The organism is Klenkia taihuensis (assembly GCF_900112525.1).
Taxonomy (GTDB): Bacteria; Actinomycetota; Actinomycetes; order Mycobacteriales; family Geodermatophilaceae; genus Klenkia; species Klenkia taihuensis.
The window spans coordinates 679,216-734,630 of the sequence record NZ_FOMD01000003.1; the positions used below are offsets into that span (position 1 = coordinate 679,216).

A 55,415-nucleotide genomic window follows, 5' to 3' on the forward strand; every position below is an offset into this window, starting at 1 on the left:
TGTGCTCGCTGGCCATGCTCGCCGTCGCGCTGCTGCTCGGCGTCGTCCCCTTCCACGCCTGAGGAGCCCCGAGATGACCGCACCCGTCGTGATCGCCGTGAACGACCGCCCCGAGGGCGTCGCCGCCCTGCACTGGGGCCTGAAGCAGGCCCGCCGCCTGCAGACCTCCGCCGTGCTCGTCGCCTCCACCGGGGACACCCCGAGCGCGCCGGTGCACCTGTCCACCGCCACCCGGGAGCTGATCGCCAGCGCCGCCGAGGGCGTCGACCACGTGCTGCACGACCAGCCCGACGACGTCGCGCAGACGCTCATCACGCTGTCCGAGGACGCCGACATGGTGGTGCTGCCCGTGCGGCGGCGGTCGGTGACCATGAAGTTCCTGCTGGGCAGCAACGCGATGCGGGTGATCGCCGAGGCGCACTGCCCCGTGGTCACGGTGAAGTCCCCCGCCTGACCCGCGCCGCCGAGCCCAGGTATCGGAAGCTCCACCCGTCTCATCCGAGCCGACGGAGGGGGTAGAGCTTCCGATACCTGGGGAGGGCCGGCGGGCAGCCCAGGCGGGTCAGGCCTGGGCGACGGGCTCGCGGTCCACGCCGGCGGTCTCGGTCGCGCCCACGCCCTCGGGGTCGGCGTCACCGCGCACCGGGGCGGGCTCGACGTCCTCGAAAGCCTCCGGCGACGGGCAGGAGCAGACCAGGTTGCGGTCGCCGTAGGCCCCGTCGATCCGCCGCACCGGCGCCAGGTAGGCCCGGCCCACCAACGAGGGCAGCGGGTGGACGGCGACCTCGCGGCTGTAGGGCCGGTCCCAGTCGCGGGCGAGCATCGCCAGCGTGTGCGGGGCGTTGCGCAGCGGGTTGTCCGCGACGTCCCACTCCCCCGACTCCACCCGGGCGATCTCGCCGCGGATGGCGACCATCGCGTCGACGAAGCGGTCGAGCTCGCCGAGGTCCTCGCTCTCGGTCGGCTCCACCATCAGCGTGCCGTTCACCGGGAAGCTCATCGTCGGGGCGTGGAAGCCGTAGTCGACCAGCCGCTTGGCGATGTCGTCGTTGGTGACGCCGGTGGCCTTGGTGATCGGCCGGATGTCGAGGATGCACTCGTGGGCGACCAGGCCCTCGGCGCCGGTGTAGAGCACCGGGTAGTGCTCGCGCAGCCGGGCGGCGACGTAGTTGGCCGCCAGGATCGCGTGCTCGGTGGCCGAGCGCAGGCCGTCGGGGCCCATCAGCCGCAGGTACGCCCAGGAGATGGGCAGGATGCCGGCCGAGCCGAAGGGCGCGCCGGCGACCGCGGGGCCCTCGCCGCCGGTCGGCACCAGCGGGTGGCCCGGCAGGAAGGGCACCAGGTGCTCGGCCACGCCGATCGGGCCGACGCCGGGGCCACCGCCGCCGTGCGGGATGCAGAAGGTCTTGTGCAGGTTGAGGTGGCTGACGTCGGAGCCGAACCGGCCGGGACGGGCCAGCCCGACCAGGGCGTTGAGGTTGGCGCCGTCGACGTAGACCTGACCGCCGGCGTCGTGCACCGCGGCGCAGATGTCGGAGACCGCGGTCTCGAACACCCCGTGCGTGGACGGGTAGGTGATCATCAGCGCGGCCAGCCGCTCGGCGTGCTGCTCGACCTTGGCGCGCAGGTCCGCGACGTCGACGTTCCCCTGGTCGTCGCAGGCCACCACGACCACCCGCATGCCGGCCATGACGGCGGAGGCGGCGTTGGTGCCGTGCGCCGACGACGGGATGAGGCAGACGTCGCGCCGGTCGTCCCCGCGCGAGCGGTGGTAGCCGCGGATGGCCATCAGGCCGGCGAACTCGCCCTGCGAGCCGGCGTTGGGCTGCACGCTCACGGCGGCGTAGCCGGTGATCTCGGCCAGCCCGGTGCACAGCTCGTCGATCATCCGGGCGTAGCCGCGGGCCTGCTCGACCGGCGCGAAGGGGTGCAGGCCGGCGAACTCCGGCCAGGTGATGGCGGCCATCTCGGTGGCGGCGTTGAGCTTCATCGTGCACGAGCCCAGCGGGATCATCGTGCGGTCCAGCGCCAGGTCCTTGTCGCTCAGCGAGCGGAGGTAGCGCAGCAGCGCGGTCTCGCTGCGGTGCGCGGAGAAGACCGGGTGGGTCAGGTAGGCCGAGCGCCGGCGCAGCCCGGCCGGCAGCGCGTCGGTGGCGTCGTCGACCCCACCGGCCTCCACCCCGAAGGCGGCCGCGACGTCGCGCAGGGTGGCCACCGTGGTCGTCTCGTCGCAGGCCACGGCGACGGTGTCGGCGTCGACCAGCCGCAGGTTGATCCGGCGCTCCGCGGCGGCGGCGACCACCTCGGCGGCGCGACCGGGCACCCGGGCCAGCACGGTGTCGAAGAAGTGCTCGTGCACGACCTCGACACCACCGGTGCGCAGCCAGCCGGCCAGCGTCGTCGCGCAGCGGTGGGTGCGGGCGGCGATCGCGGCCAGGCCCTCGGGGCCGTGGTGGACCGCGTAGGCGCCGGCGATCACGGCGAGCAGCACCTGCGCGGTGCAGATGTTGCTGGTCGCCTTCTCCCGGCGGATGTGCTGCTCGCGGGTCTGCAGGGCCAAGCGGTAGGCGACGTCGCCGTCGGCGTCCACCGAGACCCCGACCAGCCGGCCCGGCAGCTGGCGGGCCAGGCCCTCGCGGACCGAGAGGTAGCCGGCGTGCGGGCCGCCGTAGGCCATCGGGACGCCGAAGCGCTGGGTGGTGCCGCACGCGACGTCGGCGCCCCACTCCCCCGGTGCCTCGACGAGCGTCAGCGCGAGCAGGTCCGCGGCCACGACGACGGCGGCGCCGGCCTCGTGCGCGGCGGCGGCCAGGGCGCGGTGGTCACGGACGGCCCCGGAGGCACCCGGGTAGGCCAGCAGGACGCCGAAGGCGCCGGCGGCGGGCAGGTCGGTGGGCCAGCCCCGGGACAGGTCGGCGACGTGCAGGCCGATGCCCAGCGGCTCGGCCCGGGTGCGCAGCACGGCCAGCGTCTGCGGCAGCGTGTCCTCGTCGACCACGAAGACGGCTGATCGATCTGCGCCACGCCCGCCCCCCGCACCGCCGGCCCGACGCACCAGGGTCATCGCCTCGGCCGCGGCGGTGGCCTCGTCCAGCATGGACGCCCCGGCCACCGGCAGGCCGGTCAGGTCGGCCACCGTGGTCTGGAAGTTGATCAGCGCCTCGAGCCGGCCCTGGCTGATCTCGGGCTGGTAGGGCGTGTAGGCGGTGTACCAGGCGGGGTTCTCCAGGATGCAGCGCTGGATGACCGCCGGCGTGGTGGTGCCGCTGTAGCCCAGCCCGATCATCGAGGTGAAGACCTCGTTGTCGGCGGCGCGCTCGCGCAGCGCGGCGAGCACCTCGGCCTCGCCGGACGCCGCCGGCAGGTCGAGGGCGGCGCGGTCGCGGACCACCTCGGGCACTGCGGCGTCGACCAGCGCGTCGAGCGACGGCTGACCCACGGCGGCGAGCATCCGCTCGACGTCGGCGGGGCGCGGGCCGATGTGCCGGGCGGCGAAGGCGCCGGTCGGCTGCAGTGCGTCCAGTGCGGGGAGCGGGAAGTCGACCACGCCCCGAACGTACCCGGGTGGCGTTACGCGGAGGCGCGGCGCCGGCGACGGGCGGACAGCTCGTCGTCGGCCTGGACCGGGGCACCGTCGACGCGCTCGGCGGGCAGCTCGGCGAGCTCACCGGACAGCTCGCGCAGCGCGCCGGAGACGGCGATGCCGAAGACGCCCTGACCACCGGCCAGCAGGTCGACGACCTCCTCGGCGGAGGTGCACTCGTACACGGTGGCGCCGTCGGACAGGAGCGTGATGTTCGACAGCTCCTTCACCCCGCGGGTGCGCAGGTGGTCCACGGCCTTGCGGATGTTCTGCAGGGAGACGCCGGTGTCCAGGAGCCGCTTGACGACCTTGAGCACCAGGATGTCGCGGAAGCTGTAGAGACGCTGCGTGCCCGAGCCGGTGGCGGTGCGCACCGAGGGGGCGACCAGACCTGTTCTCGCCCAGTAGTCCAACTGCCGATAGGTGATACCAGCGGCGGCGCAGGCCGTCGGGCCGCGGTAGCCGAAGGCGTCGCTGTCGGCGTCGTCGTAGGAGGGAGCACCCACAGCTGCGTCGGGGAAGAGCTGGCCCTGGTTGCCGTCGCCCACGTCCGCGTCCTCCTGATAGAGCGGCCGAACCGGACACCCGGGTCGGGGCCCGGCGCTGCTCCGAGGAGTTGCACCGGGGTGATTCGTCGAACGTAGGCGCGCCCGCAGGGGCGGTCAACCGAGAGCTGCGGCGTGTCGAGGACCTCACCCCGGAGGGTGACCTGACCGTGACCTGCGACTACCCGGCTGTCACCGGGCACTCACCGAGCGTCAGGGGTTGGGGCCGGAACCCGACGGGCCGAAGAAGTCGTCCGGGGTGACCTGGTCCAGGAACTCCCGGAACTTCTCGACCTCGTCCTCCTGCTCGTCGGGGATCTCGATCCCGACCTCGTCCAGCAGGGCCTCGGCGCCGTAGATCGGGGCGCCGGTGCGGACGGCGAGGGCCACCGCGTCCGAAGGCCGGGCGCTGACCGTGCGCTGCTCGCCGAAGACCAGCTCGGCGATGTAGATGCCGTCCTTCATCTCGGTGATGTGCACCGCCTGCAGGGTGGCGCCCAGCGCGGTGACCACCTCGCGCAGCAGGTCGTGGGTCATCGGCCGCTGCGGCCGGACCCCCTGCTGCTCGAAGGCGATGGCGGCGGCCTCGACGGCCCCGATCCAGATCGGCAGGTACCGCTCGCCCTGCGTCTCCTTCAGCAGCAGGATCGGCTGGTTGCCGGGCAGCTCGACCCGGACGCCGACCACTCTGAGCTCCTGCACGGTCGTCCTCCTCGGGTCGGTGCTGGCGGTCCCAACGTACCCCGGGCCTCAGGCCCCGGCGTCGGGCCCGAGGACCTCGCGCAGCCGCAGCTCCAGCAGCGCGGTGTGCAGCTGGGCGGACAGCCCACCCAGCTCGTGCAGCTGCTCGGCGGCCCGCGCCCGGGCGTCCTCGGCGCGGGAGGCCAGGGCGGGGGCGACGACCTGCTCGAGCAGGGCCGCCTCGCGCTCGGCGCCGGTGCGGTGCACCCGCAGGTGCCGGGGCTCGATGCCGTGCTGCGCCAGCCCCGCGACCGCCTGCGCGACCGGCAGTGCACGGGAGGCGAAGGTGCCGTCGGCGGCCGGGGCGAGCAGGCCGTGCTGCACGCAGTCGGCCAGCTGGGCGTCGTCCAGCCCGGCGGCGGCCGCGAAGGCCGCCGCCGGCAGGGTGGCGTCCTCCGCCGGCCGCGGGGCCGGCTCGGCGGGGGTCGCCGGCGCGGACGGCGCGGCCGCCGGCGGCTCGGGCCGGGTCGGCTGCTCGCCGCGGTCGAGGGCGTCCAGCTGCTCCTTGATGACCCGCAGCGGCAGGTAGTGGTCCCGCTGCGCGGTCAGCACGAACCGCAGCCGGTCGACGTCGGCGGTGGAGAACTTCCGGTAGCCCGACGGCGTCCGCTGCGGGTGGACGAGGTCCTCGCCCTCCAGGTAGCGGATCTTGGAGATGGTCACGTCGGGGAACTCGTCGCGCAGGGCGGCGAGCACCTCCCCGATCGTGAACCGCGGGCGGGCGTCGGCCCCGCCGGCGTCCACCGGGTCGTCCGAGCGCGCCGCCGCGGTCACGACGTGGCGGGCTCGCCGGTGCGCGGACCGGTCAGGTAGACCAGCCGGAACTTGCCGATCTGCACCTCGTCGCCCCCGGCGAGGGAGGCCACGTCGACCGGCTCGCGGTTGACGTAGGTGCCGTTGAGGCTGCCGACGTCGTGCACGGTGAAGCCGCCGCCCTCGCGGTGGAACTCCACGTGCCGGCGGCTGACGGTCACGTCGTCGAGGAAGATGTCGCTGTCGGGGTGCCGCCCGGCGGTGGTGACCTCCTGGTCGAGGAGGAACCGGCTGCCGGCGTTCGGGCCGCGCTTGACCACCAGCAGGGCCGAGCCCGCGGGCAGGGACTCCACGGCGCCCGCGTGGGCGTCCAGCGGGGTCTCGCCGGTCTGCGGGGCCTCGCCGGAGTCCTCGCCGCCGACCTTGGGGATGACGCTGGTGGACTCCCCCGCACGCTCCGGGGAGAGGGCCGAGCCGCACTGCGCGCAGAAGCGACTGCCCTCGGGGTTCTGGTGTCCACATCGAGTGCAGTGCACGGTGTCTCCTCCGGTGTGCAGGCGGCAACGGCGCGGACCCAGTGCTCGGGTCGCGGTCGTGCCAGGGGGGCGTTCGATCGTCCGGGCGAGCATAGTGATCGCCGGGCCCGGGGCACCCGGGGGTGCCCCGGTCGGCGCGTCAGCCCTGGTCGACCAGGGCCTGGTAGGCGGCGGCGTCGAGCAGGCCGTCGGTGGGGTCCTCGGCGTCGCCGGTGACCTCGATCTCGAGCAGCCAGCCCTCGCCGTAGGGGTCGGAGTTGACCGTCTCCGGCGTCTCGGCCAGCGCGGCGTTGACCGCCGAGACCGTGCCGGCCAGCGGCGCGTAGACGTCGGAGACGCTCTTGGTGGACTCCACCTCCCCGACCGGGTTGCCGGTGGTGAGCTCCTCGCCCACCTCGGGCAGCTGCACGTAGACGATGTCGCCCAGGGCGTCCTGGGCGTGGTCGGTGATGCCGATGCGGACCACGGTCGCCGCACCCGAGGTGCCCTGGACCTGGGCCCACTCGTGCTGGTCGGTGTAGCGCCGGTCGTCGGGGGTGGCCATGCGGCAGGGTCTCCTCTTAGTCGGTGGGGTCAGCGTATTGAGGCTGGTCGAGGGGTCGCAACGCGTCGACGACGACCTCCTCGGACTGCACGATCGACACGTCGCCGCCCCTCTGGCGCACCGTGGCGCTGACCCCGCCCGGGATGTCCATGGCGGTGGCCAGCACCTGGGGGTCGCCGATCACGACGACGACGTAGGGCGCGGCGACGTCCTGGCCGTCGATCTGCAGGGCGCCGGCGGAGCCGGTGACGGCGCTGCTGACGCCGATGCGGACGTCGTCGACCTGCATGGTCTCCGCGCCGGCGCCGCGCAGCTCCTGGATGGCGTTGAGCAGGTTGGCCGGGCTGAGCTCCCCGCCCGGGTCCTCGATGGTCATCCGCAGGCCGGGGCCCTGGGCGGCGATGCTGCCGTTGAGGATGCCGAGCTCGGTGGCCCGCTGCTGGGCCTCGGCCAGCGCCGCGGCGGCCTGGCTGTCGGTGTCGGACAGCTGGCCCAGCGCGGTGCGCTGCTCGGCGATCTGCTCGCGCAGCCGGTCCTCGCGGGCGTTGACGTCGTCGAGGATGCGGACCAGGTCCTCCTCGCGGGCGCCGGAGTAGGTGGTGTCGGTGTCGTTGCTGCGGACCTGGACGGCGAAGGCGAACCCCAGCAGCAGCGTCAGGACGCCGATGAGGGCCGCGGCCAGCCGGTCGCGCCGGCGGTGCCGCAGCCGGTGCCACAGCGAGGGCTGGTCGGCCGGCCCCGCGGTCGTCCCCTCGGCGGGAGCGTCGTCGTCCACGGCGGTGCTCCCCTCAGGCCCGGAAGAGGTGGCGTCGGATGGCGGCGGCGTTGCCGAAGATGCGGATGCCCAGGACGACGACCACCGCGGTGGACAGCTGGGCGCCGACGCCGAGCTGGTCACCGAGGAACACGATGAGCGCGGCGACCACCACGTTGGACACGAAGGACACCACGAAGACCTTGGCGTCGAAGATCCCGTCGAAGCGGGCCCGGATGCCGCCGAAGACGGCGTCCAGCGCGGCCACGACGGCGATCGGCAGGTAGGGCTGCAGCCACACCGGGACGCTGGGGTCCAGGAGCAGGCCGAGCACCACGCCCACCGCGAGGCCGAGGATGGGGATCACCGGGTCAGTCTCCGCCGTCGCCGGTCGAGGACGGGGCGGGGGTCCCACCGGCCGGCGGGTCCTCGGGGGTGATCGGGCCGGCCGAGCGCAGCTCGGTGCTGCTCGCGCCGGGCAGCTCCAGGTCGTCGGAGCGGCCGAAGGTGAACACCCAGTCGTAGGTGACCTGCAGGTTGGCCAGGTAGTTGGCCTCGGGGGTGCGCAGGAAGCGGTTCTGCAGCGTCTCGGGGTCGCCGATGGCCAGCACCTCGTAGGGGCTGGTGACCGGCCGCAGGTCGACCAGGACCGCACCCCCGGCCTGCCGGATGGTGGTGGTCGGGCCCAGCCGCTGGCCGCCCACGCTGATCGCCTCGGCGCCGGCCGACCACAGCGCGTTGACCAGCAGCTGCAGGTCGCGGTCGAGCACCTGGGCGACCTCGGTGTCGGCCGGGGTGCGCCCGGCGACGGGGTCGTCGTCGGCCGAGGGCAGGGCGTTGCCGAGGGTGACCGTCAGCCCGGGGCCGCGCACCGGCTCGGTGGCGGCGCCGGCCTCCTGGCGGGCGAGCTGGTCCAGGGCGAGCTGGCCGCCGGTCGAGGCCGACAGCGCCTGGTCGCGGGCCGCGCTGACCTGCCCCTGCAGCTGGGCGAGGGTGGCGACCAGGTCGTCGGTGACGCCGGACTCGCGGTCGATGTCGGCGATGAGCGCCGCCCGGATCTGCTGCCGGCCCTCGGAGCCGGCCGAGGCCTGGTCGTAGGTCAGCGCGGCGAGCAGGCCGGCCAGCACCATCGTGACCGCGACCAGCGCCTGCCCCCGCCACCGTGCGCCTCGGCTGGGGGCCGGCCGGTCGGCCCGCGCCTGCGCGGCGCGGGCGTAGGCGGGGTCGACGGTCTCGGCGAGCACCTGGTCCAGCAGCGAGGCGCCCAGCGAGCGGGTGCGGGATGCCTGCTGCGTGGTGCTCACGCCGCCACCCGCTCCGCCCGGGCCTGCCGGACCAGCCCGACCGCCTGCACCACGTACAGGGCGGCGGACAGCAGGTACAGCGCGCCGCCCCAGATGGTCAGCGCGTAGCCGATCGGCGCGACGACGGTGGCCAGCCAACCGGTGCCCGCGGCCAGCAGCAGCAGCGGGAAGGCGTAGAGGAAGAGGAAGGTCGCGGCCTTGCCCAGGTAGTGCACCTGCAGCGGCGGCCAGCCGTAGCGGCGCAGCACCAGCAGGACCAGCGCCAGCACCAGCTCCCGGGCCACGATCGCGGCCACGAACCACAGCGGGACGACGTCGCGGATGACGAAGGCGACCAGCGTGGCGACGATGTAGAGCCGGTCGGCGGCGGGGTCGAGCAGGGCGCCCAGCCGGCTGGACTGGCCCAGGGCCCGGGCCAGCTTGCCGTCGGCCCAGTCGGTGACGCCGGAGACCATGAGGACGACGACCGCCCAGCCGTCGGCCTGCGGGCCCAGCAGCAGCCACAGGAACAGCGGGACGCCGAGCAGGCGCAGCACCGACAGCGCGTTGGGGACCGTCCAGACCGCGTCACCCAGGTCGTCGCGGGACGGCGCCGGGGCCGCGCTGCCGTTCCTGCCCTGGGCGCGCGTCACGGGGGCCAGGCTAGTGCCCGGGTCCGACGCCGAGGGGCGAACCCGGGCCGGAGGGGGCACGGTGGGTCCAGGACCGGGCGTGCGCCCGGGGAGGGCGGTGGGTCGGGTGCAGGCGGCGGGCACGACCCCGGAGGGCGGCGGGCTGGCCGCGCGGCTGCACCGGCTGCTCGTGGTCCAGCAGTCGGTGCCGTCGGTCGGCCTGCTGGTGGCCCGGCACGTGGAGGCGGCGGTGCCGCGGGCGGCGGCGGCCTCGCTCACCCTGGTGCGCGGCCGGCGGGCGGCGACGGTGGCCGCCACGGGTCTGCTGGCGCACGAGCTCGACGAGGCCCAGTACACCGAGGGCACCGGCCCGTGCCTGGACACCGCCCGCTCCGGGCAGCCGCACCTGATGACCGACGCGCGCACCGACGACCGCTGGCCGGCGCACACGGCCGAGGCGTGCCGGCGCGGCACGCTGAGCTGCCTGTCGGTGCCCGTGCCGCCCCAGCACGGCATCCGCGCGGCGGTGAACCTCTACGCCGAGCCGGCCGGTGCCTTCGGCCCCGCCGATGCCGAGCACGTGGCGGGCGAGCTGGCCGGGGTGGCCGTGGCGCTGGCCAACGTGCTGGACCACGAGGACCTGGTGGCCGCGGCCACGGGGGTGCGGCAGGCCGCGGAGAGCCGCGCGCTCATCGAGCAGGCCAAGGGGCTGCTCATGCACGAGCACGGCTGGGACGCCGACGAGGCCTTCGCCGAGCTGCTGAAGCGGTCCAACGACACCAACGTCCGGGTGCGCGACCTGGCCGCGGCGATGGTGGCCTCGGCGGGCCGGGACGGCTGACCGGCCCACCGGCGACCCGCGCACGCGCCCGGCGGCACACGTGCGCGGGTCGTGCGGTCAGGGCAGCTCGACCTTCTCGTTCTCGCCCACGTGGGTGCGCTCGCCCGACGCCTTGGCCTTCACGAAGCTCAGCGCGGTGGCCACCGCACCCGGGGTGTCCCAGTACTCCGCGCTGTCGCCGTCGACCTTGATCAGGACCACCGAGGGGTCCTCGGGGCCCTGCGGGAGCCAGGCCTCGGCGCCGGAGTTCCACAGCTCCTTCTTCTTGGCCACGTCGGTGACGACGCTGCCGTGCCCGGAGATCGACACCCATGCGCTCCTGGACCCGGTGGTCACGTTGACCTCCGGGTTGGCCTGGATGCTCTTCGCCGGACCGCCGTCGGCCTCGGCGAAGAACCACAGGTCACCGTCGAACTCGACTTCCTGCAGCGACATCGGCCGGCTCTGCAGCGAGCCGTCCGCGCCGACCGTCGTCAGCATCGCCATCTTCTCGTCCGCCACCAGCTCGCGGACCTTCTCCACACCGTGCTCGGCCACGGGTCCTCCTCCTCTGTCGGGTGCCCGCACCCCTTTCCCCGCCACCCCGGGGTCGAACCGCGGTCGCCCGCGTGCGGGGCGCTAGGGTCGGCACGCCATGGACGACGACGACCTCCCCGACCTGGACGCCATCACCTCCGGCTCCATCACCGTCGACGGCAGCACGTTGGTGCTGGCCGGCGACGTCGACTTCGCCCTCGTCAACGCCTGGGAGCGTTCTGCGCAGGCCGTCGGCGACGTCGAGCGCATCGACGCCGAGCGCGTCACGTTCATGGGCAGCGCCGGGATCACCCTGGTCATCAAGATCGCGCGGGCGGCCGAGCCGCGCACCGTGGAGCTGGTCCACCCCAGCCGGCCGGCCCTGCGGCCGCTGCAGGCGATGGGCGTGGACAAGCTCCTGCGCGTCACGCCCTGACCGCGCGGGCGACCGCGTCCCCTACCGGCTTACGGTGTAGGGAACCTGTTCCTCCAGACGGTTGTGGGCACAGATCGGCTGCGCCCGGGTACGCCGGGGCCCATCCCGGGCCCCGGCATGGTCGAGCCAGACCCTGGAGAACCCGTGAACGACATCGGCCGGTCCTCGCGCGACGCGCTGGACACCGTCCTGCAGTTCCTGCCCCGCCTCGTGCTCTTCCTGCTGATCCTCGCGATCGGCTACTCCATCGCCAAGGCGCTGGAGAAGATCATCGTGCGGGTGCTCGACCGGGTGGGCTTCGAGCGCGCCGTCGAGCGCGGCGGCATCAAGCGGGTGCCCGCCAACTCGCAGTACGACGCCGGGCAGATCCTGGCCCGCATCGTCTTCTACGCCGTCATGCTGTTCGTGCTGTCCACCGCGTTCGGCGTCTTCGGCCAGAACCCGATCAGTGACTACCTGTCGGCCGTCATCGGCTACCTGCCGCGGGTCTTCGTCGCCATCCTCATCCTGGTCATCGCCGCGGCCGTCGCCGCCGGCGCCAAGCTGCTGGTGCAGAACTCGCTCGGGTCGCTGTCCTACGCCCGGGTGCTGGCCAACGCCACCTCCACGCTGATCCTGGCGCTGGGGATCATCGCCGCGCTGGACCAGCTGCAGATCGCCCAGAGCGTCGTCAACGCCGTCCTCTACGCCACCCTCGCCGCCGTGGTCGGGGTCGTCGTGGTGGCCGTCGGCGGTGGCGGCATCGTCCCCATGCGCCAGCGCTGGGAGAAGGTGCTGGACAAGGTCGAGTCCGAGGCGCCGGCCGCGCGCCGGGAGGTGCAGAGCACCGGCAACCCGGTCGACGCCGTCCGCGACGAGGCGCAGCGCTACACGAACTGACGCACGGCACGACGGCCCGGGCGCACCGCGGTGTGCCCGGGCCGTCGCGCGTCCGGGGTCAGCCGACGGGGCGGACGTCGAACAGCCGGTCCAGCCCGCTCAGCCGCAGCGGGCGCAGGGCGGCCCGGCTGGCCCACAACGGGACGCCGGTGCCGCGCACCCGGGCCACCTCGGCCAGCAGGGACAGGCCAGGGCTGCCGAGGAAGCTCACCCGGCGGCCGTCGATGCAGTCCACGCCGTCGAGCCGGCGGTCGGCCGCACGGAAGGCCAGGCACAGGTCGGTGCCGACGTCGCCGGAGAGCACCAGCGTGCCGGCGACGGTGGTGATGGAGCCGCCCGGGACCGAGACGCCGTCGACGGGGACGCCGTCGGGACGGCCGGTCTCGGGGTCCTCGGCCAGGGGGCAGTCCAGGTGGGGCTCGTGGGCCTCGGGCCCTTCGTCCGACCGGCCCGCCGCGTGCTCGATGGGCTCGTGCATCCGTTGCTCCTCAGCGCCCGACCACCGGGCGCACCGTTCGCGGACCGGGCGGTCCACGACAGGGAAGGGAACAGGATCGACCGGATGTGGTCGACTCCCGCTCACCTGGACGGGTGGGCTCGACGTCAGAACCCGGGTGAGCAGCTTACTTCGTAAGCGAGTCCGACGGGGTCGGCGCCGCGCGCTGGTCGAGCAGATCGCCCGCGATCGCGACCACGGCCTCGGCGCACCCCCACGAGAGGGTCAGCCCCGCTCCCCCGTGCCCGTAGCAGGCCACGACCGGGACGGCGAACCCCGGCACCGGCCCCAGCCGCAGCGTCGAGCGCGCCGGGCGCAGACCGTGTGCGGCGCCCAGGACCTCCTGGCCGGCCAGCGCGGGCACCGCCGCGGTGACCCGGCGGAGGATCCCCTCCTGCACCCGGGGGTCGACCGCGGTGTCCGCGGGGTCGACGACGGCGGTGCCGCCGCAGACGACGTCCTCGCCGCGCGGGATGACGTAGGTCAGGCCGGCCGGGTCGTCCTCGTCGAGCAGCCAGTCGGTCAGCCCCGGGTTGGCCAGCCGGACGACCTGCCCGCCCACCGGGGTGCCCGGGTCGGGGTCGGCCAGCAGCGCACCGGAGCGCGCCCCGGCGGCCACCACGACCACGTCGGCGGAGGTCGCACGGGCGGCGACGTCGACGTCGTGCACCTCGGCCTGCTCGACCAGCACGCCCAGGACGGCGGCGCGCTCCGCCAGCCAGCGCAGGTAGTGCGGGGTGTCGGCCACGGGCAGTGCGGCACGCACCCCGGAGACCGCGCCGGCGGGCACCTCGTCGGGGCGGGCCTCGCGGTACCGGATCGCCGCCGCCGTCCACGACCGGTCCGGGTCCGCGGTGCGCTCGACGACGGTGCCCTCCCGGACGGCGACCGGCACCCCGTCGGTGGCGGCGAGCTGCTCGAACCGGGCGCGGGAGCGCAGCAGCACGTCGCCCGCCCCCGGCTCGGTGGTCACCCGGTAGGGGAACCACAGCCCGCCGGCGACCCCGGACACCGACTCGTGCGCCGACCGGTCGGCCACGACGGTGACCGCCGCCCCGGAGATGGCCAGGTCATGGGCCACGGACAGCCCGACGACCCCGGCCCCGACGACGGTGGCGCGCACCTGCCGCTCCCCCGCCCGGGGCGTCCCTCCGGCCTGCAGCACCGCGCACCACCTCGTCGACCTCGTCCGCCGTGACCCATGACACCACGGCGGCCCGGCGGCACGGTCCGGGACGTGCGGCCTCAGCCGACGTGGCCGGCGATCACCAGCTCGGCGATGCGGTCACCGCGCAGGGCGAACCGGTAGTCCAGGTCGGCGGTGCCGCCCGGGAAGGTGCCCTCCAGGTGCACGGTGACCGTCCAGTGGTCGTCGTCGACGCGGGCGGTGCCGGTCTGCTCGGTCGTGTACCGGAACTCCGAGCCGGCGTCCCGGAGGAAGGCGTGCACCTCGGCCCGACCGCGGAAGGTCTCGGCCTGGTCGACGACCACGGCGTCGTCGGCGAGGAAGGCCGAGGCGGCATCGGCGTCGCGGGCGGTGTGCGCGGCCATGAAGTCGCGGACGGTGGGCGGGAGCTGGGTGTCGGTGTTCGTCGTCATGGCCCGACCGTGCGGCCTCGCGGCGCGGGAGGGTCAAGCGCTGGACCCTCCCCCCGGGGGAGGGTCGATGATGCCCGGGTGCTGTCGATCGGTGAGTTCTCCCGGCTCACCCACCTCACCGTGCGGACGCTGCGCCGCTACCACGACGCCGGCCTCCTCGAGCCCGCGGTGGTGGACGACGTGACCGGCTACCGCTGGTACTCCGTCGACCAGGTCCCGACGGCGCAGGTCATCCACCGGCTGCGCGAGCTCGACGTCCCGCTGGCCGACGTACGGGCGATCCTGCGCACCCCCGACCCGGGTGCGCGGGGCCGGCTGGTCGCCGGGCACCTGCAGCGGCTGGAGGCCGAGCTGGACCGCACCCGGGCCGCGGTGGCGTCGTTGCGCCGGTTGCTGCGGCCCGACCCGGCGCCGGTGGCCGTGGAGCTGCGGGCCGAGCCGGCCCGCACGGTCGCCGCGGTGTCGGCCGTGGTGGACCAGGACGACGTCGCCGCCTGGTTCGCCGGTGCGGTGGCCGAGCTGGTGGCCGCGGTCGGCGGGGCGGCGACCGGGCCGTTGGGTGGCACCTACGACGACGCCCTGTTCGAGCAGGGCCGGGGCCGCGCGCTGGTGTACCTGCCCACCCCCGTCCCGCCGCGCGCCGGCCGGGTGCAGCCGGTGACCCTGCCGGCGGCCGAGCTCGCGGTGACCACCCACGTCGGCGACCACGACACCGCCGACGTCACCTACGGCGGGCTGGGCACCTGGGTCGTCGGCAACGCGATGGCCGTCGACGGGCCGGTGCGCGAGCGCTACCTGGTGGGGCCGGAGGACTCCCCCGACCCGGCGGCCTGGCGGACCGAGATCGGCTGGCCGGTGTTCCGGGTCGGGTGAGCCGGGCTCAGTGGTCGTCGGTGGCGCGGGAGTCGGTGAGCGACAGCGCGCCGTAGGTGGCGACCAGGCCGACGACGCCGGCCAGGAGGAGGTAGGTGACGCGCTCCCCGCCGTAGAAGGACGCGACCAGGTCCGAGGTCCACACCCCGGTGGGCAGCGTCGTGGTCACCAGGGCGGCGATCGCGGTGCCGACGACGGCGGTGCCCAGGCTGGAACCGACCTCCTGCGCGGTGTCGTTGAGCGCGGCGCCGATGCTGGTGCGGTTGGCCGGCATCGCCTCGACCAGGGCCACCGCGCAGATGGTCATGATCGTCCGCAGCCCGAGGGTGAGCACGACCATCGAGACGGCGATGGCGACGTAGCCGTGCTCGACACCCCAGGCCATGCCGAGCAGGGACACCACCAGCAGGCCGGCGCCGACCAGGCAGGCGGTGCGGTGGCCGAAGCGGGCGGCGAGCCACTCGGAGAGCGGGGTGGCGGCGATCATCGTGACGATGAGCGGCAGGTTGGCCAGCCCCGCCTTCATCGGGCTCCAGCCGTAGGCGTACTGGAAGTGCAGGATCAACCCGAACATGACGCTGGCCATCGTGATCGAGGCGGCCATCTGGGTGATCGCCGCGCCCCGGGCCGGTCCGCCGGCGAACAGGCGCAGGTCGACCATCGGGAACTCGGCCGCCCGCTCGTGCCGGACGAACCAGGCGCCGGCGACGACCGCGCCCAGGGCCGCGGCCAGGGTGACCGGGGAGAGCCAGCCGTGCTCGACGCCGCTGGTGAGGGTGTAGCAGCCCAGGCCGACGGCGGCGACGGTGAGGACGGCGCCGGGCAGGTCCAGCGGGTCCGACGTCAGGTCCGCCCGCCGGTCGGCCGGCACCCCCAGCCGGACGCCGATCCAGGCGACCAGCGCGATGGGTGCGTTGACCACGAGCAGCCAGGTCCAGCTGACGTGGGTCAGCACGGTGCCGCCGAGCAGCGGGCCGAGCACGAAGCCGGACATCCCGACGACCATCACGACCGTGATGGCGCGCATGCGCAGCTTCTGGTCGTCGAAGAGGCGGAAGATCAGCGACATCGTCACCGGGGCCATCGCGGCGGCGGCCAGGCCGAGCGCGGCGCGCAGCGCGATGAGCTCGCCCGGGGTGGTGACGAGCAGGACGGCGAGGCTGACCGCGCCGAAGGCGGCGAGGCCGGTCAGCAGGACGCGGCGGCGGCCGAGCCGGTCGGCAGCGGCGCCGGCGGTGAGGAGCATGCCGCCGAAGGTCAGGGAGTAGGCGCCGGTGACCCACTGCAGGGCGGTGGTCCCGCCGCCCAGGTCGCGGCCGATGGTCGGCAGCGCGATCGACAGCAGGGTGTTGTCGACCATCTCGACGAAGAAGGCGAGGCAGAGCGCGGCCAGCGGGATCGCGGCGGCGCGCAGCGTGGTGTGGGTGGGCGCGGGAGCGGTGGAGGGGGTGGTGGTCATGTCACACCTCAGAGTGATCGAACGCCGTTCGATTCTCGAACGCGGTTCGAAAGATAGAACAGCGTTCGATAGAGTGCAAGCATGACCGGGCGACGACGGGTGACCCACTCGCTGGAGGCGGTGCTGGAGGAGGCCATCGCCCTGCTCGACGAGGCCGGCGAGCCGGCGCTGACCTTCCGGGCACTGGCCGGCCGCCTGGGCGGCGGGGTGGCCAGCATCTACTGGTACGTCGCCAGCAGGGACGAGCTGCTGGACCGCGCCACCGACGAGGTGATGGGCCGCCTGCTCGAGGGGACGGCCGACCTCGGCGAGGGGCCCGACCCGGTGGCGGACCTGCGCGCCATGCTCCTGGCGCTGTTCGAGGAGATGCGCCGCCGGCCCTGGTTCGGCACCTACATGCTGCGCAACACCGGCCTGCAGCCGAACTCCATGCTGATGTTCGACCGGCTCGGCCAGCAGACCATGCGCCTGGACCTGACCCCGAAGCAGCGCTTCCACGCGGTGTCCTCGCTGGTCAGCTATGTCGTCGGGGTCGCCGCGGACATGGCGCAGCCGCCGCCGCAGGAGTTCCTGGACAGCGGCCTGGAGCCGGCCCGGTTCCTGGAGCTGTACGCCGACCGGTGGCGCGCGCTGGACCCGGAGCGGTACCCCTTCGCCCACCACGTGGCCGACGAGTTCGCTGTCCACGACGACGAGGACGTCTTCCGCTCCGGGCTGGACCTGCTCCTGGCCGGCATCCGGGCCCAGGCCGGCGGTCACGGCAGCTGACGGAAGCCCAGCGGGCCCGGCGCGGTTGGCGTCCCACGAGGACGACACCCCGACCTGGAGGACCCGTGCTGGCTGCCCGCTACCACCGCTTCGGCGACCCCGACGTGCTCGTCGTCGAGGAGGCCCCGGAGCCCCACGCCACCGCGGGGTCGGTCCGTGTCCGCGTCCGCGCGGCCAGCGTGAACCCCATCGACGTCCTGCTGCGCGCCGGGCACCTGCGGGACGTCGTCCCCCTCCCCCTGCCGGCGATCCCGGGGCGGGACGCCGTCGGCGTGGTCGACGAGGTCGGCGAGGGGGTGGACGGCGTCTCGGTCGGCGACCTGGTCCTCGGCCTCGGCGGGCTGGCCGACACGACCGCCCAGTTCGCGGTGCTCACCGCCTGGGCCCCGGTGCCCGACGGCTGGACGACGACCCAGGCCGCCGCAGCCGGGCTGGCGTCGGCGACCGCGGCCGCGGCACTGGACGCGCTCGGCGAGCTGGACGGCCGCACCCTGCTCGTCGAGGGCGCCTCGGGTGCCGTGGGCGGTGCCGCGGTCGCCCTCGCGGTGGCCGCCGGCGCCCGGGTCGTCGGCACCGGGCGGGAGTCCGCGCACGAGCACCTCCGCGCGCAGGGCGCCCTGCCCACCACCTATGGCCCCGGCCTGGCCGACCGGGTCGCCGCGCTGGCACCCGGGGGCGTGGACCTGGCGCTGCACCTCGCCCCGTCGCCGTCCCTGCCCGACCTGGTCGCCGTCGTGGGCGACCCCGCCCGGGTGGTGACGGTGGTCGACCCGGCCGGTGCGGCCCGCCTCGGCGCGCGGCGGGTCGACGCCCGCAACGAGTCGGCGCTGCTGGAGCGCACCGCCGAGCTCGGCCGGGCCGGCCGCTGGGCCCCCCAGGTCGCCGCCGAGCTCCCCCTCGACGAGGTCGCCCGGGCGCACGCCCTGGCCGAGAGCGGCGCCGGCAAGGTCGTCGTCACGCTCCCGTGAACCTGCGCGACGGGACGCCGATCAGCACCCGCCGGCTCCTGCTGCGGCCGTTCCGGGCGACCGACGCCGGTGCCTTCCTGGCCTACCAGGACCACCCCGACGTCCGCCGTCACCTGCCCGGGACCGCCATGGACGCCGACGCCGCCCGCCGGTACGTCGCCGTGCAGGCCGCGATGTCCGGCGAGGAGCGGGACGCCTGGCACGGCTGGGTCCTCGAGCACCGCGACGACGGCCGGGTGGTCGGCGACGTGGGCGTCTGGGTGCCGGCCGGTGACCCGCCCCGCGGCGACGTCGGGTTCCAGCTCGCGCCCACCCACCACCGGCAGGGCCTGGCCACCGAGGCGGTGGCCGCGCTGTGCCGCCACCTGCTCGACGTCGCCGGCCTCGCGCGCCTGACGGCGGGGTGCGACGCCGCCAACGCCGGCTCGCGGAGGGTGCTGCGGGCCGTCGGCATGGTCGAGCTGCCCGTGCCCCCGGCCGGCCAGCGGGCCTTCGAGCTGCTCAGCCGCGCGGCAGCAGGCGGTGCAGCTGGGTGACGTGCCGGGGCTCGAGCTCGGCGACCGAGGAGACCCCGAGCAGCCGCATGGTGCGCACGATCTCCGTCCTCAGGATGGCGATCGTCTTGTCCACGCCCTCGCGGCCACCGGCCATCAGCCCGTACAGGTAGGCCCGGCCGATCATCGTGAACGAGGCGCCCAGCGCCATCGCGGCCACCACGTCGGCGCCGTGCATGATCCCGGTGTCGACCATGACGCAGGCGTCGTCGCCGACCTCCTTGCGCACCGCGGGCAGCAGGTGGAAGGGCACCGGGGCCCGGTCGAGCTGCCGGCCGCCGTGGTTGGACAGCACGATCCCGTCCACCCCGGCGTCCAGCAGTCGCACGGCGTCGGCGACGGACTGCACGCCCTTGACCACCAGCTTGCCCGGCCACATGCCGCGGATGACGTCGAGGTCCTCGTAGCCGATCGTGGGGTCCATCGCCATGTCCAGCAGGTCCCCGACCGTGCCGCCGGTGGTCGACAGCGAGGCGAACTCCAGCTTCGGGGTGGTCAGGAAGTCCCACCACCACCACGGCCGCAGGCTCGCATCTAGCACCGTGGAGGCGGTCAGCTGCGGCGGGATGGAGAACCCGTTGCGCCTGTCCCGCAGCCGGGCCCCGGCGATCGGGGTGTCCACGGTGAACTGCAGCGTGTCGAACCCGGCCGCGGCGGCCCGCTCGACCAGGCCGTAGGAGATCGACCGGTCGCGCATCACGTACAGCTGGAACCAGTTCCGCCCGTGCGGGTTCGCCGCCCGGACGTCCTCGATCGTCGTCGTGCCGAGGGTCGAGAGCGTGAACGGGATCCCTGCCGCGGCCGCTGCACCGGCGCCGGCGGTCTCGCCCTCGGTCTGCATCAGCCGGGTGAACCCGGTCGGGGCGATGCCGAAGGGCAACGCGCTGAGCCCGCCGAGCACCTGCACCGAGGTATCCACCTCCACCGCCGGGCGCAGCACGTCGGGGTGGAACTCCACGTCGGCGAACGCCTGCCGGGCCCGGGCCAGCGACAGCTCGCCCTCCGCGGCGCCGTCGGTGTAGTCGAACGCCGCCCGCGGAGTGCGGCGCTTGGCGATCGCGCGCAGGTCGGCGATGGTCTGCGCGCCCTCCAGCCGCCGCTTCCTGCCGTTCAGCTGGGGCTTCTTGAACCTCACCAGCTCCAGCAGCTCGGCGGGGCGGGGGGCCTGGCGGCGGACCCGGCTCATCGGCGGGCCGCCGGCAGGTCGTCCCGGGAGCGGTCGGCGGCCACGGGACCCCGGTCGAGCAGGGAGAGGTCCAGGACGGTCAGGGCGGGGGTGTTCACAGGGCGGTCTCCGGGCTGGGTGGAGGGGCGGGGTCAGTCGGTCCAGACCGGACGGCGCTTGTCCAGGAACGCGGCCATGCCCTCCGCGGCGCCGGCCGTCTGGCTGGCCGCGGCCATCGCGTCGACGGCGATGGCGTAGGCGTCGCGCTCGGGGCGGTCGAGCTGGGCGTAGAGGGTGTGCTTGCCCCACGCCTTGCTGGCCCGGGACCCGCGGGTGGCCCGGCCGAGGAGCTCCTCGACGCAGCTGTCGAGCTGGTCGTCGGGGACGACCCGGTTGACCAGGCCCCAGTCCAGGGCGGTCGCGGCGTCCACCGGGTCGCCGGTGAGGGCCAGCTCCATGGCGCGCTTGCGCCCGACGCTGCGCGCGACGGCCACCATCGGGGTGTGGCAGAACCAGCCACCGGCCCCGCCGGGTGCGGCGAACCGGGCCGACTCGGCCGCCACCGCGAGGTCGCAGGTGGCCACCAGCTGGCTGCCGGCGGCGGTGGCCAGCGCGTGCACCCGGGCCAGCACCACCTGGGGCACCTCGTGGATGGTCTGCATGAGCTCGGTGCACAGCAGCAGCAGGCCCCGGACCTCCGACACGGTCTTGCCGGCCACGTCGGCGAAGTCGTGCCCGGCGCTGAACACCGGCCCGTCGGCGGCCAGCACGATGCCCGCGGCGTCGGTCCCGCCGACCTCGCGGAAGGCGTCGAGCAGCTGTCCGAGGTGCTCGCGGGACAGCGCGTTGCGCCGTTCCGGGCGGGCCATGGTGATCCAGGTGGTGGCGCCGCGTCGCTCGATGCGGGGCGCTCCGTCGGTGGTGCTGGTCATCGCGGGGGGCCTTCCTCTGCTCCGGTGCCGGGTGGGCCTGCGACCGGGCCTCGAGGTCGCCCGCGACGGCGCGGGCGGCCCCCGGTGGCCGCTCCGCCACCGTACGGTCCAGGAGCGCCCGGGCACGAGCTCGGCCGCACCGGCCGTCAGGAGGTCCCGTGGTCACCGCACCGGACGTCGAGGCCACCCGCGCCGCGGTGCAGCGCCGGACGCTGACCGTGGTGGTCTGCGCCCAGGTGCTGGGCGGCGCCGGGCTCGCCGCCGGGGTGACCGTGGGCGCCCTGCTCGCCGGCCAGATGCTGGGCACCGACTCCTCGGCCGGCGTCCCGACGGCGCTGTTCACCCTGGGCTCGGCGCTGGCCGCGTTCCTGGTCGGCCGGGTCAGCCAGCGGCGTGGGCGCCGCGCGGGCCTGAGCGCCGGGTTCGCCGTCGGCGGGCTCGGGGCCGCCGGGGTCGTCGTCGCCGCGGCGGTGGACAGCGTGCCGCTGCTGTTCCTGGCGCTGTTCGTCTACGGCTCGGGGACGGCGACCAACCTGCAGGCCCGCTACGCCGGCACCGACCTGGCCGACCCGGCCCGCCGGGGCCGCGCGGTGAGCACCGCGCTGGTGTCGACCACCGCCGGGGCGGTCGCCGGGCCGAACCTGGTGCAGCCGCTGGGCGGGCTGGCCACGGCCTGGGGCCTGCCGGCTCTGGCCGGGCCGTTCCTGCTGGCCGCGGTCGCCTACACCGCCGCCGCGGCGGCCTTCGTGCTGCTCCTGCGCCCGGACCCGCTGCTGTGGGCCCGGCAGCACCCGGTGACGGCCCCCACCGCCCCCGGGGCGGCCGCGGAACCGGCCAGGCCCGCGTCGCTGGCCCGACTCGGCGCGGCGGTCATGGTGCTCACGCAGGTCGCCATGGTCGCGGTGATGACCATGACCCCGGTGCACATGCGCGACCACCAGCACGGCCTCGGCGACGTCGGGCTGGTCATCGGCCTGCACATCGCGGCCATGTACCTGCCCTCCCCCGTCACCGGGTGGCTGGTGGACCGGGTCGGCCGCAGCGCCACCACGGCGGCCGCCGGCGTCGTGCTGGCCGGTTCGGGGGTGGTCGCCGCGCTGGCCCCCGGGGACTCCCTCGGGGCGACGATCCTGGCGCTGGTGCTGCTGGGCCTGGGCTGGAACCTCGGGCTGGTGTCCGGCACGGCGCTGGTCATCGACGGCACGGCGCCGGGGACGCGGGCGCGCACCCAGGGCAGCATCGACGTCCTCATCGCGCTGTCGGGCGCCGCGGCCGGCGTCCTGTCGGGGGTCGTGGTGTCGGCGGCGGGCTACGCCGTGCTTGCGCTGACCGCCTCGGTGCTGGCGGTCGCCGTCCTGCTGGTCGCCCTGGCCGCACGGACCCGCCCAGTCGCACCCGCCCGCTGATCGTCGTCGACCGAACCGACGGCGGTCCACCAGTCCTCGACACCCGGGGGGTCCAGCACGTCGACCCGCCCACCGGGGCGGGGGACGACGACCGGCACCCCGGCGGGCCCGGTGGCGGCGACCAGCCGCCGCACCGGGTCGGCCCAGGGGTGGAAGGCGAGGTTGTAGGTCGCCCAGTGCACCGGCAGCAGCAGCCCGCCGCCGAGGTCGGCGTGCACCTGCACCGTCTCCTCCGGGGTCAGGTGCACCGCCGGCCAGGCCGGGTCGTAGGCGCCGATCGGCAGCACCACGAGGTCGAAGGGCCCCCACAGCTCACCGACGCCGGCGAAGGCCGGCGTGTAGCCGGTGTCCCCGCCGAAGAACACCGCGCGCCGCTCGCCGCGCACCACCCACGAGCTCCACAGGGTGTTGTCCCGGCCGAACCAGCGCCCGGAGAAGTGCCGGGCCTCGGTGCAGACCAGGGTCAGCCCGGCGACCGACGTCTCGCCGTCCCAGTCCAGCTCGACGACCCGTTCCTCGGGCACGCCCCAGCCGCGCAGGTGCTCCCCGACCCCGAGCGGGACGACGAACGGCGCGGTCGTGCGGCGCAGCAGCTCGCGCACCGCGGGCAGGTCGAGGTGGTCGTAGTGGTCGTGCGAGATCAGCACGGCGTCGACCGGCGGCAGCTCGGCCAGCGGCAGCGGCGGGGCGTGCAGGCGGGTGGGCCCGAACAGCGGCGACGGCGAGACCCGCTCGCCCCACACCGGGTCCACCAGCACCCGGCGGCCCTCCACCTCCAGCAGCACCGTCGAGTGGCCCAGCCAGGTGGCCGCGAGCTCGGCGGCCTGCGCCGGGACGTGCGGCCGGACCACCGGCACCGCGCCCAGCGGCCGACCGCGGCCCCGCTCGCGGTGCAGCTGGCGCCGCAGGCCGCCGAGGGCGCTGACCGGGGCGATCACCGGGCCGGGCAGCCGGTTGCGGAAGGCGCCGTCGCGGAACTGGCCCGAGCCCGTCGTCCCCGGCAGGCAGACCCGGCGGCCGGCGCCGATCGCGGCGGGCAGCCCCCAGGTCGCGCGGGCCAGCAGCCCGACGGGGACGGCGGCCAGCGCTGCGGCGCCGGCGGCGACCGCTCGACGGGCCGGGCGGGCGGGAGGGCGCGACGTCACCTCCCCAGTGTCCCGGCCCGTCGCAGGCTCACCGTGCGGCACCCCGCGTGCGGCGGCGCAGGTCCCCGTGTGGCGCTCAGACCAGGGCCGTGCCGATCAGCCCGCGGCGGGTGACGAGCGCGGTCAGCCCGGCCTCGTCGAGGTCGTCGGTGCCCTGCGGACGGCGCGGCAGGACCATGTAGCGCGACTCAGCCGAGGCGTCCCAGACCGCGATGCCGGTCGCCTCGGGCACGGTGACCCCGAACTCGGCCAGCACCGACCGCGGGTCGCGCACGACCCGGGACCGGTAGGCCTCGGACTTGTACCAGCTCGGCGAGGGCCCGAGCAGGGCGATCGGGTAGCAGCTGCACAGCGTGCAGACCAGGACGTTGTGCACGTCGGCGGTGTTGGCCACCACCTTCAGCCGCTGCTCCTGCAGGCCCCCCGCCATGGAGAGCCCGACCTCGGGCAGGGCGGCGTTCGCGTCGGCCAGGAGGCGGTCGCGGAAGCCCGGGTCGACCCAGGCGCGGGCCACCACGCGGGCCCCGTTGGCCGGCGTCCCCCCGGCCGCGAACTCGTCGATGCGCTGGTCGACCTCGCCGGGGGCGAGGAGCCCGCGCTCCTCCAGGAGTGCCTCCACGCGGCGCACCTGCGCGGAGATGGTCGAGCTGTGGTGCTCCCCGCTCATGCCGGTCCCTCCAGGTGGTCGTGCCACAGCTCGACGGTGACGGTGTGCTCGCCGCTGCCGAACAGGTCCGCCGCGCGGAACCGCACGTGGTAGACCGGCTGGGCGGGGACGTCGAGGCCGCGGGCCCGGTCGTCGGCCAGCGGGTGGTGCCCGGCGACCTCGAGGACGGTGCCGGTGACCCCGCGGGCGTAGCGGGGCAGCCGGGTGTGGCCGTCCGGGTCGGCGGTCCGGGTGCGCACCCGGGTGCCGGGCGCGAACGGCGTCGTCGTCACGGGGCCATCTCCTCGGGCGTCAGGACGCCCTTCTCGGCCAGCAGCGTGGTGATCGCGGCGAACCAGCGCTCGTAGTAGGACGAGCCGAGGAACTCGGCGACCGGCAGCCGCTCCTGGGCGTCGCGGAACTCGTCCAGGTTGTAGACGCCGCGCTTGATGAGCGCCCCGTTGAGGGCGAAGACGTGCGCTTCCCAGTCCTCGTGGAACCGGGGCTCGTCCGGTTCCTCCACGACGGGTGGGAACCCGGTCATGCCGCCGACGTCGTTGATCCGGCTCATGGTCGCGACGCTAGCCGTGCACCGACACCCACACCTGCGCCGGGCCGTCGGGGGTGGCGAGCGACCGCGGCGGGTCGGTTCGCACGTAGACGCCGATCCAGCGCGGCCCGTCGTAGACCAGGTAGCGCGAGAGCGAGGCGGTGGCGACCTCGGCCACCGTGCCGTTGCGGGGGCCGCCCTGGTGGGCGACCCGGGTGACCCCCTCCGCCGCTGCCGGGGCCGGATCGCTGCGGGGTGCTGCTGGTGCGGGGTGTGGTGTCGTGGTCATGGTCGCCCTCCGTCGCCGCTGCCTCTGCGGGCCGGGCGCGACCTGCCGCCGGGACCGACGTGGCCCGCCCGGGGCCCTGCCGTTGTCTCGACCACCCCACCCTGCTCCCGGTGCGGGCTCCCCGCCACGCGAGCCCGGCGTGCGCCCGCCCGGCCGGCCCGCGTCCGTCGACCGGCCGACCGCCGCTTCACGAGCTCGGTGCGGACGGTCGCCAGGGCTGGTGGGTGTGGGTGAGCCAGACGGTGTGCGGCTGCAGGGACCGGACGAGCCGCTGCCCCTCGTCCTCGGGCTCGTCGAGCTGGCCGTGCCAGACCGCGGTGTCCCCGCAGACCACGGTCACCCCCTCGGCGTCCTCGACCACCACGACCTGGGAACCCGGGGTGTGCCCCGGCGCGGGCAGCAGGCGCAGCCCGGGCAGCAGCTCGACCTCCCCGTCGGCCGGCTCGTACCGGGCACCCGGGAAGTCCACCCACTCCCGGATGGTGTGGCTGTCGGGCCCGCGGGCGTCGTCGAGCTCGCGCTGCTGCACGTGGATGGGGACACCGGGGAAGAGGCGGTTCCCCCCGCAGTGGTCGACGTGCAGGTGCGTGTTGACCACCAGGTCGACGCCCGCCAGGTCCAGCCCTGCCGGTCCGTGCCACGGCAGCACGCGGGGGGCCATGTCGGCCACCAGGGGGTGCAGCTCCTCGAGGCCCGTGTCGACGAGCACCCGCACGCCGCGGTGCTCGACGAGGTGGGCGTAGACGGGCATGGTCTCCCCCTCCACGGCCAGTTCGGCCACCAGGACGGGCGTGACCGTGGTGCCGGGCGTTGCGCTCATCTCGTTCCTCCTCGCCGACGGGCATCGAGGTGATGACCCGCGCGACGGGCGGAAGTCATCGGGCGGAGCTACCGGTCGCCGGCCCGCTGCTGGTACCGGGCGGCCCGGCGCTGCGCCGCGGCGCGCTTGCGCATGCTCTCCTCGCGCTGCCGGACGATGCTGGCCGCCTCGCGGGCCCGCACCGCCGTCCCGGGGGCGTAGCCGGCCTTGATGACGCGCTGCTCGGTGGTCTCGGCCATGTAGGCGAGGGAGAAGATCAGCCCCAGGAAGATGCCCCCGCCGACCACGGCCAGGCGCAGGGCCCAGCCGGCCGGGACGAGGGCCAGCACCAGCGCGGTCGGGATCGCCATCTGGACCAGCGCCCGGGCGACGTGCCGCACACCCCAGGTGCGCGTGGTGGTGTCGTGCAGCACCCAGCTGCGGTGCCGGGCCGGCAGCCCGCCACCGAGGGCGTACCAGAGCCAGCGGTGCACGGGCGGGCGCACCCGGCCGGTACCGCCGTCCTGCTCGGTCATCGTCTCCCCCTCCGGGCGGTTCCGGCGCCAGCCTACGCCGATGCTTGGTGCACCAAGCATCGGCGTACCGTGATCCCGGTGACCAGTGAGGACGGCGCCCGGCTGCCCGAGGGCGAGGACCTGCTGGCCCTGGACCGGCAGGTCTGCTTCGCCCTCTCGGTGGCGGCCCGCAACGTCGTCGCGGTCTACCGGCCGGTGCTCGAGCCGCTGGGCCTGACCCACCCGCAGTACCTGGTGATGCTCGCGCTCTGGGAGCACCGGCGACTGGCCGCCAAGGACCTCGCCCGCCTCCTGCAGCTGGACCCCGGGACCCTCACGCCGCTGCTCAAACGGCTCGAGGCCGCCGACCTCGTGCGCCGCGACCGCGACCCGGACGACCAGCGCACCCTGGCCCTCACCCTGACCGAGAAGGGCCTGGCTCTGCGGGCGCAGGCCGAGCGGATCCCCGGCGGGGTCGTGGCCCGGCTCGGCATGCCGGTCGAGGACCTGGTGGCGCTCCAGGCCGCGCTGACCGAGGTCATCGCGGCCTCGCAGCGCGCCCTCGCGTCCGGGGACCCCGCAGCCTGACGCAGCCCCGCTGGCGTGCGGGGATGCTGGAGACCGACTACCTCGTCGTCGGCGCCGGGGCCACCGGCCTGGCCTTCGTCGACACCCTGCTGGCCGAGACCGACGACGTGCACGTCACCCTCGTCGACCGGCACGCAGCACCCGGCGGGCACTGGGTCGACGCCTACCCCTTCGTGACGCTGCGCCAGCCGTCGGCGTTCTACGGCGTCGGGTCCCTCGAGCTCGGCACCCGGCGCATCGACACCGCCGGGCTGGACCAGGGCATGTTCGAGCTGGCGTCGGGGGCGGAGATCACCGCCTACTACGACCGGGTGGTGCGAACGGTGCTGCTGCCCACCGGCCGGGTCACCCACCACCCGTTGACCGAGCACCGGGCCGACCCGGACGGCGGCCACCGGATCACCTCGCTGCTGTCGGGGACCACCACCGAGGTGCAGGTGCGCCGCAAGCTGGTGGACACGACGTACAGCAGCCCCTCGGTGCCCTCGACCCACCGGCCGCGGTTCACGGTGGGCGACGACGTCGCGCTGGTGACGCCGAACGACCTGCCCCGCCTGCCGGCCGGCCCGCACCGGTTCGTCGTGCTCGGCGGCGGCAAGACCGCGATGGACACCTGCACCTGGCTGCTGCAGCACGGCGTGGACCCCGCCGGCGTCACCTGGGTCGTGCCGCGCGACTCCTGGCTGATCAACCGGGTCACCACCCAGCCCGGTGCGCAGTTCACCGAGGCGATCGGCGGGCAGGCCGACCAGCTCGAGGCGCTGGCCACGGCCACCGACGTCGAGGACCTCTCCGACCGGCTCGAGCGGTGCGGGGTGCTCACCCGCATCGACCGCGACCGGCGGCCGGGCATGTTCCACCTCGCCACGGTGGCCCCCGGTGAGGTCGAGCTGCTGCGGCAGGTGCACGACGTCGTCCGCCTCGGGCGGGTGCGCGAGCTGCACGCCGACCGCATGGTGCTCGACGGCGGCGAGGTGCCGGTCCCGGACGGCGCGGTGGTCGTGGACTGCACCGCCTCCGCGGTCGAGCCGCGGCCGGTGCAACCGGTCTTCCAGGGCGCCACGGTGGTGCCGCAGATGCTCCGGCTGCCGCAGCCGGCCTTCAGCGCCGCGCTCACCGGCTGGGTCGAGGCCCACCACGGCGACGACGAGCAGCTGCAGAACGACCTCTGCACGCCGGTCCCGTTCCCGCACGCCCTCGACGACTACCCGGCGACGATGCTGGCCACGATGCTCAACCAGCACCGGTGGAGCCAGCACCCCGAGCTGCGCCGGTGGATCCGGGCCAGCCGGCTGGACGGGTTCGGCGCGGTGATCGCCGGTGCCGACCGCGACGACCCGGCGCAGCAGGCGGTCCTGGCCCGGCTGCGGCAGCACGCCCCCGCCGCGGTGGCCAACCTGAGCAGGCTGGCCACCGCCCGCCCAGCGCCGGATCCGGGGTGACCGAGGGGTGATGATCGGCCCGCCGGGTGCCCGGTCTCCCCTAGACTGGCCGGGTCCGTCGTCACGAGCACCGGGAGGGGACCCCATGGTCAGCGCGCAGACCGCGCCCGGTGCGGCCACGGTGACGGCGCTCCCCCGGGCCGGCGACCCGGACACGGGCCAGGAGTACGTGCGCGCCCTCGACCGCGGGCTGGCGGTCATCCGGGCCTTCGACGAGGCGCACCCGCGGCGCACCCTGGCCGACGTCGCCCGGGCGGTCGGGCTCGCCCCGGCCACGGCCCGCCGCCTGCTGCACACCCTGCAGTCGCTGGACTACGTCAGCACCGACGGCCAGACCTGGTCGCTGCGCCCCCGGCTGCTCGAGCTGGGTGCGGCCTACCTGTCCACCACCACGGTGTGGGACGTCGTCCGCGAGCGTCTCGAGCGCCTGGCCGGCGAGGTCGCGGAGACCGCGTCCGCGGGCGTGCTGGAGGACTCCCACGTCCTCTACACCGTGCGGGTGCCCTACCGGCGGATCATGACGATGAACGTCGAGGTGGGCAGCCGCATCCCCGCGCACGCCAGCTCGATGGGCCGGGTGCTGCTGGCCGACCTGGACGACGCCGAGCTCGACGCCTGGCTGGAGCGCACCTCGCTCGACCCGGTCACCGCCCGCACGGTGCGCTCCGCCGGCGAGCTGCGCGACCTGGTCCTCCAGGTGCGCGAGCAGGGCTGGTCGTTCATGGACCAGGAGCTGGAGGCGGGCGTGCAGTGCGTCGCCGCCCCGGTGCACAGCGCCGACGGCCGGGTGCTGGCGGCCATCACGCTGTCCTCGCACACCTCGCGCATCGAGGCCGAGCAGATGACCGGGCACTTCCTGCCGGCGCTGCTGCGCGCCGCGGCCGACATCGACCAGGACCTCAGCCGCCGCTGACCCGTCGGCCGGCCGGGCACGGCCGGCCGACGGGGGTGCTCAGCCCACCCGGTAGCCGGTCGGGAACAGGTCGACCCGGCCGCGGGTGAGCCCCCACAGGCCCTTCGGCGCCAGCAGCGTGACCGCGATCGCCACGACGCCCACCACGACGAGGTACCAGTTGCCGAGGTCGGCCAGGGTGTCCTGCAGGGCGTAGAAGACCAGCGCGCCGATGACCGGGCCCTCGATGGTGCCGATCCCGCCGATCACCACGATGAAGATCATCATCGCGGAGTAGTCGACGGAGAAGATCGACCCGGGCTGCACCCGCAGGGTGTTGGCCACGATCATCGCCCCGGCCAGACCGCAGCCGGCGGCGGCGACGACGTAGACGACCCGCTTGGCCCGGGTCACCCCGATGCCCAGGGACCCGGCCGCGGTCGGCTCGTCCCGGATGGCGGTGAGCGCCAGGCCCAGCCGGGAGCGCATGAGCAGGTACACCCCGCCGACCACCAGCACGACGATGCCCAGCGACATCCAGTACACGTAGGCGATCCGGTACGTGGGGTCGATGCCGGCGAACCCGGTCAGCGACGCACCCGACCCGGCCCCCAGGGCGTCGACCTGGGTGACCAGCAGCCGGACCACCTCGGCGATGACCCAGGTGCCGATGGCGAAGTAGCCGCCGTTGAGCCGGAAGGCCAGGTAGGAGGTCGGCCAGGCCAGCAGCGCGCAGACCACCGCGGCGACCGGGACGGCGAGGAACGGGTCGACGCCCACGGTGGAGGCCAGGTAGACCAGGCCGTAGCCGCCGACGCCGATGTAGGCCTGCTGGCCGATGGAGACCATGCCGCCGTAGCCGGCGAGCAGGTTCCACATGGTGCCCAGCACGACCAGGCTGAACAGCCCGACGAGGCTGACCTGGGTGCCGCGGGTGGTCAGGAAGGGCAGGTAGCCCAGCACGGCGACGACCACGACGGCCAGCCCGGCGCCCACCCAGGCGGTGCGCCCGCCGCGGCGCACGCGCGGGGCGGCGACCGGTGCGCGGTCGGTGCGGGTGGTGGTCATGCGGTCACCGCCGAGGGCAGCAGCCCGCGCGGGCGGGTGGCCAGGACGACCAGGAAGACGACGTGCCCGGCGAGCACGCCGTAGGCCGGGTCGACGGCCGCGCCGAGGGCCTGGGCGACCCCGAGGACGACGCCGCCGAGCAGCGTGCCCCACAGCGAGCCCAGCCCCCCGATGACGACGGCCTCGAAGGCGAAGATCAGCGTGGTGCCGCCCGCGGAGGGGTCGAAGGTGCTGCGCGCGCCGAGGAACACCCCCGCGATCGCCACGGTCGCCAGCGCGATCGCGGTGGCCACGGCGTACAGGTGCCGCCCGTCGATGCCCATGAGGGCCGCGGCGTCCCGGTCGTCGCTGGTGGCCCGCATCGCCCGGCCGGTGGCCGTGCGCGCCAGGAACTGCCCGATGGCGGCGATGACCAGGACGCCGACCACGGCGGCCAGCAGCGGGAAGACCCCGATCGCCAGCCCGTCGCCCAGCCGGATGCTGGCCGTGCCGAGGTCCCCGACGTCCAGCCGGCGGCTGTCGGCGGAGAAGGCCTCGAGCAGGGCGTTCTGCAGCACGATCGCCAGGCCGAAGGTGACCAGCAGCGGGGCCAGTTCACCGCCGCCCAGCGCGCGGTTGAGCAGGCCGCGCTGCAGCCCGTACCCCACGGCGGCCATGACCGGGACGACGACCAGCAGCGCCAGGAACGGGTGCAGGCCGAGGGTGTCGCCCAGCACGTAGGCGCCGAACGCGGCGAGCACGGCGAGCACGCCGTGGGCGAGGTTGACGATGCGCATGACGCCGAAGACCAGGGACAGCCCGGCGGCGACCAGCGCGTACAGACCGCCCAGCAGGATGCCCTGCACGACGGCGTTGACCCAGCTCATGCGCTCACCCCGAAGTAGGCGGCCGACAGCGCGGCCATGTCCACCGACGCCGCCGGGCCCTCGAGCACCGTGCGGCCCTCCAGCAGGCACTGCACCCGGTCGGCCACGGCCAGCGCCTGGTGCACGTCCTGCTCGACCACCAGCACCGTGGTGCCCTGCTCGGTGATGGTGGGCAGTGCTGCGTAGAGCTGGCCCACCACGACCGGGGCCAGGCCGAGGGAGACCTCGTCGAGCAGCAGCAGCTCGGGGTTGGCCATCAGCGCCCGGCCGATGGCCACCGCCTGCTGCTCACCGCCCGAGAGGTTCGCCGCCGGCCGGGCCCGCCGCTCGGACACCAGGGGGAACAGCTCGTACACCCGCGCCAGCCCCCACGGCCCCGGGCGCCCGGAGTGCGCGCCGACCAGCAGGTTCTCCTCCACCGTCAGGCTCGGGAACAGCCGGCGCCCCTCCGGGCTCATCGCGATGCCGCGGCCGACCCGCCGGTGCGCGGGCACGCCGCGCAACGACGTGCCCTGCAGACGGACGTCGCCCCGGGCCGGGCGCAGCACCCCGGCGACCGTCTTGAGCAGGGTGGACTTGCCGCCGCCGTTGGCGCCGATGACGGCCAGGGTCTCGCCCTGCGCGACGGTGACGGTGAGCCCGAACAGGGCCTGCACGTCGCCGTAGAACACGTCGACCTCGTCGACCTCCAGCAGGGGGGTCACGCGCTCTCCTCCAGGCCAGGGTCGTCGCCGGCGATGGTGGAGCCGAGGTAGACCTCGACCACCTTCGGGTCGGCGAGCACCTCGTGGGGGTCCCCGACGGCGAGCACCTCGCCGTAGGTCAGGCACATCAGCCGGGTGACGACGGCGACCAGCGCGTGCACCACGTGCTCGATCCACACCACGGCGACGCCCTCGCGGCCCAGCTGCCGCACGGTCTCCACCAGGGCCGGGACCTCGGCCTCGGTGAGCCCGCCGGCGATCTCGTCCAGCAGCACCAGCCGCGGGTTGGTCGCCAGCGCCCGGGCCAGCTCCAGCCGCTTGCGGTCCAGCAGCCGCAGCGTCCCGGCCGTGGTGTCGGCCTGGCCGTCCAGCCCGGCGGTGACGAGTGCCGCGTAGGCGGCGTCGGCCGCCGCGCGGCCGCGCAGGCCGGCCCCGAAGGACGCGGCCACCAGCGCGTTCTCGAACACCGTCATGCCGCCGAAGGGCCGGGGCACCTGGTAGCTGCGCCCGATGCCGCTCCGGCACCGGGCAGCAGCACCGGTGCGGGTGACGTCCTCGCCGTCGAGGACCACCCGCCCGCCGTCGGCCGGGAGGACCCCGGCGACGACGTTGAGCAGCGTGGACTTGCCGGCGCCGTTGGGGCCGACGACACCGAACGCCTCACCGGGGGCGAGCGAGAAGGAGACGTCGTGCAGGACCGTCAGCTTCCCGAACCGCTTGCCGACCCCGGCGACCTCCAGCAGGGGTGCGGTCATCAGCCGAGCGGCTCGACGGTGCCGGCGGTCGGGATCTCCGGGGCCTCGGAGTTGCTGACGATGACCAGGTCGAAGGGGTGCTCGCCGCCGTCGGTGGCCCGCCACTGCCCGCCGACCAGCGGGGTCTTGGCCACGTTGGGCACCGGGCCCGAGGTCCAGTCCAGGTCGCCGACGATGGTCGACACCTGCAGCGAGGACAGCGCGTCGACCACGGCCTGGCCGTCGGTGCTGTCGGCCTGGGTCAGCGCGGCGACCGCCACCTCGAACATGGCGTGCACGAAGCCGACGGGCTGGGTCCACTGCCGCCCGGTCCCCGACTCGTAGGCGTCGGCGAGCTCCTGGGCCGACTGCCCGGTCAGCGAGCTGGTGAAGGGGTGCTGCGGGCTCCACCAGACCTCGGTGGCCAGGCCGTCGGCGGAGTCGCCGATCGCCTCGACGGCCGAGGGGAACAGCAGGGCCTTGGCCACGGTGGCGATGCGGGGGGTGAACCCCTGCTGCTGGGCCTGCTGCCAGAAGGTGGCGAAGTCCGGCGGGATCGGCACGCCGAGCAGGATCTGCGCGTCGGCGGCCTGGAAGGCCGAGATCTGGGCGCTGTAGTCCTGGGTGCCGTTCTCGTACAGGCCGGGGTCGGTGATGGTGTAGCCGTTCTCGCCCACGACGCCGGGGAAGTCGGCGGACCAGGCGTTGCCGTCGGGGTCGTTGGGCCACAGGGCCGCGGCCTGCTGGTTGGTGTCGACCTGGCTCCACATGTCCTGGTAGACCGCCTCGACGTCCTCCAGGCCCCAGAAGAAGTGGTAGGTCCAGTCGAAGGAGTCGCCCTCCGATGCCCCGCGCCCGAAGAAGTAGGGCTGCCAGGGCGCGACGGAGGTGATGCAGGGGACGCCGTTGGCCTCGCACTGGTCGGCCACCGGGTTGACCGTGTCGGGGGTGGACGCCGCGAGGATGAGGTCGGCGCCGTCGTCGTTGATCAGCTCCGCGGCGACCTCGCCGGCGCGGACCGAGTCCGACTGGGTGTCCTTGACGACGATCTCGACGTCGTAGGTCGTGCCGCCGAGCTCGAGCGGGTTGTCGGCGAAGTAGTCGGTCATCTGGTCGACCACGAAGCTGTCCGCCTCGCCGAAGGCGGCCAGCGCGCCGGTCTGCGGGGTGACGTAGCCGATGGTCAGGGTGTCGCCGTCGCCACCACCGCCGTCGGCCTCCCCGAGACCACCGCCGCAGGCGGTGAGGGCCAGCAGACCCACCCCGGCGAGGGCGACCACCCTGCTGGTGGTGGGGCGGGCGAGCGTACGACGGTCCACGGGTACTCCCAGTGTATTCGCTAGACGAACGGGCGTGCGCAGAGCGGTCGCAGTGAAGTACGCCACGCTCTGGGCTGTCAATCGGTCGGTGCACGGCCGTTGCACAGCCGTGACCTGGTGCGGCCGGGCCGTTGACGTGGTGCGCGCCACCCGTTTCACTGCACCGATGTCACCGCTGGACGAAGCGGTGTTCGTCTGCCGAAGCCGTCCTGCCGTGGAGGAAGCACCCATGACCGTCAGCGCCGCTGCGACCCCGACGTCCCCGCCCGGCGGTCCGGTCCCGGTCGACACCGACGTCCTGGTCGTCGGCAGCGGGCCCGCCGGCTCGGCGGCCGCTCTCGCCCTGGCCACCTACGGGGTGCGGACGCTGGTCATCACCAAGTACGGCCGGCTGGCCGACACCCCCCGCGCGCACATCACCAACCAGCGCACGATGGAGGTGCTGCGCGACCTCGGTGTCGAGGAGGAGGTCGCCGCCGAGGCCGCCCCGCAGGAGCTGATGGGCAACCTCGTCTACTGCACCTCCATCGCCGGCGAGGAGCTCGGCCGCCTGCACAGCTGGGGCACCCGCCCCGACCGGCTGGCCGACTACACCGCCGCCTCCCCCACCCGCATCTGCGACATGCCGCAGGACCTGATGGAGCCGGTGCTGCTGCACAACGCGCAGTCCCGCGGGGCGAAGGTCCGCTTCGACACCGAGTACCTGTCGCTGACCCAGGACGACGACGGGGTCACCGTGCGGGTCCGGGACCGGGTGCGCGGCGACGAGTACGACATCCGGGCCCGCTACGTCATCGGCGCCGACGGCGGCCGGTCCCAGGTCGCCACCGACATCGGGTTGCCGCTGGACGGCCAGATGGGGGTCGGCGGGTCCATCAACATCGTCTTCGAGGCCGACCTCACCCACCTGGTCGCCGACCGCCCGTCGGTCCTCTACTGGGTGCTGCAGCCCGGCGCCGACGTCGGCGGCATCGGCGCGGGCCTGGTGCGCATGGTCCGGCCGTGGCACCGCTGGCTCATCGTGTGGGGCTACGACATCAACGGTCCGGCGCCGGACCTCACCGAGGAGTACGCGCTGTCGATCGTGCGCAAGCTCATCGGCGACGACGACGTCCCCGTGCGCATCGAGTCCTCCTCCGCCTGGACGGTCAACCACCTCTACGCCGAGCAGTACTCCTCGGGCCGGGTCTTCTGCGCCGGCGACGCCGTCCACCGGCACCCGCCGTCGAACGGGCTGGGCTCCAACACCTCCATCCAGGACTCCTACAACCTGGCGTGGAAGCTCGCCGCGGTCATCAAGGGCCAGGCCGGCCCCGGTCTGCTGGAGACCTACTCGGTCGAGCGCTCCCCCGTCGGCAAGCAGATCGTCGACCGGGCGAACCAGTCCATCGGCGACACCGCCCGGATCTTCGACGCCCTGGGCCTGCTGTCCACCGAGGACCCGGAGGAGATGGTCGCCCACATGGCCGCCCGCACCGAGGCGACGCCGGAGGCGGAGAAGCAGCGGGCGGCGCTGCGCGAGGCCATCGCGTTCAAGGACTACGAGTTCAACTGCCACGGCGTGGAGATGGACCAGCGCTACGCGTCGGCCGCCGTCGTCCCCGACGGCACGCCGCCCGAGGAGCCCACCCGCGACCCGGAGCTGTACTCGCACGCCACCTCGCGCCCCGGCGCGAAGCTGCCGCACGCCTGGCTGACCGCCGACCACCGCCGTCAGGTCTCGACGCTGGACCTGGTCGGGCACGGCCGGTTCACCGTCGTCACCGGCATCGGCGGCGAGGGCTGGGTGTCCGCGGCCGGGACCGTCGGCGCCGACCTCGGCCTGGAGGTGGCGACGGCGCTGATCGGCCCCGGCCGGGCGCACGACGACCTGTACGGCGACTGGGCCCGCGTCCGCGGCGTCGCCGACGGCGGCGCCCTGCTGGTGCGCCCCGACGGCTACGTCGCGGCCCGCTGGGCACAGCCCGCCGAGGACCCGGCCGCCGCGCTCGGCGAGGCCCTGCGCACCGTGCTGGACCGGGCATGACCGGAGAGCTGTTCAGCGAGGAGCGCTCGGCCGAGGTCGTCGCCGGGAGCTTCGCCGGCACGCCCGACCCCCGGCTGCGCCAGGTGATGACGTCGCTCGTGCGGCACCTGCACGACTTCGTCAAGGACGTCGAGCTCACCGAGGAGGAGTGGGGGGCCGCGATCGACTTCCTCACCCGCACCGGGCAGACCTGCACCCCGGTGCGGCAGGAGTTCATCCTGCTGTCGGACGTCCTGGGGGTCTCGATGCTGGTCGAGACCATCAACCACCGCACCGGCGGCACGGCCACCGAGTCCACCGTGCTGGGCCCCTTCCACATGGTCGCCTCCCCGCCGCGGGAGCTGGGCGACGACATCGCCCTGGACGGCAAGGGCACCCCCTGCCTGGTGTCCGGGCAGGTCACCGGGCAGGACGGCGAACCGCTGGCCGGCGCCACGGTGGACGTCTGGCAGACCAACGAGGACGGCTTCTACGACGTCCAGCAGCCCGACGTCCAGCCGCCGGGCAACCTGCGCGGGATCTTCACCACCGACGACGACGGCCGGTTCTGGTTCCGCTCGGTGGTGCCGCGCTTCTACCCGATCCCCGACGACGGCCCGGTCGGTCGGCTGCTGGCCGCCACCGGCCGGCACCCCAACCGCCCGGCGCACCTGCACTTCATCGCCGAGGCCGCCGGGCACCGGCCGGTCACCACCCACGTCTTCGTCGCCGACTCCCCCTACCTGGACTCCGACGCGGTCTTCGGCGTCAAGGACTCCCTGGTCCGCGACACCCCCGAGGTCGACGACCCGGAGCGGGCACGGGAGCTGGGGCTGCCCAACCCCTTCCGCACCCTGACCTTCGACCTGTCCCTGCTGCGGGCATGAGGTCCTTCACCTACGCCGCGCTGCCGATGCGGGTGGTGTTCGGCCCGGGGTCCATCGCGCAGCTGCCCGACGAGGTCGCCGCCCTCGGCCTCACCCGCGTCCTGGTGCTGTGCTCCCCCGAGCAGGAGGAGACCGGCCGGCAGGTCGCCGCCGCCCTGGGCGACCGCGCCGCCGGCGTGCTCGCCGAGGCGCGCATGCACGTGCCGGTCGAGGTGGCCCGCGCCGCCCGCGACCGCGCCGCCGAGCTGGGCGCCGACGGCTGCGTGGCCGTCGGCGGCGGCTCGGCCGTCGGGCTGGGCAAGGCCGTCGCCCTCGAGCACGGCCTGCCCGTCATCGCCGTGCCCACCACCTACGCCGGTTCGGAGATGACCCCGGTGTGGGGACTGACCGAGGGAGGGGCCAAGCGCACCGGCCGCGACCGGCGGGTGCTGCCGGTGTCGGTGGTCTACGACCCCGAGCTGACCACCACCCTGCCGGTGGGGATGTCGGTGACCAGCGGCATCAACGCCCTCGCCCACGCCGTGGAGGGCCTGTACGCACCGGACGCCACGCCCATCGTGTCGCTGATGGCCGCCGACGGCGCCCGCGCCCTGCTCGGCGCCCTCCCCCGGCTCGTCGCCGACCCGGCCGACCTCGACGCCCGCGGCGACGCCCAGTACGGCGCCTGGCTGTGCGGCGCCGTCCTCGGGGCGACGACCATGTCGCTGCACCACAAGCTCTGCCACGCCCTGGGTGGCACCCTCGACCTCCCGCACGCACCCACCCACACCGTCGTCCTGCCGCACGCCCTGGCCTACAACGCGCCGGCCGCACCCGAGGCCGCGGCCGCCGTGTCCGCGGCGCTGGGCGGCGCGGCCGACCCGGCGCGGGCGTTGTGGGACCTGGTCGGGGACCTGGGCGCCCCGCGGTCCCTCGCCGAGCTCGGCATGGCCGCGTCCGACGTCGACCGCATCGCCGACCAGGTGCTGGCCGCGCCCTACGGCAACCCTCGCGAAGTCACCCGCGAGGGTCTGACCGCGCTGCTGCAGCGGGCCTGGGCGGGCGGGCCCCCGGCCGCCTGACGCACGACCCGGCAGGCCCCCCCGTCGGCCGGGGGGACGAACCCGCGATCGCCGCCCCCGTTTGCGGGACGACGGCTCCCGGAACAGGGTGGTGGGGTCAACGACGTCGCACCCGGGGAGCGCCGTGCCCGACCGAGGTCCCGGGGTGGACGAGCACGGCCCGTCCGGTGTCCGCGACAGGTTCTGCGACGCACTGGCCGCCGGTGCCCACGCCGCCGACGCGTCGCCGCGGCTCGCCGACCGTCTGTGCGCGGCGTGCGTGGGGGTGCTGCCCTTCGCCGGCGCCGGCCTGAGCTTCGGGTTCCGGGTCGACGGGCGGTTGCCCCTGGGGGCCAGCGACGCGGTGGCCGCGACCGCCGAGCGGCTGCAGTTCACCACCGGCACCGGGCCGTGCTCCACGGCCCAGCGCACCCGCTCGGAGGTCGTCGTCTCGGAGCAGGAGATCGGCGACCGGTGGCCGGGCTACGCCGCACGCCTGCGCGAGCACACCACCTACCGGAGCGCGGTCGCCGTGCCGGTGGGCGGCCCGCTCGCCGGGGCCGTGGTGCTCGACCTGTACAGCACCCGCCCGGACCGGCCCGCCGCCGGCCTCCTGGAGGACGTGCGCACCGTCGCCGCCGTCGTCGGCGAGGAGCTGGCCACCGTCCTCGGCGCCGGCGACCGCCCCGCGCTGGGGCTGCCCGATGCGCTGCAGACCGCCGCCGTCGCCGCGCGGCAGCAGGTCTGGGTGGCCGTGGGCGCCCTGGCCCAGCGCCAGGGCACCGACGCCGCCGGCGCCCTCGCCCTGCTGCGCGGGCTGGCGTTCGCCCACGACCTGGACCTGGAGACCGCCGCGGACCGCGTGGTCCGCGACGAGCTGGGCTGAGGGCCACCCGCGAGCCGGCCGGCGGGCACGCCGGGCGGCGTGCGGCACCGTCCGGTTCCTGTACGTCGTAAGAAATCTTCGACGGAACCGGTTTTACGCCGTACGAACCCGGGCACCCGCCCTGTCAACCGGTCGAGTTGAGATCGCAGCTCCCGGTGACCGGACGGCTCAGCCGCCACGTCCCAGCCTCCTGGACCACCCCGCACCGGGGTGCCCTCGGGCTGCCCTCCCCAAGGAGAACCAGTGATCACCGAGCAGGACATCACCACCGTCATCGGCGCCACCGCCGTCGACAGCGACGGCGACAAGATCGGCACCGTCTCCGAGGTCTACCTCGACGACCAGTCCGGTCGTCCCGAGTGGGCCACCGTGAAGACCGGCCTGTTCGGCACCAAGGAGACCTTCGTCCCGCTGGCCCAGGCCCAGCTGTCCGGGGAGGAGCTCCGCTTCCCGTACGACAAGGCCACCGTCAAGGACGCCCCGACCATCGAGGCCGAGGGCCACCTGTCCCCCGCCGAGGAGAGCGAGCTCTACCGCTACTACGGCATCGCCGACGGCACCGCCGGCGACCGCGGCACCACCGACGCGACCGCGGGCACCACCGCCCCCCGCCCCGGTGTCGCCGACGACCGCCGCGAGGGCACCGTCGGGCACGACACCTCCGGGCCCACCACCGACGACGCCATGACCCGCTCCGAGGAGCGGCTGCAGGTCGGCACCGAGGCCGTGGAGACCGGTCGGGCCCGGCTGCGCAAGCACGTGGTCACGGAGAACGTCACCCGCACGGTCCCGGTCTCCCACGAGGAGGTCCGCATCGAGCGCGAGCCCATCACCGACGCCAACCGCGGCGACGCCCTCGACGGCCCCGCGCTGTCGGAGGAGGAGCACGAGGTCACCCTGCACGCCGAGCGCCCCGTGGTGGCCAAGGAGACCGTCCCCGTCGAGCGCGTGCGGCTGTCCACCGAGACCGTCACCGACCAGGCGCAGGTCAGCGAGCAGGTCGCGCACGAGGAGATCGAGCAGGTCGAGGGCGACGTCCGCCGCACCGACCGCGACCGCTGACCCCCTCCCCCACCCCCAGATCGGAGATCCCCGTGTCGTCGCTCCGCGACTCCTTCACCACCCTGCTGGACACGGTCGTCCAGTTCCTGCCCAAGCTGGTCGGCTTCCTGCTGATCCTGGTCATCGGCTACGTCATCGCCAAGGCCCTGCAGAAGATCATCGACAAGGTCCTCGAGAAGGTCGGCTTCGACCACGCCGTCGAGCGCGGCGGCATCAAGAAGGCCCTCGCCCGCTCCCAGTACGACGCCTCGGACATCCTGGCCCGGATCGTCTTCTACGCCGTGATGCTCTTCGTGCTGTCCACCGCGTTCGGCGTCTTCGGGCAGAACCCGATCAGTGACTACCTGTCGGCGATCATCGGCTACCTGCCCAAGGTGTTCGTGGCCATCCTCATCCTGGTCATCGCCTCCGCCATCGCCGCCGGCGCCAAGCTGCTGGTCCAGAACACCCTCGGCGGGCTGTCCTACGGCCGCATCCTGGCCAACGTGGCCTCGACCGTGATCCTGGCCCTGGGCGTGATCGCCGCTCTCGACCAGCTCGAGATCGCGCAGAACGTCGTCAACGCCGTCCTCTACGCCACCCTGGCCGCCGTCGTCGGCATCGCCGTGGTCGCGATCGGCGGCGGTGGCATCGCCCCCATGCGCCAGCGGTGGGAGTCCACCCTCGCCAAGGTCGAGGCCGAGGCCCCCGACGCCCGGCGCGAGGTGCAGAGCACCGGCTCCCCGGTCGACGCCGTCCGCACCGAGGCGCAGCGCTACACCACCTGACCCACCCCGCGGCGGGGCACACCGGGTCCGCCCGGGGTGCCCCGCCGCTCCCCGTCGAGGAGCAGACATGGACCGCCCGTCCCGCACCGAGGACGACCGACCCGCACCACTCGTCCGGTCCGAGGAACGGCTCGAGGTCAGCACCGAGGCCGTGCCCGTCCGCCGGGCCGTGCTGCGCGTCCGGACCACCACCGAGCAGGTCATGGTGCCGGTGACCGTCACCCGCCAGCACGCCTACCTGGGAGCACCTGGACGTCGACCCCGGCACCGCTGTGCCGGTGCCGACCGCGGAGCTGCTGACCGGGGCCACCGGCGACTGGGTGGTGCTCACCCAGGACGAGCCCGTCGTCACCACGCGCCCCGTCCCCGTCGAACGGGTCCGGCTGGTCACGGAGTGGGTGACCGGGACGCAGGAGGTGACCGCCACCCTGGCGCACGAGGAGGTCGTGCAGGATCTCCCCCGCCGACCCTGACCGGGTGCTCCGCCCGGGTGGGTGCCCTCACGCTTGCGCCGGCGGGTGCGGGGGCAGACCCCGTGCGGGGTCGTGGGACCGCGACCCCGGCGACGAGGCGGGAGGGGCACCATGCCGGGACCGGACGAGCCCTCCGGCGAGACCGCCGACACGCCGGTCGGGGCCCGGGACGTCGGGGCCACGATCAGCGGCGGCATCACCGCGCCCGACCACCCCGACGACCCGGACCTGCCGGAGAACCGCGATCGCCGACCGGCGCAGGACCCGCCCGGGGTGCGGCCGCTCGGCGCCCGTGAGCCGCTCACCCGCGACCGCATCGTCGCCGCCGCCGTCGACTACGTCGACACCCACGGGCTCCCCGCCCTCACCATGCGACGGCTCGGCGCCCGCCTCGGGGTCGAGGCCATGGCGCTCTACCACTACGTCCCCAGCCGCGACGACCTGCTCGACGCCGTCGTCGAGCGCGTGGTCGACGAGCTCTTCGACGACGCGGAGGTGCACCTCGAACCGGTCCGCGGCTGGCAGGACTACCTCCAGCGCCTCGCCCACGGCGTGCGCCGCAGCGCCCTCGCCCACCCCGCGCTCTTCCCGCTGGTCGCCACCCGGCCGCCGGCCGCGCCGTGGGTGCGGCCCCCGCTGCGCAGCCTCCGGTGGATCGACTCCTTCCTCACGGCGCTGCGCACCCACGGCTTCGACGACGAGCAGACCGTCGTCGCCTACCGGGCCTACACCAGCTTCCTGCTCGGCCACCTGCTGCTGGAGGTCGCCCAGCGCGGCGTCGCCATCAACGCCGTCGACGACCCCCACGGCGCCCGCGACACCCTCCCCGACGACGCGCTCGCCGAGCACCGCGCCATCGTCGACCTCCGCCACCTCCTCGCCCTCGACGAGACCGTCACCGAGTTCGAGGAGTCGCTGGAGAGCCTCATCGAGCGCCTGGACGCGATGGTCAAGGACGGCGCCGACCACCTCTGACCGCACCGGTCCCGCTGCCGCGCGGCCCGCGGTGCTCGACCCGCCCACGGTCGTGCGCGACCATGTCGTGCAGCCCGTGCCGACCTCCGGCGCGGGACGACGGGGAGGACGTGGCGCACAGTGGCGCAGGACGACGGCGCCACCGGAGCCGGCGCGGACCGGCCGTCCCCGGTGACGGCGCTGCCCCGGGTGACGGCGCTGCCGGCGGTCCCCGACCCGGCCTTCGAACGGTTCGCCCGCCTGGTGCGCGACGTCCTCGACGTGCCGACGGCGCTGGTGGCGGTGGTGGCGGCCGACGGCCAGGTCCTCCCCGGCGCCCTGGGGCTGCCCGAGCCGTGGCAGTCCACCCGGTCCACCTCGCTGAGCCACTCGTTCTGCCAGGACGTCGTCGCCTCCGGCCGGCCGCTGGTCCTCACCGACGCCCGCACCGACCCGCAGCGGGCCGGCAGCCTGGCCGTCCGCGAGCTGGGGATGGTCGCCTACGCCGGCGTCCCGCTGGTCGACGCCGCCGGGACCGCCCTGGGCTCGCTGTGCGCGGTCGACCACCGGCCCCGGGCCTGGACCGCCCGTGAGCTCGGCCTGCTGGACGACCTGGCCGGGGCGTGCAGCTCGGAGCTGCAGCTGCGGCTGGAGCGCACCGCCGTCGAGGCCGACCGGTCCCGGGTGACGCTGGCCGACCGGGCGGGCGCGGTGGGCACCTTCGACTGGGACCTGACCGGCACCGCGATGGCCTGGGACTCCCCGCTGCTGGAGATGTTCGGCTACACCGAGGCCGACTTCGAGCCCACGACGGCCTCCTTCTACCGCCGCCTGCACCCCGAGGACGCCGACCGGGTCACCCAGGCCATCACCACCGCGATCGGCACCGGCGGCGAGTTCCACGCCGAGTACCGGATCGTCCTGCCCGGTGGCGACACCCGCTGGGTCCAGGGACGCGGTCAGGTGCTCACCGACACCACCGGCACCCCGGTCCGGTTCATCGGCGCCGCCTACGACACCACCGACGTCCACGACGGCGACGTCCGCGTCGGGCGGCTGCTGACCGCCATGCCCTCGGGCTTCGTGTCCCTGGACCGCGACTGGCGGTTCACCCTGCTCAACCCGGCGGCCGAGGCGCTGCTGGGCCGCAGCCAGGCCGAGCTGCTGGGGCGCACGATCTGGGAGGCGTTCCCCGACACCGCCGGCAGCGAGTTCGAGCGCGGCTACCGCGCCGCGGTGGCCACCCAGCAGCCGCAGACCGTGCACGCCCACTACCCGCCCCCGCTGGACGCCTGGTACGACGTGCTGTGCTGGCCCAGCCCCGACGGGCTGTCGCTGTTCTTCACCGACGTCACCGACCGCGCCCGCAGCGATGCCCAGGCCGCGGCGTCCACCGCCCGGCTGGCGCTGCTGGCCAGCATCGCCGACGCACTCGGCGGCGGCACCGAGCTGCCCGACGTCCTCGCCGGTCTCCCCCGGCTGCTGGTGCCCGCCGTCGCCGACGCCTGCGTGCTGACCGTGCTTGGCCCCGACGGCCGGGCGCGCGACCTGGGGTACTGGCACGCCGACCCCGGTGCCCGGGCCCACCTCGCCGGGTACGTCAGCAGCCGGGCCGTCGAGCTGTCCGCCGGCACGCCCCTGGCCCAGGTCCTGCACGACGGACGCACCCGCCATCTGGCTCCGGGCCGGACCGCCCCGCTGGCCCGCACGGCGCAGGCCCGGCAGCACCTGGACGCCCTCGGGCCGGTGCGCGCCACGCTCGTCCCGCTGTCGGCGCAGTCGGGCACCACCGGGGTGCTGACCCTGCTCAGCGCCGCCGACCGGCCGCAGGACCGGGAGATGGAGGCCATCACCGCCGACGTCGCCGACCGATCGGCGCGGCCATCGAGACCGACCGGCTGACCCGCACCCGCGCCCAGCTCGCGATGGCCCTGCAGCGCAGCCTGCTCACCGCCCCGCCGGAGCCCGACCACGCCCAGGTCGTCGTCCGGTACCTGCCGGCCGTCGAGGCCGCCCAGGTCGGCGGCGACTGGTACGACGCGTTCCTGCAGCCCGACGGCACGACCATGATCGTGATCGGCGACGTCGTCGGGCACGACACGGAGGCCGCGGCCTCCATGGGCGCCCTGCGGGGCCTGCTGCGGGGCATCGTCACCTACTCCGGCGCCGGCCCGGCCGAGGTGCTGCGCGGGCTCGACAAGTCGATCCAGGTGCTCGAGGTGGGCACCCTCGCCACCGCCGCGGTCGCCCGCCGTCGTGCTGCACACCGACGGCAGCCACCAGGTCCTCGCGCCGTGGCGCGGTGAGCTGCTGCTGGGGCTCGACCCCGACACCCCGCGTACCGAGCAGGTCACCGTCCTGGAACGGGGAGCCACCGTCCTGCTGTTCACCGACGGGCTCATCGAGAGGCGCGACGCCGACCTCGACGACGGCCTGACCCGCCTCACCGGCGCCCTGGGCGACCTCGCCGACGCGTCGCTCGACGAGCTGTGCGACGGCATCGTCGAGCGCCTCGTCCACGGCCGGCCCGACGACGACGTCGCCCTCGTCGCGGTCCGCCTGCACCGGCAGGACCGCCCCCGCCCCCTCGAAGCGGGACCCGCGCACGTGCCCCCGGGCGTGTCGCCGCCGAGCCACCCGGCCCAGTGAGCGCGGGGCGCGTCGCCCACCAGCGCCAGCGCCGTTCACCCCCACCGGGGCCCGCGTCCCGGGTCGACAGGGGCGCCCGGGAGGCGTTGGCTGGGGCCTCCGGTCCCACCGCCGGCCGGACGGGAGGGCAGGGATGCAGACCGCAGCGATCGGCCCCCGGGCGACCTTCTCCACCGGCGACCCCGACGAGATGGCCGCCTTCCTCACCCGCTCCTACGGGACCACCGTGCGGCTGGGCCGGACCCGGGAGCCCCACCGGCTCAGCCACCACCGGGCCGCGGCCGGCCACGTGGCGCTGGACACCGTCCGCAGCAGCGGGTTCGCCGCCGACGCCGGACCGACCGGGCACCTGGTGGTGGTCGTCGTCGACACCGGGTCGATCACCCGCCGCACCGGGGGCCGCAGCCGGGACTACGGCCCCGGTGACGTCTTCGTGGCCGCCCGGCCGTCCGGCGACGTCGCCGCGGAGTGGCGGGGCTCCCCGGCCGCAATCCGGGCGCTCGTGCTCGACGCCGCCCTCGTCGCCGCCGTCACCGGCGCCGCACCCGAGCAGGTCGCGACGATGGCCGTCGATACCGACCGGCCCGCCGGCGCGGCCGCCGCGCGGCGGTTCCACCAGGCTCTCGCCTTCGCCACCACCACGGTCCTCCACGACGAACCCGCCGCACCCCGCACCGCAGCACCGCCCCTGCTGGTCGACGCCGTGGCGCGGACCCTGGCCGCGACCGTGCTGACCGTGTTCGACAGCAGCCTCGTCCCCGCGCACCGGACCGCCGACGCCGCCGACGCCCGCCCCGAGACCCTGCGCCGGGCGGTCGCCTACATCGAGTCCGGGCCGCACCTGCCCATGGGCCTCGCCGACATCGCCCGCGCCGCCTACGTCACCCCCCGGGCGGTCCAGCTGGCCTTCCGCAAGCACCTGGACTGCACCCCGCTGGAGTACCTGCGCCGCGTCCGGCTGGCCGCGGCCCACCAGGAGCTGGTGGACGCCGAGCCCGGCGACGGCACCACCGTCACCGCCGTCGCCCAGCACTGGGGCATGGACGGCGGCCGGTTCGGCCAGACCTACCGGGCCGCCTACGGGGTCCCGCCCAGCCGCACCCTCGGCGACTGAGGTCGCCCTACCGCCGCGCGCGGTGCGCGGGGCTGGCAAGCTGGGGGCCCGATGCAGACCACCGTCGGGGCGACCGGAGGAGCACGCGCGTCGATGCCAGGGCACCGCACCGCCTCGCCCAGCGAGCTGTTCGACGGTGGCGGGGAGGCCGGCCGCCTGATGGCCGAGCTCGACTGGGCGGCGACCGGGGTCGGCGCGGTCGACGAGTGGCCGGCCAGCCTCCGGTTCGCCGTGCGGACCGTCCTGGCCTCCCGGTTCCCCATGGTGCTCACCTGGGGTCCGGGGTTCCTGCAGTTCTACAACGACGCCTACGCGCCCCTCATCGGCGCCAAGCACCCGGCCATCGGGGCGGACATCCGGGACACCCTCGCCGAGGGCTGGGACGCCCTCGCCGGCCCGGTCGAGCACGCGATGACCACCCGGGAGGCCTCCTGGTTGCCTCGCCTGCCCCTGCTGCTCGAGCGGGACGGCTACCGCGAGGAGACCTACTTCACCGTCTCCCACGCCCCGGCGTTCGGCGACGACGGCTCGGTGGCGGGCATGCACGCGGTCTGCACCGAGGTCACCGCCGAGGTCCTGGCCGAGCGCCGCCAGGAGGTGCTGAGCGCGCTGACCGCGACCGGTGACGACCTGGCCGACGAGGAGGTGACGGCGGCCAGGCTGTGCGCCGCGCTCGCCGTCGACGCCCTGGACATCCCCTTCGCCGGGGTGTGGCTGGCCCGCGACGGCCGGCTGCGGCGCGTGGCCACCGTGGGCTGCCCGGCGGACGCCCTGCCCGCCACCGCGGCGCTGGCCGACCTGCCCACCGACGTGTCCGCCCTCGGCCTGGCCGGCGGCCTGTGGGCCGACCCGGTCCGCGACGCCGTCGTCCTGCCCCTGCACTCCCCCGGCGGCGACGAGGTGGCCGGCGCCCTGCTGCTCGCCGTCACCCCCGCCCGGCGGCTGGACGACGACCTGCGGGACCACCTGTCGCTGGTGGCGAGCCAGTTCGCCGCGGCGCTGGCCGTCAGCCAGGCCTTCGCCGCCGAGCACCGGCGGGCCGAGGCCCTCGCCGAGCTCGACCGCGCCAAGACCGCCTTCTTCTCCGACATCAGCCACGAGCTGCGCACCCCCCTGACGCTGCTGCTCGGCCCGCTGGGCGACGTCCTCGCCGACACCGGTGCGCAGCTGGGCGCCCCGGTGCGCGAGGAGCTGGCCGTGGCCCTGCGCAACGGCCAGCGGCTGGAGCGCCTCGTCGACGACGTGATGGACGTCGTCCGGCTGGAGGCCGGCGCCGTGGTGCTCGACCCGCACCCGGTGGACCTGGCCGCCTACACCGCGGAGCTCGCCGGGGTGCTGCGCGCGGCCGCCGAGCGCGCCGGGCTCGTCCTGGACGTCGACTGCCCGCCGCTGCCCTCGCCGGTGCTGGTCGACCCGCGGGTGTGGGAGAAGGTCGTGCTGAACCTCGTGGCCAACGCGGTGAAGTACACCTTCGTGGGCCGCATCGACGTCCGCCTGCGCGCGGCCCCCGGCGGCCCGGACGAGCGGCCGGCCGAGCTCCCGGTCGAGCTGTCGGTGCGCGACACCGGCATCGGCATCCCCGCCGCCGAGCTCGACCGCGTCTTCGACCGGTTCCACCGGGTGCTGGACGCCCAGGCCCGCACGCGGGAGGGCACCGGCATCGGGCTGAGCCTGGTCCGCGACCTGGTGCGCGAGCTGGGCGGCCGGGTCGGGGTGGCCAGCGCCCCCGGGGAGGGCAGCACCTTCACCGTGCAGGTCGCCCTCCCGGTCGCCGGGGAGCCGGCCGAGGGGCGCGCGCCCTCCGCGGCGGCCCGCGGGACCGCCGCGGCGTGGGAGCGCGACATGGCCGCACCGGCGGACGACGACCCGGGCCGGTCGGTGCTGGTCGTCGACGACAACGCCGACATGCGCGACTACCTGACCCGGCTGCTCTCCCCCCGGTTCCGGGTCACGGCGGCCGCGAACGGCGAGCAGGCGCTGACGATGATGGCCCGCGCCGTCCCGGACGTGCTGGTCACCGATGTGATGATGCCGCGGGTCGACGGGTTCGACCTCCTGCGCCGGCTGCGCTCGGGACCGGCCACGGCCGACGTCCCGGTGCTGGTGCTCACCGCGCGGGCCGGCCAGGAGGCCGCCGTCGAGACGCTCGGCGCCGGCGCCGACGACCACCTCGCCAAGCCCTTCCGGTCCGACGAGCTGCTCGCCCGGGTGGGCGCGCTGGCGGCCCGCGCGCACCGGCGTCCTCCGGGGGACGCCGCGCCGCCCCGCGCCGCGTCGGCCGGCCGGGCGGTCCCGGAGGGCGGGGCGCCGGACGGCGCGGCCCCGGCCGGCCCGGTCGTCGAGGTCGAGGGCCCCGCCACGACCGGGAGCACCCGGCACGCCCGGTGGCGGCTGACCGCGACCGGCCGGGCGCCGGGCCAGGCCCGGGCGCGCACCAGGTCGCTGCTGCAGGACGCCGGTGTCGACCCCGACCAGGCCTACGACCTCCTGGTGGCCGTCGGGGAAGCCGTCACCAACGCGGTCGAGCACGCCCAGCACCCGACCGAGCCCGTCGTGGAGCTGACGGTCGACGTGGACGCGGACACCGTCGTCGCCGTCGTGCGCGACACCGGGCAGTGGCGGGAACGGGTGGCCAGCATGGACCGCGGCCGGGGTTCGACCCTGATGGGCGCCGCGGGCCAGGTGACGGTGGTCCCCGGCCCCCACGGCACCACGGTCACCATCCGCGCCGACCGCCGGGGCTGACCCCCGGGCCCGCGTCGCCGGGGAGGCTCACCACCGGCGCCGCGGTGTGGCCGGCATCACCACATCCGGCGTCGGACGGGCTAGCCTCGGGTGCCGCCGTCGCGAGGAGGGCCCGCCCATGACCGCCGTCCTGAGCACCCCCGAGCGCCCTCCGGCGCCCGCGTCGGCCAGCGGGCCGTTCAGCAAGTACCTGGTCCCCGAGGTCGTGTTCGGCTGGGGTGCGCTGTCCGAGGCCGGCCACGCCGCCCGCCGGCTCGGCGCCCGCCGCCCCTTCGTGGTCACCGACGAGGGCGTGGCCGCCGCCGGCTGGTGGGACGAGCTGGCCGGGCACCTGGCCGCGGCCGGGCTGACCGGCACGGTCTGGCAGGGGATGACGCCTAACCCCAAGGACCACGAGGTGGCGGCCGGGGCACGGGCCTACGCCGAGAGCGGGTGCGACGTCGTCGTCGGGCTCGGTGGCGGGTCGGTCATCGACGCCGCCAAGGCCATCGCGGTGGTGGCCAGCAACGGCGGCGCGATCCTGGACTACGAGGGCGTGGACCGGGTGGGCCTGGCCCTGCCGCCCACGGTCATGTGCCCCACCACCGCCGGCACCGGCGCCGACGTCTCGCAGTTCGCCGTCGTCACCGACACCGGCCGGCGGGTCAAGGCCACCCTGATCGGCCGGGCCCTCGTCCCCGACATCTCGGTCACCGACCCGCGGCTGCTGACCACCATGCCCGACGAGCTGGCCGCCGCCACCGGCCTGGACGCCCTCACCCACGCGGTCGAGGCCTACGTGTCGCGGGCGCACGGCCCGCTGTCCGACGCCCATGCCCTGCACGCGGTGCAGCTGATCGCGGGCAACCTGCGGCGCACGCTGACCCACCCGGACGACGAGGCCGCCCGCACCGCGATGGCGCAGGCCAGCCTGGAGGCGGGCCTGGCCTTCACCAACGCCATCCTCGGCGCCACGCACGCGATGAGCCACCAGGTCGGCGGGCTGCTGGACCTGCCGCACGGCGTGCTCAACGGGGTGCTGCTCCCCCACGTCATGCGGTTCAACGCGCAGCACTCGGCCGAGCGCTTCGTGCCCGTCGCCGCGGCCCTCGGCGTCGACACCACCCGGCTGTCCGCCGGGGCGGCCGCCGACGCCGCCGCGGACGCGGTGGCCGCGCTGGCCGCCGACCTGGGCTGCCCCGCGGGGTTGGCCGAGCTCGGGGTGCGGCCCGCCGACCTGGGCACCCTGGCGGCGAGCACGCTGGCCGACGCCTGCCTGTCCACCAACCCGCGCGACGCCGGCGCCGCCGAGGTCACCGACCTGTTCCGGGCCGCGATGTGACCACCCCCGGCATCACCGAGCTCACCGGCCTGCGCTCCTCCAAGCCCACCTGGTACGCCGAGTACCGGCACACCGCGGAGAAGCTGACCCGGGCGCTGGGCTCGCTGGACCGCATCGCCCAGGTGCTGTCGGCGACCGGCCAGGGCGCCGGTGCGCTGTGCCGGGCGGTGGTCGACGCCACCGCCGAGCACCTCGGCGCGAGCTGGGTGGTGCTGGCGCTGCGCGCGGACGCGCTGCCCCTCGCCCGGCCGCGGCTGGTCGCCCGCGGGCCGGACGGCGACCCGCTGCACGGGCTGGACGACCTGCCCGCCGGCGTGGGCCGGGCGGTGGCCGGGGCGCTGGCCGGCGGCGGGGTCGACCCGCACCTGGACGACGACGGCGCCGTGGTCGTCCCGCTCGTGGTGGACGGCGAGGCCACCGGCGCGCTGGTCGCCTGGGTCGGCCCGCACGCGGCGGCCTCGGCCGCGGACCTGGCCATCCTGCGGATCGTGGGCAACCAGTCGGCCGTCGCCCTGCTCAGCGACCACCTGCTGGCCGGCTCGGAGGCGCTGCGCCGGCAGACCGAGCAGCTCTACGCCGAGGCCGAGCAGCGGGCCCGCGACCTCGCCGAGCGGCACCGCCAGCTGGCCGAGGCCGAGCGCCGGCTGGACGTCGCCGCGCAGCGGGAGGCCGTCGACGTCGAGCGGCACCGGATCGCCCGCGAGCTGCACGACAGCGTCGCCCAGCACGTGCTCTCGGCGGGCATGACGATCGAGTGGTGCCGGCCCGAGGTCGAGCACCACCGCGAGGTCTACGAGCGGCTCGACCACGCCAAGGCGCTCACCCGGGAGGCGGTCGAGCGGCTGCGCGGGGCCATCCACGCGCTGTCGGCCGACCACGAGGACGACCTGCCCGGTCTGCTGGCCCGGCTGCCCGCCGAGCACCCGGTGCCGGGGCTGGCCGTCGCGGTCCGGGTCGAGGGCCGGCCGGTGCCGCTGCCGCCCCCCGCCGCGGAGGCGCTGCACAAGATCGCGACCGAGTGCCTGTTCAACACCACCCGGCACGCCGGCGCCACCCGGTGCACCGTGCGGCTGGCCTACCGGCCCGGCGCGGTGCGGCTGTCGGTCGCCGACGACGGGACCGGCTCCCCGGAGGTGCTGCGCCGCGCGCTGCGCTCCCCCGACGGCCGGCACCACGGGCTGGTGAACATGGCGTCGCGGGCGGCGGAGGTCGGGGCGGTGCTGCGCGTCGGCCGCGCCCGGCTGGGCGGGGTCCGGGTGGACGTCGCCCTGCCCGTGGAGGTGGACGGTGGCTGAGCGCATCAGGCTGGTGGTCGTCGACGACCACGCGATCGTGCGGCAGGGGCTGCGGTCGATCCTGGAGCGGGAGCCCGACATCCGGGTGGTCGGCGAGGCCGCCACCCCCGGCGAGGCGCTGGACCTGGTGGTCCGGGAGCGGCCGCACATCGTGCTGCTGGACCTCAAGCTGTCGGCCGGGTCCGACGTCGAGGGCCTGGCGCTGTGCGGGGAGCTCACCGGCGGCCCGTCGTCCCCGGGGGTGCTGGTGGTGACCACCTTCCTGGACCAGCAGCTGGTGCTGCGCGCGATCCAGGCCGGGGCGCGGGGCTACGTGCTCAAGGACGTCGACGCCACCGCCCTGGTCGCCGCCATCCGGGCGGTGCGGCGCGGGGAGTCGGCCTTCGACAGCCACAGTGCGGCCGCCGTCGTCGCGTCGCTGGCCGCCCCGGCCACGGGCCCGGACGGCACCGACCTCACCGCGCGCGAGCGGGAGGTGCTGGCCCTGCTGGCCCGGGGACTGTCCAACGAGGCGATCGGCCGGGAGCTCTACATCTCGGCGACGACCGCGAAGTTCCACGTGGGCAACGTGCTGCGCAAGCTGTCGGTGTCGCGGCGGGCCGAGGCCGTCTACGCCGGCTCGAAGCTCGGTCTCATCTGACCGCGCGGGTGACCACGTCGGTGGCGAAGCCCTCCAGCGCGGCCATGTCGCGGATGACCTCGACCCGGTCGCACACGTCGGCGTAGGCCGGCAGGTCGCAGCCGCCGAGGGCCCAGGAGTACCTCGGTTCCGGGGTGAGCCAGATCGTCTCGCGGACCCGGCGGGCCAGGTCGGCGAAGACGTCCAGCCGGGGGGCGTTGCCGTTGCCGCGGCCGTCGCCGAGCACCAGCAGCGTCGTCCGGCGGGTGAGGGCCCCGGCGTGCTCGGCGGCGAGCTCCGCGAACACGGTGCCGTAGTCGCTGGTGGCGTCCACGTCGATGACGTCGCCGCCGAAGACCAGGCCCAGCGCGTGCTCCAGGGGGTGCTCGTCGAACAGGTCGGTGATCTCGACGACGTCGTCGACGAAGGCGAAGGTGCGCACCTGCGCGAAGAGGTCCTGCAGGGCGTGCACCACGTGCAGGGTGAACCGGGCCGTCGTGCGCACCGAGAGCGAGACGTCGGCGACGACGACCAGGCGGGGCTTGTCCTCCGCCAGCCGGGTGGTGACCGGCCGGAACGGGACGCCGTCGTACTTCATGTTCGACCGCATGGTCCGGGAGACGTCGACCCGCCCGCGGGGGGTGCGCCGCTTCTTGTGCGTGAGCCCGCCGTGCAGCGAGGTGGCGAGCCGGCGCAGCGACTCCTCGATCCGCGCCCGCTCGGCCTCGGTCACCCGCTGCACCGGTGCCGCGCGCAGCTCGCGCTCCTCGATGGCCAGGTCGGTCATCTCGGCGAGCTTCTGCAGGTGGGCCTTCAGCAGCTCGGGCAGGTCGTCGATCACGCCGGCCAGCTGGCGGCGCAGCACCTCGGCGACCTCGGGGTCCAGGTCGTCGACCGGGTCGGCCAGCCAGTCGCGCAGGGCCTGCTGCTGGGCGACCGACAGCTCGGCGTCCAGCTGGGTGCCCCCGGCCCGCACCAGGTCGCCGGGCAGCCCGGGGTCGTGCAGCCGGCCCACCTCGACCTGCACCTTGTCCTGACCGTCGGCGTTCCCGACCGGCTCGCTGGAGAGCACGATCTGCTGGGTGAGGCTGGCCAGGTCGACCTTGTTGGCCTCCTGGTGCAGGTTGTACTGCTGGGTGAGGTCCTCCGGCCTGAAGTAGTCCCGGATGTCCATCGGCTTGCCGTGGCTGTGGCCCTGCTCGGGTTCGCCGCCGGGTTCCCGGGACCAGGTCATCCGGGTCAGCTCGCCCTCGTCGACCAGGTCGTCGTGGGCGTGGCTGTGTCCCTCGGCGACGTCCGTGACCGCCCGCAGCCCGAAGAACTTCGCGAAGGTGTCGGCGAAGACCTCGGCGTCGCGGCGGTCCTTGAGCAGCGCCGCGCCGAGCGCGGCCTCCAGCGAGGCGCGGTCGCCCACCTCGACGGCGGCCGCGGCGGCGAAGGCGTCCACCGCCTCGGCGGTGGAGATCCGCATGCCGCGCAGCCGCAGCAGCCGGACGAACCGGTGCAGCGCCCCCTCCATCAGACCGGCCGGCGACGGGCGGCGCCCCTGTTGCCGGGGAAGGAGCGGGCCCCCTGGGACGACGTCACCCCGCGCGGGGCGGCCGGGATCTCCCGGGCGCCGCCGGCCTTGTCGCTGCCCGACCCGCTGGCGCGCTGGCCGTAGTACTCGTCGTCGTGCCGGCCCGGGGTGTCCTTGGCCGCGCGCCGCGCCTTGCCGCCGTCGTCGTCCTGCCCGTGGCCGTGGTCGTGGCCGCCGTGGGAGTGGGGGTGCCCGTGGTCGTAGCCGTGGCCGTGCAGGTGGTCGGGGACCACCGCGTTGGGGTCGACCAACCGGGGCAGCGCGGCCCGGGAGCGCTCGACGTCCCGCTCGTACTTGGCGACGACGGAGACGGTGTCGGCCAGCACCTCGGCCTCGAGCTCGGTCACCCCGAGGACGGCGAGGGTGCGCGCCCAGTCGATGGTCTCCGAGATCGACGGCGACTTGCGCAGGTCCAGCCCCCGCAGGCCCCGGACGATCTGGACCAGCTTCTGCGCCGCGACGTCGTCCAGGCCGGTCCCCTTGCTCCGCAGGATCTCCAGCTCGCGCTCGGCGTCGGGGTACTCCAGGAACAGGTGCAGGCAGCGCCGCTTGAGGGCCGCGGACAGGTCGCGGGTGTTGTTGCTGGTCAGGATCACGTAGGGCGGGTGCTCGGCGACGAAGGTGCCGATCTCGGGCACCGACACCTGGTACTCGGCGAGCATCTCCAGCAGCACCGCCTCCAGCGCCTCGTCGGCCCGGTCGACCTCGTCGACGAGCAGCACCACCGGCTCCGGGGACCGGACGGCCTCCAGCAGCGGGCGGGCGGCGAGGAACCGGTCGGAGAAGAAGGCGCTGTCCTGCTCGGCGACCCGCTCGACCGCGCCGGCCATGGTGGTGGTGTCGGCCAGCAGCTCCGCGGTCTTCTCCCGCAGGATCTGGGTGTAGAGCAGCTGCTTGCCGTAGTCCCACTCGTAGAGGGCCTTGGTCTCGTCCTGGCCCTCGTAGCACTGCAGCCGCAGCAGCCGCCGCCCGGTGGCCGCGGCGAGGGTCTTGGCGAGCTCGGTCTTGCCGACCCCCGCCGGCCCCTCGAGCAGCAGCGGCTTGTCCAGCCGGCTCATCACGAAGGTGGTGGTGGCCAGCCGCCGGTCGGTGATGTAGCCGTTCTCGGCGAAGGCACGGGCCACGTCGTCCACGCCGTCGAAGTCATCGGTCATGCGCACGCTCCTCGGGAAGGGGTGGCGGGGGTGCCGGGCAGGCCGGCACCGGCACCCCCGCCGGCTCGGGTCAGGAGAGGAGGTCGTCGAGGTCGCCGGTCATGCAGTGCTCGACCACGGGGCGGACGGTCTCGAAGGTGCACTCCTTGGCGTTGCCCGGCGTGCAGGCGTCGCCGAGGACGTGGTGGGTGATCCGGTCGACGTCCTTGTCGTCCCCGGCGATGACCCCGGCGTTCTCGTAGAACTTCGTGGGGCCCTGGCCCAGCCGGTTCTTCGAGTAGGTGTCGGCCTTGACGTCGACGAAGCGCTCGGTGATGCCGACGTCGCGCAGCAGCCGGATGGCGGCGGCCAGGGCGGCCTCGGCGGCCTGCACGTCGGTCATGCCGTAGGTGTCCACACCCATCGCGGTGGCCAGCTCGGCGAACCGCTTGTACTGGGTGGGCATGTTGAACGCCCAGACCCGCGGCAGCGCGATGGCGTTGTTGAGGCCGTGGTGGGTGTCGTAGAAGGCGCTCACGGCGTGGCTGATCGAGTGGATGATGCCCAGGCCGCCGGAGTTGAAGGCCTGCGCGGCGATGTACTGGGCGTACATCATCCCCTCGCGGCCGGCCAAGTCCTGGCCGTTCCAGACCGCCTGGCGCAGGTTCTCCGCGGTCAGCTTGACCGCGTACAGGGCGTTGCCCAGCGAGGGGGCGAAGTTCAGCCGGCTGACGTAGGGCTCGGAGGCGTGCGCCAGGACGTCGAAGCCGCACTGCGCGGTGTAGTCGACCGGGCAGTCGTAGTAGAGCACCGGGTCGTCGATGGCCAGGGTGGTCACCGAGGTGTCGTCGAAGGCGACGTACTTGTGCGGGTTGTCCGGGTCGGTCGTGGTGTCGGTGATGACGTAGGCCCAGGAGGTCTCCGAACCGGTGCCGGCGGTGGTGGAGACCGCGATGTGCGGCGGGTTCTTGGGGTTCTCGCTCTGGTTGAAGCCCTCGAACTCGTTGACGCTGCGGCCGTCGTGGGCCACCGAGATGCGGGCGCCCTTGCAGGCGTCGTGGCTGGA

The 55,415-nt window shown here is 75.1% G+C and carries 59 protein-coding genes and 2 pseudogenes (2 of these 61 only partly in view); 29 read left to right on the forward strand and 32 right to left on the reverse strand.

Annotated features, from left to right (window positions below):
• On the forward strand, positions 1–62 hold the final stretch of the coding sequence (locus tag BM158_RS15395; protein ID WP_091560804.1) for a CitMHS family transporter. It extends 1,354 nt beyond the left edge of the window; the window shows 62 of its 1,416 coding nt (coding positions 1,355–1,416); the start codon falls outside the window, past its left edge; the stop codon is at positions 60–62.
• An 11-nt stretch (positions 63–73) separates the two neighbouring features.
• On the forward strand, positions 74–454 hold the full coding sequence (locus BM158_RS15400; RefSeq protein WP_091560807.1) for a universal stress protein: 381 nt from the start codon (positions 74–76) through the stop codon (positions 452–454).
• A gap of 108 nt (positions 455–562) precedes the next feature.
• On the opposite strand, the gene gcvP is transcribed toward BM158_RS15400, so the two are convergent.
• The 10 genes from gcvP to clsA form a co-directional block, all read right to left on the reverse strand.
• Entirely contained in the window at positions 563–3,547 is a 2,985-nt protein-coding gene (gcvP, locus tag BM158_RS15405) for an aminomethyl-transferring glycine dehydrogenase (RefSeq protein ID WP_091560808.1), read from the reverse strand.
• Positions 3,548–3,570: 23 nt separating this feature from the next.
• Positions 3,571–4,131 (reverse strand): MerR family transcriptional regulator, encoded by a 561-nt coding sequence (locus BM158_RS15410; protein ID WP_091068418.1) that lies wholly within the window; start codon positions 4,129–4,131, stop codon positions 3,571–3,573.
• A gap of 210 nt (positions 4,132–4,341) precedes the next feature.
• Positions 4,342–4,830: a bifunctional nuclease family protein gene (locus tag BM158_RS15415; RefSeq protein ID WP_091560812.1), complete on the reverse strand. Its 489-nt coding sequence runs from the start codon at positions 4,828–4,830 to the stop codon at positions 4,342–4,344.
• A gap of 48 nt (positions 4,831–4,878) precedes the next feature.
• Positions 4,879–5,643: a transcriptional regulator FtsR gene (gene ftsR, locus BM158_RS15420; protein WP_207506621.1), complete on the reverse strand. Its 765-nt coding sequence runs from the start codon at positions 5,641–5,643 to the stop codon at positions 4,879–4,881.
• The gene (gene odhI / locus BM158_RS15425) at positions 5,640–6,158 is read right to left on the reverse strand and encodes an oxoglutarate dehydrogenase inhibitor Odhl (RefSeq protein ID WP_091068425.1); all 519 of its coding nucleotides are present in this window, start codon (positions 6,156–6,158) and stop codon (positions 5,640–5,642) included. The genes ftsR and odhI overlap by 4 nt, the downstream gene beginning before the upstream one ends.
• A gap of 139 nt (positions 6,159–6,297) precedes the next feature.
• On the reverse strand, positions 6,298–6,702 hold the full coding sequence (gcvH, locus tag BM158_RS15430) for a glycine cleavage system protein GcvH (protein ID WP_091560816.1): 405 nt from the start codon (positions 6,700–6,702) through the stop codon (positions 6,298–6,300).
• A 16-nt stretch (positions 6,703–6,718) separates the two neighbouring features.
• Complete coding sequence (locus tag BM158_RS15435; protein ID WP_165628958.1) at positions 6,719–7,477, reverse strand: DUF881 domain-containing protein; 759 nt, start codon at positions 7,475–7,477, stop codon at positions 6,719–6,721.
• 13 nt (positions 7,478–7,490) lie between these two features.
• Complete coding sequence (locus tag BM158_RS15440; protein WP_055768226.1) at positions 7,491–7,823, reverse strand: small basic family protein; 333 nt, start codon at positions 7,821–7,823, stop codon at positions 7,491–7,493.
• Between the two features lie 4 nt (positions 7,824–7,827).
• Positions 7,828–8,760: a DUF881 domain-containing protein gene (locus BM158_RS15445; protein WP_091560822.1), complete on the reverse strand. Its 933-nt coding sequence runs from the start codon at positions 8,758–8,760 to the stop codon at positions 7,828–7,830.
• Complete coding sequence (clsA, locus tag BM158_RS15450; RefSeq protein WP_229827374.1) at positions 8,757–9,392, reverse strand: cardiolipin synthase ClsA; 636 nt, start codon at positions 9,390–9,392, stop codon at positions 8,757–8,759. Before clsA ends, BM158_RS15445 begins: the two co-directional genes overlap by 4 nt.
• A gap of 97 nt (positions 9,393–9,489) precedes the next feature.
• Between clsA and BM158_RS15455 the strand changes: the two genes are divergently transcribed.
• Positions 9,490–10,212, forward strand: coding sequence for a GAF and ANTAR domain-containing protein (locus tag BM158_RS15455; protein ID WP_091560826.1), 723 nt, complete (start codon positions 9,490–9,492; stop codon positions 10,210–10,212).
• A 57-nt stretch (positions 10,213–10,269) separates the two neighbouring features.
• Here BM158_RS15455 and BM158_RS15460 read toward each other — a convergent pair whose 3' ends face one another.
• Entirely contained in the window at positions 10,270–10,749 is a 480-nt protein-coding gene (locus BM158_RS15460; protein ID WP_091560830.1) for a pyridoxamine 5'-phosphate oxidase family protein, read from the reverse strand.
• A 97-nt stretch (positions 10,750–10,846) separates the two neighbouring features.
• Here BM158_RS15460 and BM158_RS15465 point away from each other — a divergent pair, with 97 nt between their 5' ends.
• Both BM158_RS15465 and BM158_RS15470 read left to right on the forward strand, forming a co-directional pair.
• Positions 10,847–11,164: an STAS domain-containing protein gene (locus BM158_RS15465; RefSeq protein ID WP_091560832.1), complete on the forward strand. Its 318-nt coding sequence runs from the start codon at positions 10,847–10,849 to the stop codon at positions 11,162–11,164.
• A gap of 144 nt (positions 11,165–11,308) precedes the next feature.
• Entirely contained in the window at positions 11,309–12,043 is a 735-nt protein-coding gene (locus tag BM158_RS15470) for a mechanosensitive ion channel family protein (RefSeq protein WP_229827373.1), read from the forward strand.
• 58 nt (positions 12,044–12,101) lie between these two features.
• Here BM158_RS15470 and BM158_RS15475 read toward each other — a convergent pair whose 3' ends face one another.
• The 3 genes from BM158_RS15475 to BM158_RS15485 form a co-directional block, all read right to left on the reverse strand.
• Entirely contained in the window at positions 12,102–12,521 is a 420-nt protein-coding gene (locus tag BM158_RS15475; RefSeq protein WP_091560839.1) for an STAS domain-containing protein, read from the reverse strand.
• 145 nt (positions 12,522–12,666) lie between these two features.
• Positions 12,667–13,704: an FAD-dependent oxidoreductase gene (locus BM158_RS15480; protein ID WP_229827372.1), complete on the reverse strand. Its 1,038-nt coding sequence runs from the start codon at positions 13,702–13,704 to the stop codon at positions 12,667–12,669.
• Between the two features lie 80 nt (positions 13,705–13,784).
• Complete coding sequence (locus BM158_RS15485) at positions 13,785–14,138, reverse strand: nuclear transport factor 2 family protein (RefSeq protein ID WP_091560842.1); 354 nt, start codon at positions 14,136–14,138, stop codon at positions 13,785–13,787.
• A gap of 78 nt (positions 14,139–14,216) precedes the next feature.
• Between BM158_RS15485 and BM158_RS15490 the strand changes: the two genes are divergently transcribed.
• Positions 14,217–15,011, forward strand: coding sequence for a MerR family transcriptional regulator (locus BM158_RS15490; RefSeq protein ID WP_091560847.1), 795 nt, complete (start codon positions 14,217–14,219; stop codon positions 15,009–15,011).
• A gap of 7 nt (positions 15,012–15,018) precedes the next feature.
• Here the strand turns inward: BM158_RS15490 and BM158_RS15495 are convergent, their stop codons facing one another.
• Positions 15,019–16,470 (reverse strand): MFS transporter, encoded by a 1,452-nt coding sequence (locus tag BM158_RS15495; protein ID WP_091560855.1) that lies wholly within the window; start codon positions 16,468–16,470, stop codon positions 15,019–15,021.
• 81 nt (positions 16,471–16,551) lie between these two features.
• Between BM158_RS15495 and BM158_RS15500 the strand changes: the two genes are divergently transcribed.
• The 3 genes from BM158_RS15500 (at position 16,552) to BM158_RS15510 (ending at position 18,742) form a co-directional block, all read left to right on the forward strand.
• On the forward strand, positions 16,552–17,238 hold the full coding sequence (locus BM158_RS15500) for a TetR/AcrR family transcriptional regulator (RefSeq protein WP_091560859.1): 687 nt from the start codon (positions 16,552–16,554) through the stop codon (positions 17,236–17,238).
• Positions 17,239–17,303: 65 nt separating this feature from the next.
• On the forward strand, positions 17,304–18,206 hold the full coding sequence (locus BM158_RS15505) for an alcohol dehydrogenase catalytic domain-containing protein (protein WP_091560863.1): 903 nt from the start codon (positions 17,304–17,306) through the stop codon (positions 18,204–18,206).
• Positions 18,203–18,742 (forward strand): GNAT family N-acetyltransferase, encoded by a 540-nt coding sequence (locus BM158_RS15510; protein WP_165628960.1) that lies wholly within the window; start codon positions 18,203–18,205, stop codon positions 18,740–18,742. Before BM158_RS15505 ends, BM158_RS15510 begins: the two co-directional genes overlap by 4 nt.
• On the opposite strand, the gene BM158_RS15515 is transcribed toward BM158_RS15510, so the two are convergent.
• Both BM158_RS15515 and BM158_RS15520 read right to left on the reverse strand, forming a co-directional pair.
• A complete protein-coding gene (locus tag BM158_RS15515) occupies positions 18,708–19,946 on the reverse strand; it encodes an alpha-hydroxy acid oxidase (RefSeq protein ID WP_091560866.1) in 1,239 nt (412 codons plus the stop codon). The two genes, BM158_RS15510 and BM158_RS15515, sit on opposite strands and share 35 nt — an antisense overlap.
• A 131-nt stretch (positions 19,947–20,077) precedes the next feature.
• Positions 20,078–20,857, reverse strand: a complete 780-nt coding sequence (locus tag BM158_RS15520) for an enoyl-CoA hydratase-related protein (RefSeq protein ID WP_091560870.1) — start codon at positions 20,855–20,857, stop codon at positions 20,078–20,080.
• A 158-nt stretch (positions 20,858–21,015) separates the two neighbouring features.
• On the opposite strand from BM158_RS15520, the gene BM158_RS15525 reads away from it, so the two are divergent.
• On the forward strand, positions 21,016–22,263 hold the full coding sequence (locus tag BM158_RS15525; RefSeq protein WP_207506622.1) for an MFS transporter: 1,248 nt from the start codon (positions 21,016–21,018) through the stop codon (positions 22,261–22,263).
• Here the strand turns inward: BM158_RS15525 and BM158_RS15530 are convergent.
• The 7 genes from BM158_RS15530 to BM158_RS15555 all read right to left on the reverse strand — a co-directional run bounded on the left by BM158_RS15530 (position 22,167) and on the right by BM158_RS15555 (position 26,228).
• Positions 22,167–23,408: an MBL fold metallo-hydrolase gene (locus BM158_RS15530; RefSeq protein ID WP_207506624.1), complete on the reverse strand. Its 1,242-nt coding sequence runs from the start codon at positions 23,406–23,408 to the stop codon at positions 22,167–22,169. The two genes, BM158_RS15525 and BM158_RS15530, sit on opposite strands and share 97 nt — an antisense overlap.
• 76 nt (positions 23,409–23,484) lie before the next feature.
• On the reverse strand, positions 23,485–24,075 hold the full coding sequence (locus BM158_RS15535; RefSeq protein ID WP_091560873.1) for a nitrile hydratase subunit alpha: 591 nt from the start codon (positions 24,073–24,075) through the stop codon (positions 23,485–23,487).
• Complete coding sequence (locus tag BM158_RS22815) at positions 24,072–24,347, reverse strand: SH3-like domain-containing protein (RefSeq protein WP_341349812.1); 276 nt, start codon at positions 24,345–24,347, stop codon at positions 24,072–24,074. Before BM158_RS22815 ends, BM158_RS15535 begins: the two co-directional genes overlap by 4 nt.
• Positions 24,344–24,625, reverse strand: a complete 282-nt coding sequence (locus tag BM158_RS22820) for an SH3-like domain-containing protein (protein ID WP_091560880.1) — start codon at positions 24,623–24,625, stop codon at positions 24,344–24,346. Before BM158_RS22820 ends, BM158_RS22815 begins: the two co-directional genes overlap by 4 nt.
• 10 nt (positions 24,626–24,635) lie before the next feature.
• Positions 24,636–24,893, reverse strand: coding sequence for a hypothetical protein (locus BM158_RS21580; protein ID WP_131802064.1), 258 nt, complete (start codon positions 24,891–24,893; stop codon positions 24,636–24,638).
• A gap of 187 nt (positions 24,894–25,080) precedes the next feature.
• Entirely contained in the window at positions 25,081–25,713 is a 633-nt protein-coding gene (locus BM158_RS15550) for an MBL fold metallo-hydrolase (RefSeq protein WP_091560884.1), read from the reverse strand.
• A 68-nt stretch (positions 25,714–25,781) separates the two neighbouring features.
• Positions 25,782–26,228 carry a DUF5313 family protein gene (locus tag BM158_RS15555; RefSeq protein WP_091560887.1) on the reverse strand — a complete coding sequence of 149 codons (447 nt, stop codon included), beginning with the start codon at positions 26,226–26,228 and terminating at the stop codon, positions 25,782–25,784.
• A gap of 78 nt (positions 26,229–26,306) precedes the next feature.
• Between BM158_RS15555 and BM158_RS15560 the strand changes: the two genes are divergently transcribed.
• From BM158_RS15560 to BM158_RS15570, 3 genes are all read left to right on the forward strand, one after another.
• A complete protein-coding gene (locus tag BM158_RS15560; RefSeq protein ID WP_207506626.1) occupies positions 26,307–26,795 on the forward strand; it encodes a MarR family winged helix-turn-helix transcriptional regulator in 489 nt (162 codons plus the stop codon).
• Between the two features lie 23 nt (positions 26,796–26,818).
• Complete coding sequence (locus BM158_RS15565; RefSeq protein ID WP_091560890.1) at positions 26,819–28,237, forward strand: NAD(P)-binding protein; 1,419 nt, start codon at positions 26,819–26,821, stop codon at positions 28,235–28,237.
• Positions 28,238–28,322: 85 nt separating this feature from the next.
• Positions 28,323–29,150 (forward strand): IclR family transcriptional regulator domain-containing protein, encoded by an 828-nt coding sequence (locus tag BM158_RS15570; RefSeq protein ID WP_091560894.1) that lies wholly within the window; start codon positions 28,323–28,325, stop codon positions 29,148–29,150.
• A 39-nt stretch (positions 29,151–29,189) separates the two neighbouring features.
• Here BM158_RS15570 and BM158_RS15575 read toward each other — a convergent pair whose 3' ends face one another.
• From BM158_RS15575 to BM158_RS15595, 5 genes are read right to left on the reverse strand one after another with little or no spacing between them, the layout of a single operon-like run.
• Entirely contained in the window at positions 29,190–30,197 is a 1,008-nt protein-coding gene (locus tag BM158_RS15575) for a branched-chain amino acid ABC transporter permease (RefSeq protein WP_091560898.1), read from the reverse strand.
• Positions 30,194–31,063, reverse strand: coding sequence for a branched-chain amino acid ABC transporter permease (locus tag BM158_RS15580; protein WP_091560903.1), 870 nt, complete (start codon positions 31,061–31,063; stop codon positions 30,194–30,196). The genes BM158_RS15575 and BM158_RS15580 overlap by 4 nt, the downstream gene beginning before the upstream one ends.
• Positions 31,060–31,767, reverse strand: coding sequence for an ABC transporter ATP-binding protein (locus tag BM158_RS15585; protein WP_207506628.1), 708 nt, complete (start codon positions 31,765–31,767; stop codon positions 31,060–31,062). The genes BM158_RS15580 and BM158_RS15585 overlap by 4 nt, the downstream gene beginning before the upstream one ends.
• Positions 31,764–32,522: an ABC transporter ATP-binding protein gene (locus tag BM158_RS15590; protein WP_091560906.1), complete on the reverse strand. Its 759-nt coding sequence runs from the start codon at positions 32,520–32,522 to the stop codon at positions 31,764–31,766. Before BM158_RS15590 ends, BM158_RS15585 begins: the two co-directional genes overlap by 4 nt.
• Positions 32,522–33,820: an ABC transporter substrate-binding protein gene (locus BM158_RS15595; RefSeq protein ID WP_207506630.1), complete on the reverse strand. Its 1,299-nt coding sequence runs from the start codon at positions 33,818–33,820 to the stop codon at positions 32,522–32,524. The genes BM158_RS15590 and BM158_RS15595 overlap by 1 nt, the downstream gene beginning before the upstream one ends.
• A gap of 229 nt (positions 33,821–34,049) precedes the next feature.
• Between BM158_RS15595 and BM158_RS15600 the strand changes: the two genes are divergently transcribed.
• From BM158_RS15600 to BM158_RS15675, 16 genes and pseudogenes are all read left to right on the forward strand, one after another.
• Positions 34,050–35,846 carry an FAD-dependent oxidoreductase gene (locus BM158_RS15600; RefSeq protein WP_091560909.1) on the forward strand — a complete coding sequence of 599 codons (1,797 nt, stop codon included), beginning with the start codon at positions 34,050–34,052 and terminating at the stop codon, positions 35,844–35,846.
• Entirely contained in the window at positions 35,843–36,712 is an 870-nt protein-coding gene (locus tag BM158_RS15605) for an intradiol ring-cleavage dioxygenase (RefSeq protein WP_091560912.1), read from the forward strand. Before BM158_RS15600 ends, BM158_RS15605 begins: the two co-directional genes overlap by 4 nt.
• Positions 36,709–37,773, forward strand: coding sequence for a maleylacetate reductase (locus tag BM158_RS15610; RefSeq protein ID WP_091560915.1), 1,065 nt, complete (start codon positions 36,709–36,711; stop codon positions 37,771–37,773). Before BM158_RS15605 ends, BM158_RS15610 begins: the two co-directional genes overlap by 4 nt.
• Positions 37,774–37,918: 145 nt before the next feature.
• On the forward strand, positions 37,919–38,638 hold the full coding sequence (locus tag BM158_RS15615; protein WP_091560918.1) for an ANTAR domain-containing protein: 720 nt from the start codon (positions 37,919–37,921) through the stop codon (positions 38,636–38,638).
• A 243-nt stretch (positions 38,639–38,881) separates the two neighbouring features.
• Positions 38,882–39,700: a DUF2382 domain-containing protein gene (locus tag BM158_RS15620; protein ID WP_091560920.1), complete on the forward strand. Its 819-nt coding sequence runs from the start codon at positions 38,882–38,884 to the stop codon at positions 39,698–39,700.
• 32 nt (positions 39,701–39,732) lie between these two features.
• Complete coding sequence (locus BM158_RS15625; RefSeq protein ID WP_229827371.1) at positions 39,733–40,467, forward strand: mechanosensitive ion channel family protein; 735 nt, start codon at positions 39,733–39,735, stop codon at positions 40,465–40,467.
• Positions 40,468–40,534: 67 nt separating this feature from the next.
• Positions 40,535–40,693: pseudogene (locus BM158_RS22865) on the forward strand (hypothetical protein); the annotation flags it as partial.
• 52 nt (positions 40,694–40,745) lie between these two features.
• Positions 40,746–40,940 (forward strand): DUF2382 domain-containing protein, encoded by a 195-nt coding sequence (locus BM158_RS22730; RefSeq protein WP_165628961.1) that lies wholly within the window; start codon positions 40,746–40,748, stop codon positions 40,938–40,940.
• A 111-nt stretch (positions 40,941–41,051) separates the two neighbouring features.
• Complete coding sequence (locus tag BM158_RS15635) at positions 41,052–41,915, forward strand: TetR/AcrR family transcriptional regulator (protein ID WP_191328509.1); 864 nt, start codon at positions 41,052–41,054, stop codon at positions 41,913–41,915.
• A gap of 120 nt (positions 41,916–42,035) precedes the next feature.
• Positions 42,036–43,796, forward strand: a complete 1,761-nt coding sequence (locus BM158_RS22475) for a PAS domain-containing protein (protein WP_091560929.1) — start codon at positions 42,036–42,038, stop codon at positions 43,794–43,796.
• Between the two features lie 164 nt (positions 43,797–43,960).
• A pseudogene (locus BM158_RS22480) lies at positions 43,961–44,543 on the forward strand (PP2C family protein-serine/threonine phosphatase).
• A 133-nt stretch (positions 44,544–44,676) separates the two neighbouring features.
• Positions 44,677–45,657 (forward strand): helix-turn-helix transcriptional regulator, encoded by a 981-nt coding sequence (locus tag BM158_RS22735; RefSeq protein WP_207506632.1) that lies wholly within the window; start codon positions 44,677–44,679, stop codon positions 45,655–45,657.
• A 93-nt stretch (positions 45,658–45,750) separates the two neighbouring features.
• Positions 45,751–48,402, forward strand: a complete 2,652-nt coding sequence (locus tag BM158_RS15660; protein ID WP_091560939.1) for an ATP-binding protein — start codon at positions 45,751–45,753, stop codon at positions 48,400–48,402.
• A 118-nt stretch (positions 48,403–48,520) separates the two neighbouring features.
• Positions 48,521–49,723: an iron-containing alcohol dehydrogenase gene (locus BM158_RS15665; protein WP_091560942.1), complete on the forward strand. Its 1,203-nt coding sequence runs from the start codon at positions 48,521–48,523 to the stop codon at positions 49,721–49,723.
• Positions 49,720–51,018 (forward strand): sensor histidine kinase, encoded by a 1,299-nt coding sequence (locus BM158_RS15670; RefSeq protein WP_131802066.1) that lies wholly within the window; start codon positions 49,720–49,722, stop codon positions 51,016–51,018. Before BM158_RS15665 ends, BM158_RS15670 begins: the two co-directional genes overlap by 4 nt.
• Positions 51,011–51,658: a MadR family response regulator transcription factor gene (locus tag BM158_RS15675; protein WP_091560946.1), complete on the forward strand. Its 648-nt coding sequence runs from the start codon at positions 51,011–51,013 to the stop codon at positions 51,656–51,658. The genes BM158_RS15670 and BM158_RS15675 overlap by 8 nt, the downstream gene beginning before the upstream one ends.
• Here the strand turns inward: BM158_RS15675 and BM158_RS15680 are convergent.
• The 3 genes from BM158_RS15680 to mdo form a co-directional block, all read right to left on the reverse strand.
• Complete coding sequence (locus tag BM158_RS15680) at positions 51,651–53,156, reverse strand: VWA domain-containing protein (protein ID WP_091560948.1); 1,506 nt, start codon at positions 53,154–53,156, stop codon at positions 51,651–51,653. The two genes, BM158_RS15675 and BM158_RS15680, sit on opposite strands and share 8 nt — an antisense overlap.
• Entirely contained in the window at positions 53,156–54,370 is a 1,215-nt protein-coding gene (locus tag BM158_RS15685) for an AAA family ATPase (RefSeq protein WP_091560952.1), read from the reverse strand. The genes BM158_RS15680 and BM158_RS15685 overlap by 1 nt, the downstream gene beginning before the upstream one ends.
• A 70-nt stretch (positions 54,371–54,440) precedes the next feature.
• Positions 54,441–55,415, reverse strand: partial view of an NDMA-dependent methanol dehydrogenase gene (gene mdo / locus BM158_RS15690; RefSeq protein WP_091560956.1) — the 3' portion only. Its footprint extends 318 nt past the window's final position; the window shows 975 of its 1,293 coding nt (coding positions 319–1,293); its start codon lies beyond the right edge, outside the window; the stop codon is at positions 54,441–54,443.

Bases quoted from the DNA above. Each gene is read 5' to 3' on its own strand.
- BM158_RS15495 (WP_091560855.1), bottom strand. From the start codon at position 16,470: ATGACCACCACCCCCTCCACCGCTCCCGCGCCCACCCACACCACGCTG.
- BM158_RS21580 (WP_131802064.1), bottom strand. From the start codon at position 24,893: ATGACCACGACACCACACCCCGCACCAGCAGCACCCCGCAGCGATCCG.
- BM158_RS15515 (WP_091560866.1), bottom strand. From the start codon at position 19,946: ATGAGCCGGGTCCGCCGCCAGGCCCCCCGCCCCGCCGAGCTGCTGGAG.
- BM158_RS15535 (WP_091560873.1), bottom strand. From the start codon at position 24,075: ATGAGCGGGGAGCACCACAGCTCGACCATCTCCGCGCAGGTGCGCCGC.
- BM158_RS15575 (WP_091560898.1), bottom strand. From the start codon at position 30,197: ATGACCACCACCCGCACCGACCGCGCACCGGTCGCCGCCCCGCGCGTG.
- gcvH (WP_091560816.1), bottom strand. From the start codon at position 6,702: ATGGCCACCCCCGACGACCGGCGCTACACCGACCAGCACGAGTGGGCC.
- BM158_RS15550 (WP_091560884.1), bottom strand. From the start codon at position 25,713: ATGAGCGCAACGCCCGGCACCACGGTCACGCCCGTCCTGGTGGCCGAA.
- BM158_RS22735 (WP_207506632.1), top strand. From the start codon at position 44,677: ATGCAGACCGCAGCGATCGGCCCCCGGGCGACCTTCTCCACCGGCGAC.
- BM158_RS15570 (WP_091560894.1), top strand. From the start codon at position 28,323: ATGGTCAGCGCGCAGACCGCGCCCGGTGCGGCCACGGTGACGGCGCTC.
- BM158_RS15580 (WP_091560903.1), bottom strand. From the start codon at position 31,063: ATGAGCTGGGTCAACGCCGTCGTGCAGGGCATCCTGCTGGGCGGTCTG.
- BM158_RS15685 (WP_091560952.1), bottom strand. From the start codon at position 54,370: ATGACCGATGACTTCGACGGCGTGGACGACGTGGCCCGTGCCTTCGCC.
- BM158_RS15610 (WP_091560915.1), top strand. From the start codon at position 36,709: ATGAGGTCCTTCACCTACGCCGCGCTGCCGATGCGGGTGGTGTTCGGC.
- BM158_RS15400 (WP_091560807.1), top strand. From the start codon at position 74: ATGACCGCACCCGTCGTGATCGCCGTGAACGACCGCCCCGAGGGCGTC.
- BM158_RS15475 (WP_091560839.1), bottom strand. From the start codon at position 12,521: ATGCACGAGCCCATCGAGCACGCGGCGGGCCGGTCGGACGAAGGGCCC.
- BM158_RS15520 (WP_091560870.1), bottom strand. From the start codon at position 20,857: ATGACCAGCACCACCGACGGAGCGCCCCGCATCGAGCGACGCGGCGCC.
- BM158_RS15665 (WP_091560942.1), top strand. From the start codon at position 48,521: ATGACCGCCGTCCTGAGCACCCCCGAGCGCCCTCCGGCGCCCGCGTCG.
- BM158_RS15590 (WP_091560906.1), bottom strand. From the start codon at position 32,522: ATGACCGCACCCCTGCTGGAGGTCGCCGGGGTCGGCAAGCGGTTCGGG.
- BM158_RS15565 (WP_091560890.1), top strand. From the start codon at position 26,819: ATGCTGGAGACCGACTACCTCGTCGTCGGCGCCGGGGCCACCGGCCTG.
- BM158_RS15485 (WP_091560842.1), bottom strand. From the start codon at position 14,138: ATGACGACGAACACCGACACCCAGCTCCCGCCCACCGTCCGCGACTTC.
- BM158_RS15635 (WP_191328509.1), top strand. From the start codon at position 41,052: ATGCCGGGACCGGACGAGCCCTCCGGCGAGACCGCCGACACGCCGGTC.
- BM158_RS15555 (WP_091560887.1), bottom strand. From the start codon at position 26,228: ATGACCGAGCAGGACGGCGGTACCGGCCGGGTGCGCCCGCCCGTGCAC.
- BM158_RS15500 (WP_091560859.1), top strand. From the start codon at position 16,552: ATGACCGGGCGACGACGGGTGACCCACTCGCTGGAGGCGGTGCTGGAG.
- BM158_RS15660 (WP_091560939.1), top strand. From the start codon at position 45,751: ATGCCAGGGCACCGCACCGCCTCGCCCAGCGAGCTGTTCGACGGTGGC.
- BM158_RS22820 (WP_091560880.1), bottom strand. From the start codon at position 24,625: ATGAGCCGGATCAACGACGTCGGCGGCATGACCGGGTTCCCACCCGTC.
- BM158_RS15465 (WP_091560832.1), top strand. From the start codon at position 10,847: ATGGACGACGACGACCTCCCCGACCTGGACGCCATCACCTCCGGCTCC.
- BM158_RS15680 (WP_091560948.1), bottom strand. From the start codon at position 53,156: ATGGAGGGGGCGCTGCACCGGTTCGTCCGGCTGCTGCGGCTGCGCGGC.
- BM158_RS15605 (WP_091560912.1), top strand. From the start codon at position 35,843: ATGACCGGAGAGCTGTTCAGCGAGGAGCGCTCGGCCGAGGTCGTCGCC.
- BM158_RS15600 (WP_091560909.1), top strand. From the start codon at position 34,050: ATGACCGTCAGCGCCGCTGCGACCCCGACGTCCCCGCCCGGCGGTCCG.